This window comes from Synechococcus sp. H60.2, from assembly GCF_047462315.1.
GTDB lineage: Bacteria > Cyanobacteriota > Cyanobacteriia > Thermostichales > Thermostichaceae > Thermostichus.
The window spans coordinates 1-57,671 of sequence record NZ_JANSIZ010000006.1 but is presented as its reverse complement, the minus strand read 5'-3'; the positions used below and the strand labels follow the sequence as shown (position 1 = coordinate 57,671).

The following is a 57,671-nucleotide window of genomic DNA, read 5'->3' as shown; positions in this document are numbered from 1 at the left end:
AGGGGGGCTAGGGATCCGGTAGCGCCTCAAAGCGCATGCCCACCCTGAGTTGGCCGCCGTTGACCAAGTCCCAGGCCGACTGTTCTTTCCTGCCGGGCAGTTGGGCCCGCCGGATGAGAAGGGATCCCTCGCCGGTAGCCACATACACCCCTTCTCCTTTGGCCAACCCCACCACTTCTCCGGGGCTACCCTGGGGAAGAGGGTCAGGGGGTGGATGCAACTGGGGAGCAGCCGAGCGAACAATCTTGATCCGCTGCCCCTGCAAGCCGGTAAAGCAGTCGGGAGAAAAGGCGCGGATTTGGTTGTGCAAGGCCTGGGCTGGGCGCCGCCAATCGAGCTGGAAGTCCTGCTTTTTAAGGAGGGGGGCATAGGTGGCCCGCGAGTCATCCTGGGGAATGGGGGTGATCTCTCCTTTTTCTAGTTTCACCAGGGTTTCCACCAGTAGCTCGGCCCCCAGTTGGGCCAGTTGGGAGGCCAGTTCCAGCCCGGTCTGCTCTGGCCCAATGGGCAGCTTGGCCTGCAGCAAGATGGCTCCCGTATCCAGGCCCTCGTCCATGAGCATGGTGGTGACGCCGGTCTCGGTCTCGCCGTTGGCAATGGCCCACTGGATGGGGGCAGCGCCGCGGTAGGCCGGCAGAAGGGAGGCGTGGACATTGACGCAGCCCAACCTGGGCATTTGCAGCACCGCCGGCGGCAGGATTTGGCCATAGGCCACCACCACAAACACATCGGCAGCCAGCGCCTCTAGCGCCGCCAGCACCTCCGCATCCCGCCGCAGACGGACAGGCTGCCACACCGGGATCCCATGGGCTTGGGCAAGAACCTTAGTGGGCGGCGGGAGTACCTTCTGCCCTCGTCCCTGCGGCCGATCCGGCTGGCAGACCAAGCCCACTACTTCAAAGAGAGACTGCCGCTGCAACAGGAGCTGCAGCGAGGGCAGAGCAAACTCCGGCGTGCCAAAGAAAACAACCCGCATGGCCAACCCCTCTGAGCCCTGCCCTTTAGTCTAGAGGGGTAGGGGAAGGTGGGGAGGGCTCGCCAGTGTCAGGCGCTGGAGAAGGAAAGGGAGAAAGTCTGGCCGGGGGGGCCTGCCAAAAGGCAGGCTGTTTGAGATCGAACTCTTGGCTCCAGGCTGGAAAGAAAGCGCCCAGCTTTTGCCCGGAAAGCCGCAGCCGCTGCACAAAGGCCCATTCCAGGCGGGTCAAGACCCGCCGCACAAAATCCTTGGCCCAAGCCGGATCCGGAACTTCCGCAGCCTGTAAGTTCACCTGTAAGAGGCCCAGCTTGGGGTGCAGATGAACACGGGTCTGGATCCCTTCTGGGCGCAGCAGGTAGTTGAGCACATACTGGATGGCTTCTCCATCCCCGCGTTGGGCACGATACAGAGGGCTATTGGGGTTAGGCGGCGGCTGGTAGCGCCACTCGCGGTGCCACTCCGGGATCCCTTCGTTGGGGGGAAAGCCGAACAGCTCCACCTGGCGGTGTCGGTGGGTCAGCGCCAGTTGTTCCAGGGTTGGCAAGAGGCCCTGCAGCAGCCGCTCCGGATCCGGGAGGGGATCCCCCTCCAGGCGCAGCAACAGACGGTGGCCGGAAAGACGCGCCTGCACCTGCAGATGTCCCAGCCCCAGGGATCCCAGGGCTGCTTGCAAGCGAGCCACGATCTCCGGCAGAGCCGCCTGGACATCCACAGAATGGGCAGACACCGACAGGGATCCGCAACAAGACCAGATCCAACCTAGCCCAATTTCGGCAAGGGCTTGGAGGGGTTGGCGGCTAGGGCTAGATTCCCAGGATTAAACGGGCAACGTAGAAGTAGATCAACACCCCCAGCACGTCCACAATCGTGGTGATGAAGGGGGCGGCCATCAAGGCCGGATCCAGACCAAAGGAGCGAAACAGAAAGGGCAGCCCCGCCCCTGACACCGAAGAGAGAACAGAAATCCCAAATAGGCTTAGCCCAACGATGACCGCCACCAGGAGATCCCGGTGCAGGGCATAGGCCCAGCCGATGGTGATCAAGCTGAGCATGATCCCCAGCATGGCTCCCACCACTGCTTCCCGGGCCAGTACCCCCAACCCGTCCTTGAGGCGCACCGCTGCCGTGCTCAGGCCGCGAATCACCACCGTCGAAGACTGGGAGCCGACGTTGCCGCCGCTATCCACCAACAGTGGGATAAAAGCCGCCAGGGCGATCACCTGGCTTAAGACTTCTTCCTGGCCGGCAATAATCGTGCTGGTAAAGGTGTTGGTAAGCAGCAAAATCAGCAGCCACACCACCCGCTTGCGGGCTGCCTGCCAAAAACTGAGGTCGAAATAGTCATCTTCTCCAGACTGCAACCCCCCCAAGGAGTAGATGTCTTCGGTGGCCTCTTGCTCCACGATGTCCAGTACATCATCTACCGTAACGATCCCCACCAGTCGCCGCTCGGCATCCACCACCGGCACCGCCAACAGGTCGTACCGCTGGATGACCTGCGCCACCTCTTCCTGGTCGGTGTGGGTGCTGACGAACACCACCTCCCGGCTCATCACCTCCTCCAGCCGCTGGGCCGGATCGGCCATCACCAACTCCCGCAAGGATAGGGTTCCCGTCAGGTGTCGCTCCTGGTCGGTGACGTAGAGGTAGTAGATGGTCTCGGTTTCGCGGGCCAAGAGGCGCACCCGCTCCAGTGCCTCGGCTGCCGTCAGGTTCTCTCGCAGGGAAATGTACTCCGGGGTCATGATCCGCCCCGCGGTGTTGGGGGCATAGCCCAGCAGCAGGGCCGTGGCTTCCCGTTCCTGGGGGCTGAGCTGGGGCAGCAGTTCGGCAACCACCTTGGCCGGCAGCTCGTCGAAGAGGCGGGCCCGGTCGTCCGGCGACATCTTGTCCAAGATGTCCTGGATCTCGTGGCTCCTGAACTCGCGCAGCAGCGCCTGTTGCAGATCTATGTCCAGGTGTTCGTAAACGCGGATGGCCAGATCCTTGGGCAGCAAGCGAAAGGCCAGAGCCTGCTGCGCCTCCGGCAACTCCCCGATTACCTCGGCAATGTCCACCGCTTGTACGGGCAGCAGGAGAGATTTGGCTTGTTCCAAGTTGTTTTCCCTTAGGGCCAAGCTGAGCTGGCCACGCAAGAGCTCACAAAATTGCTCGCGGCTCAACTCAGGGCTGGGGGCGGGTGGGATCAGCGGGGCGGAATTCAACGGCTGCACTCCCTGCAACTCTAGCTTTAACTATGCCAGCAAAGCTGAGTCTGTGCTCCCTGCCCCCGTTTTCCTAGAGCCCATAAAAGTCGGGGCCGGATCCCTCGTAGCTGGGGTTAACCCGCAGGTTGAGGTGGGGACAGACGATCTCGCAGGTGCGGCACTGGATGCAGTTTTCCAGAGACATGGCGTGGGAGCGGATCCCATTGTGTTCGCGGATGTGGTGGACTTCTGCGGTGCAGTCGGCCACGCAGGGGGTAGGGCGGTTTAGCTTGTCGTAGGTGGCAATGCACTGGCGGCAGGTGTCAGCGCTGAACTCAAGGATGTGGCGGTTGCCTTCCGGGTAGCGGGGATCGGCAAAAAAGACGGCATCTGACCGCGAGAAATAGCCCCATCGCGTGGTCAATGCTTCAGGATCCAGACCTAGGGGGGCCACAAAGTCCGCTTGGATGGCGGCATGGGGAGCAACATACCCCCGTGGGGGCGGCTCGCCGGCGCTGACCCGTCCCGTCAGCAGCGTGTAGGCGCGCAGGAGTTCCCCGCCGCGACGCACGGGATCCTGCAGGCCCCAGCGCAGGGATCCCAGCCAGGGGTGGCCGGCATCGACGCTGCGGCAGATCTGGGGCAGGTATTCTTCCAGCAGGCGGGAGTTTTCCAAAAAGGCTTCCCGAAAATAGCGGCTGCGGTAGAGATCTTGCCCCACCGAGCTCTCCATCACGGCTTTTTGGTAGGCCTCTTGAATGCGCAGATCCCCTTTTAAAAAGCCGTCGTGAATGAGGCCCGCTGCCAGGTAGCCGGTCTCCATGGCGTTGTTGATCCCGGCCAGGCTGCCCACATCCAGCACCCCCAGGGCATCCCCCAAAAGCAAGGCCCCTTCAACGCCAAAGCGGCTGGGCAGGCTGTAGTAGCCCCCCTCAGGAATGACGGCGGCCCCGTACTTGAGCAACTTGCCACCGGCAATCAGGGATTGGATCCAGGGGTGGGCTTTGAACTCCTGCAGGCGCTGCTGCGGGTTGAGGTTGGGATTTTTGCTGTCGAGGCCGATGATGAGGCCCAGGGCCAGGCGGTTATCTTTGAGGCCGTAGACAAAGCCGCCGCTGAAGCTGCCATCCAAAACCGGGTAGCCCAGGGTGTGCCACACCTGCCCTTGCAGCGAGCGAGGGATCTGCCACAGCTCTTTGACCCCCACCGACCACAGTTGCGGCCGAGGGCGCAGGTGAAACTTCTCGACCAGGTCTTTGGAGATAAATCCCTTGTCGCCAAAGCAGGTGAGCTCGGCAAAGACGCAATCTTCGTAAACTTGGCCGGAGTCGCTCACCCGCACCCCAATGACTCGCTCCCCCTCATAGAGGATCTCGTGGGCGGCAAAGCCGGGGAATACATCCAAGGTAACGTTGGGGATCCCTTTGGCCTTTTCCTGCAGGGTTTCGGCCAGCCAGCGGATGACATGGCTAAGGGTGAGGATGAACTGCCCCTGTTTGCGCAACCCCTTTGGGATCGCCGCTTCCGGCAGATCCCAGCGCTCTTGGGATCCCAGTACGCTCAGGTGGCTCACTTCCACCCGCCCCTCGTGGGGAAATCCTTGGCTCTCAAAATCCGGGAAAAGCCTGGCGATTACCTGGGGATTGCAGATGGCACCACTGATGATGTGCCCGCCAAATTGCCGGGCTTTTTCCAAGATGGCGATGGAGATTTTGAGCCCCGAGAGCTTGGCCAGATCCAAAAGGCGATGGGCCAGGATCAGGTTGGAGGAGCTTCCTCCCACCAAAAGCAGGTCATAGCGGATGGCGTCACTCATGCAGAATTCCCCACGCAGTGGCTCTGGAGAGTCTGCCCGTATCCTAGAAAGGAAAAGTGGAAAGATCCCAAAACTTTAGACCTTCTCAAGCCTTTGGGCGTTCTCCCTGCGCTGGCCAACCCCAGCCTCTTGCCTGGCTTGGGCAGGGATCCCCACTTCCTGCAATTTTTCCAGCTAGCTGGATTCGAGCCTCTCTTGCCAGAGAAAAAGGGGCTGTCTTTGAGCTGGCTTGCGGTATTGCCGCTAGCTGGCAGAGCCTGGATTCTACGCTAAGCAAGTTGTAGGCGGCAATGAAGGAGCATCCTCTGTCCAAGTCTTTCTTGGCAACGCTGGCTGGGGCCTTCTTTGTTCTTTTAGGCTGCAGCGTTGTACGGCACCACTTGTTTCAGTCGGGAGGGTATGATCTCGGCATTTTCGACCAAGCTGTTTATTTAATCAGCCGTGGCGAGGTTCCTTTTTCTACTATTCGCGGGATCCACATTCTTGGAGATCACGCAGCTTTTATCTTGTATCCTCTCAGTCTCTTGTATCGCATTGTTCCCTCTGTATATTGGCTGTTTGGCATCCAAGCTCTGGCACTAACGCTGGGAGCGCTGGCCGTTTACCATCTGGCGCTCCAAGCCGAGATTGATTCTGGCAGGGCGAGAACAATTGCCGCCGCCTATCTTCTCTACCCAGCCATCTTCAACGCCAACCTTTTTGATTTTCATCCAGAAGTGTTGGCCGTTCCCCTTTTTTTGGCCGCTATACTCTGTGTTCGCTCTGGCAAGTTGTGGGGGTTTTTGCTGTGCCTAGGTGGTATCCTCGGCTGCAAGGCGGTGTTGTCTCTCAATGTCGTTGCCCTGGGAGCTTGGCTGTTACTCTTTGAAAGCAGACGAGTTGAAAAGCGCTGGGAACGGCGCTGCCAAGTGGCCGGCTGGCTTGCCATAGCGGCAGGGTCGGCCTGGTTTGGCATGGCTACTTTTTGGATTATTCCTCACTTCAGTGGCAGCGAGCCGGCAGCCGTTTCTCACTATAGCTATTTGGGCAGTTCCGTTCCTGAAATTATCCAAAACTTAGTTCTCAAGCCAACATTAGTCCTGGGCAAGGTCTTCTCTCTCGACACCCTATTCTATGGACTTTTGTTAATCATTCCTGTGGCTTGGGGCCTCTCTTGGCACCACTGGGATCCCTGGATCCCTGCCCTGCCAACCCTGGGGCTGAATATACTTTCTAGCAATCCTGCTTATCGGGATCTGGTGCATCAGTATGCATTACCTGTTGTTCCTTTTCTCTTTCTAGCTGTTATCGAAAACGCGAAAGCAGTCCCCTTTTGGTTTTGCCCCGTCAAAAGCAGAAAAGCAGCGCTAGGCTGGTCTTTGCTGGCTTTTTTAGCCCTGGCAAAATACCCCTTTTTTGGCTCCATCTATCTTCAGTCTCTTGACACTTGGCAGGCCACTCGCGAGGCCCTTGCCCACATCACCACCCAAGGGGGTGTCCTTACCACCCACGAGATTAGCCCCCACCTCACCCACCGGCAAGTTATCTACTTTACTGATGAGAGCCACTTCAAGGGATCTCCCCCCCAACAATGGGATCCCTTTGACTACGTTTTGCTTAACAGTCGCCATCCGGGGTGGCGCAGCAGCCCAGAGTTCTCCCAAACCCTGCTTGCCGCTTTACAAAAAGAAACCTCGTTTCAGCTTCTCTACCATCGCGATGGGGTGTATTTGTTCTCTAGGATACGACAAGAACCTTAAGCCTAGCTGGAACAAGTCAAAGACAAAGATCAGAAAGCAAAATTCCCTGTAGTTCAACAATTTGTTAAGAAATCATTAGCTCAACCTAAAGAAATTCTTCATATCGATGAAGCTTAACCTAGTCTTGGCCTCTTCTTAACTTCTAGGTACTAGTTTTGGAGCGCCTATCCCAATGCGTGAAGTCAGTAACGCAGGGAATCGACAAGACAAGAGAAGGGGAGAACTCAACGTGAATAATCCGCAGGGTTCTAGGCTTCGTCATGGGGACGAGCCTCTGTGCAATCATTCGCCCAACCCCACCTTTAGCAGCATCCTAGAAGCCCGCCTGCAGCGGCGCCAAGTGTTGCAGGGGGGAGTTGCCGCGGCAGTGGCCACCTTTTTTGGCCTGCCGGCGCTCAACAACGCCAGTAAGTCGGCCAAAGCGGCCAGCGGCAGTGCCTTGCTGGGTTTCAAGGCAATCCCCGTGAGCGCAGAAGACAAAGTGGTGGTGCCGGAAGGCTACACTGCCCGACCGCTGCTGGCCTGGGGTATCCCCATCACCGGCACCTACCCTGAGTTTAAGCTGGAGAACACCGGCGCCGAGCAGGGGATGCAGGTGGGCAGCCACCACGACGGTATGCACTTCTTCCCCATTGAGGGGAAGGATCCCTGGCAGGGCAGCTCCACCGAGGGCCTGTTGGTGATCAACCACGAGTACGTGGAGCCGCGCTTTATGCATGCCGCCGCCAAAGGACAACAGCTCAACGATGAGGGGTATCCGGTCAACCCCGACGGTAGCCGCGATCCCGACCAGGTGCTCAAGGAGCTGAACGCCCACGGGGTGAGCATTGTCCACATCAAGCGGGAGGCGGACGGTAACTGGACTGTGGTGCGGGATCGCCTCAACCGCCGCATCACCGGCCTCACCCTCATGGAGATCCAGGGCCCGGTACGGGGGTCTGACTTTGTCAAGACCAAGTTCAGCCCCGATGGCACGATGACACGGGGTACTCTAAACAACTGCGCCCACGGGGTTACCCCCTGGAACACCTACCTCACCTGTGAGGAAAACTGGGCCGGCTACTTCGTTAACACCAGCAAAGGGCCGGATCAAAAGCCCAACCTGCCCCGCGAACACAAGCGCTATGGCGTGAGCACCGAGACCTCCCGCTACGGCTGGGAGCTGGCTAGCAACAAGGCCGACGAGTTCATCCGCTTCAACGCCACCCCCACCGCTGCCGATGCTACCCAGGACTACCGCAACGAGCCCAACACCTTTGGCTGGGTGGTGGAGATCGATCCCTTTGATCCCAGCAGCAAGCCCCAGAAGCGCACAGCTCTGGGCCGCTTTGCCCATGAGGGCGTGGTGTTCCAGCCGCCGGTGGAAGGGCAGCCGATTGTGCTCTACATGGGGGACGATGCCCGCTTTGAGTACATCTACAAGTACGTCTCTGCCGAGCCCTACCGCAAGGAGACGGCAGGCGGCCACCTGCTGGACAACGGCACGCTGTATGTGGCCAAGTTCAACGAAGACGGCACAGGGGAGTGGATCCCGCTGGTGTTTGGGCAAAACGGCCTCACCCCCGAGAATGGCTTCACCAGCCAGGCGGATGTACTGGTGAACACCCGCACCGCGGCAGACTTCGTCGGCGCCACCAAGATGGATCGGCCCGAATGGGGAGCAGTGGATCCCAAGACTCGTATGGTCTACTTCACCCTAACCAACAACAGCAAGCGGGAACAAGACCAGGTGAATGCCGCCAACCCTCGTCCCAAAAACCAGTGGGGCCACATCATCCGCTGGAAAGAGATAGGCAGTCCCCAGTCCACCCGCTTTGAGTGGGACATCTTCATCCTGGCCGGCCCACCCGGAGATAGCCGTACGCTGTCAGGACAGCCTCTCAGCGCCGACAACATCTTCAACTCTCCCGATGGGCTGTGGTTCGATGCCAGTCGTCGCCTCTGGATCCAGACAGATTGTAGCGAGAGCAACCTCAACAAGGGGGACTTTGCCCAGTTCGGCAACAACCAGATGCTGGCTGCCGACCCGGATACGGGAGAAATTCGTCGCTTCTTGACCGGGCCGATTGGACAGGAGATCACCGGCGTGGTTACCACTCCCGACCAGCGCACCATGTTCATCAATGTCCAGCACCCCGGCTCCACCACCAGTGCCGAAGACTTCGCTGCCGGCAAGATTGCTTCGCGCTGGCCTGACTACGACGACAACATCTATCCCCGCTCGGCGGTGGTGGTGATTACCAAAAATGACGGCGGCATCATTGGTACCTAGTTGGCGCCGAAGCCGTCAACTTAACCCAGCGGCAGGGATCCCTGCCGCTTTTTCCTGCAAGAGTTACTCCCCTCTCCCTGAGGGAGAAGGGCCTACTCCCACAAGTTCAAATCGGTCACCGCCCCCAGGCTGCTGCTGGAAACGAGCTTGGCGTACTTGGCCAAGGTGCCCCGTTTGTAGCGAGGCTCGGGGGGAACCCAGCGGGCGCGGCGGCGGGCCAGTTCTTCCTCACTAACATGCAGGTGCAACAGACGAGCGGGGGCATCGATGGTAATGAGATCCCCTTCTTCCACCAGGGCAATGGGGCCGCCTACGTAGGCCTCAGGCGCCACATGGCCCACCACCATGCCGTAGGTGCCGCCAGAGAAGCGGCCATCGGTAATTAGCCCCACGCTATCTCCCAAGCCAGCGCCGATGATGGCCGAAGTGGGGGAGAGCATCTCCCGCATGCCAGGGCCGCCCTTGGGGCCTTCGTAGCGGATCACCACGACGTCCCCTGGTCGAATTTGGCCAGCAAGGATAGCCTGCAGACAGGACTCCTCCGAGTCAAAGACCCGCGCCGGCCCCGTGATCTTGGGTGTCTTGACGCCGCTAATCTTGGCCACTGCCCCTTCGGGAGCAAGGTTACCTTTGAGGATGGCTATGTGCCCTTGGGGGTAGAGGGGGCTGTGCCAGGGGCGAATCACCTCTTGGTCAGGGCTGGGCTCGTCCGGCACGTCCCGTAGGACTTCGGCAATTGTCTGGCCGGAGATGGTGAGGCAGTCCCCGTGCAGCAAGCCGTGGTTGAGCAGGATCTTCATTACTTGGGGGATCCCGCCAGCCCGGTGCAGATCGGTGGCAACAAAGCGGCCCGAAGGCTTGAGGTCGCAAAGGACGGGCACGCGGGCGCGGATGGTCTCAAAGTCATCCAGCGTCAGGGGCACCTCTGCGGCGTGGGCAATGGCCAAAAAGTGGAGCACGGCGTTGGTGGATCCCCCTACGGCCATGATGACGGAGATGGCGTTCTCAATGCTCTGGCGAGTGATGATGTCACGGGGCCGAATGTTGGCCTTGATGGCCTCGGCCAAGACCTTGGCCGATTGAGCAGCGCTTTCGGCTTTTTCTTCATCCTCTGCCGCCATGGTAGAGGAATAGGGCAGGCTCATGCCCATGGCCTCAAAGGCGCTGGACATGGTGTTGGCGGTGTACATGCCGCCACAGGATCCGGCACCGGGGCAGGCGTGGCGCTCCACCGCCAGCAGCTCTTCCTCGGAGATGTGCCCGGCGCTGTACTCCCCTACCGCTTCAAAGGCGCTGACGATGGTGAGGTCGCGGCCGTTGTAGTGCCCCGGCTTGATGGTGCCGCCATAGACAAAGATGGAGGGCACGTTGAGGCGGGCCATGGCAATCATCGCCCCCGGCATGTTTTTGTCGCAGCCACCAATGGCCAAGAGACCATCCATACTCTGGCCGTTGACCACCGTCTCGATGGAATCGGCAATCACCTCCCGCGACACGAGGGAGTACTTCATGCCCTCGGTGCCCATGGAAATGCCGTCGCTGATGGTAATGGTGCCGAAGATCTGAGGCATGCAGCCGGCCTCCCGCAGGGCAGCTTCGGCTCGCTCGGCCAGGGCTTGGATGCCGATGTTGCAGGGGGTAATGGTGCTGTGGGCGTTGGCGATGCCGACGATGGGCTTGCCGAAGTCCTCATCGCGAAAGCCCACTGCTCTAAGCATGGCGCGGTTGGGGGAGCGCTGCACCCCCTGGGTGACCACTTGGCTGCGCAGCGGAAAAGGAGAGTTGGTCATCATTGGTAAGAAGAAACCGAGAAAAGTGAGCCGGGAAAAGAATGGGTAGAACTCATCCTACCGCTTTTCCCAAAGGCAACCGTAACCCTCCTGGCAAGAGGGATCCGACCGAATCTGAAGCAACTCTGTAAGTTCTCGGCACCTGCGCTGAGAATCGGCCAGCCTACCTAGTAAAGGGGATCCCAGATTCCAATTGCGTCAGCGGGACGCAGTCCTTGCCCGCCGGTTCGAGATACAGAAGCCAGGAACCTCTTGTTCCGGCGTTTCCTCTTAGGTGTCAGTGAAGCCGCATATGATTCTCAGCTCTCCTCCCTCCCCCGCCGCCGTGCCCAGCAGCGCCGAACGGGAGATGGCGCGGGATGTGCTCACCCTCTCCCGCCATGTCTTGCAGCAGTTTGGCAGCTTTACTGCCGAGGCCCAGGACTTCAGCGCCCTGATGAACCGCATCGCCCTGGCCGGCAAGATGATTGCCCGTCGCCTCAGCCAGGCAGGGCTGATCGAAGGAACGTTGGGGGTGACCGGCAGCGTCAATGTCCAAGGGGAAGAACAGCAACAGATGGACGACTATGCCAACCGGGCCTTCATCCGCGCCTTGGAGCAGACGGGCCTGGTGTGTCGGCTGGTGTCAGAAGAGATGAAAACCCCAGCTCGCCTGCCGGAAAACTGCTCCCTCAGCCGCTTGGCCCTGGTGATCGATCCCTTGGATGGATCTTCCAACATTGACGCCAACCTCAGCGTCGGCTCTATCTTCTCCGTTCTGCACCCCCTTGAGGATCGTCCGGAAGCAGACAACCAAGATCTCCTGCAGCCGGGCCGTCGCCAACTGGCCGCCGGCTACATCCTCTACGGCCCCAGCACCCAACTGGTCTATTCCGTCGGCAAGGGGGTACACAGTTTTACGTTGGATCCCAGCTTGGGCGAGTTCATCCTCTCCAAGAGCGATATTCGCATTCCCGAACGCGGCTCCGTCTACAGCCTTAACGAGGGCTACTTCTGCCAGTGGAGCGAAGGGATCCAGAACTACGTCCGCTACGTCCACCGCCACGATGGCTACACCTCCCGCTACAGCGGCGCTCTGGTGGCGGATTTTCACCGCATCCTTCTCCAGGGCGGGGTGTACCTCTATCCGGGCACCCAGAAAAAACCAGAGGGCAAGCTGCGGCTGATGTACGAGGCCAACCCGCTGGCGTTTTTAGTTGAGCAGGCGGGGGGCGTAGCCACCACCGGCAGCGAGGCCATCCTAGACATCGTGCCCCAATCCCTGCACCAACGGGTGCCTTTGATTATCGGCAGCCGCGAGAATGTGGAAGAAGTGTTGCGCTGCCTTCGCTGACCTCCTAGCCCCTCTTCCCTGACCCCGCCCACGCAAGCCGAGCTGACTCTATGGTGACCCTGGCTGAAAACCCCCTGCGCGTTGGCCTCAACCAAGAGCGCGTTCCGGATCCCTGTATCCTGGTACAGTTTGGCGCTTCCGGGGATCTGGCGGCCCGCAAGCTGATCCCGGCCTACTACCGGCTGTTTGTGCAGCGACGGCTGCCGCCGGAGTTTACCTTGGTGGGGGTGGCCCGGCGCGACTGGAGCCACGAGATCTATCGCGACAAAATGCGGGCGGCCCTGGAAGAATTTGCCCCCCAAGATCTGGGGCCAGAAGCCCTCTGGCAAGACTTTGCCCGCCGCCTGTTCTACTGTCGCCTTGATCTTGGCGATGCCGAGGGCTACCTGCGTCTCAAGCAATTCCTCGGCCAACTGGATGAGGAGCGGGCCACCCGCGGCAACCGGGTATTTTACCTGGCGGTGGCGCCGGACTTCTACGCCCAGGCCATCCAACAGTTGGGGGCAGCCGGGATGTTGGCTGACCCGGCCAAAACGCGGGTGGTGATTGAAAAGCCCTTTGGCCACGACCTCACCTCGGCCCAGGAGCTGAACCGCATCGTGCAGCGGATTTGCCAGGAAGAGCAGGTCTACCGCATCGACCACTACCTGGGCAAGGAGACGGTGCAAAACCTGCTAGTCTTCCGCTTTGCCAACACCATCTTTGAGCCCCTCTGGAACCGCAACTACATCGACCATGTGCAGATTACTGTGGCGGAAACGGTGGGGGTGGAGGATCGGGCTGGCTACTACGACGCTGCCGGTGCTCTGCGGGACATGGTGCAGAACCACCTGATGCAGATCTACTGCCTCACTGCTATGGAGCCACCTGTCTCATTACGCGGCGACGGGGTACGCAACGAAAAGACCAAGGTGCTGCAGGCCACCCGCCTGGCGGATCTGCGCAATGTAGCCGCGGCAGCGGTGCGAGCCCAGTACGGCCCCGGCTGGATTGCCGGCAAGCCGGTGCCAGGCTATCGCCAAGAGCCCAATGTCAACCCCAACTCGCAAACCCCCACTTACGTGGCCCTGAAATTGGAATGCGACACTTGGCGGTGGCAGGGAGTGCCCTTTTACCTGCGCACCGGCAAACGCTTGGCCAAGAAGGTCTCCGAGGTGGCCATCTACTTTAAGCAGGTGCCGCTCTCTCTTTTTCCTTCGGCAGCCCGGGAGGTGAGCCCCAACATCCTGGTGCTGCGCATCCAGCCCAACGAGGGCATCTCCCTGCGCTTTGAGGCCAAGATGCCGGGGCCGGAGATCCGCACCCGCTCGGTGGAAATGGATTTTCGCTATGGAACTGCCTTTGGGTCGAGCACCCCGGATGCCTACGAGCGCCTGCTGTTGGACTGCCTGCTGGGGGATCCCACCCTATTTACCCGCGCCGACGAGGTGGAAGCCGCCTGGCGGGTGGTGACACCAGTGTTATCGGCCTGGGAGGCGCCGCCTGGCCATGACAAGGGCGGCACTGCCGCACCGCCGCTGTACACCTATGAGGCGGGTACCTGGGGGCCCAAGGCTGCCGAAGACCTGCTAGCCCAGTCCGGGCGGCGGTGGCGACGCCTCTAGTTTGAATCGCTGCCCTCACCCCCGCCCCCTCTCCCAAAGGGACGGTCCTCACCCCCGGCCCCTCTCCCAAAGGGAGAGGGGAGTTAGAGATGGTGCTCCGCGCCGCCGGCGCAAACATGCATCTGGTTGGAACCAGCCCTGGCAGGAAGGATCCCCGGTTGCTGCAGCTAACATGGGCATGACCTGTTTTTGCGTGGGTGTCATGCCGCCACTGGTATTCCGGCTACCTGTCCGGTTTTTGCTAACCTTGCCGCTGGGCTTTGCCATGGTGTTGGGGGTAGGGAGAGGGGATCCCGCTCAAGCCCAAGTATTGCTGCACCTTCCCCTGCCCAATGGGGAGTTGATGCGGGCCCAGGCCCTGCAACTGGCCACTGACTCGCTGCGGCTGGCCCAGTTTGGCCAGACAGAAGAGGCGCTGCGCCGCTTGCAACTGGCGGTGGCCATGGTGCCCAACTCCTCCGAGCTGCTCTATGTTTTGGGCAACGTCCACCTGGAGCGGGGAGACTACGCCCAGGCGGTGCAAGCGCTGCAGAAGGCCCGCGCCCTGGCTCCTGACGACGCCGATATTCTCTACTCGCTGGGAGCGGCTTACTTGCGGCAGGGCAGCTACTTTGCCGCCGCCGAGGCCCTGGAGCGGGCGGTCACCCTGCAACCGGATAACCCCAACGCCCGCTTCCAACTGGGCAATGCTTATCTAATGCTGGATCAGTGGGATCCCGCCCGGCGGGAATATGAGAAGACCCTGGAGTTGGATCCCGCCTATTGGCCGGCCATGAACAACATCGGCTTGGTGGACTACGAGCAGGGAGATCTCGACGCTGCTATCGAGCGCTGGGAACGCACGATAGAGATGAACGACTCTGTGGCAGAGCCCTACTTGGCCTTGGCGACCGCTCTCTACATTCGGGGAGAAACCGGACGAGCCGAGGAGCTGGGGGCAAAGGCCATGCGCCTGGATCCCAGCTATGCCCGGCTAGAAGTGCTGCGGGAGAACCTGTGGCGGGAGAAGCTGCTGCGGGATGTGCAAGTTCTCCTGCGCAGCCGCCCCGTTGCCGAGGCTCTGCAGCAAGCTGCCGTCGAGCAGTTCAACCGGCAGATGGGCCTTGGGAAAGAGTAGGCTTAGGAGCTGCCCAGAATAGCTTGAGCCTGTGAGGCCCTTTGAAGGGCCTCAACCTTGGCCCGGATCCGCTCGGCAATCCCAGCGCTGTTCAAGCCCAGATCCGCCAAGGACTCCTCAGGAGTGGCGTGCTCCACCCACACATCCGGCACCCCCAGGCGCAACAAAGGCACCCGGATATCGGCATCCAGAAGGGCTTCCCCCACTGCCGAGCCAAACCCGCCTATGAGGCAGCCCTCTTCTACTGTCACCACCAGGCGGCTCTGTTGGGCCAGGGGCAGGATCAGCTCGGTATCCAGAGGCTTGGCGAAGCGGGCGTTGACCACAGTGGTGGAGATACCGTGTTCCTTCAAAATCTCCGCCGCCTGCAAACTGGGATGCACCATCGACCCATAGGCCAGGATCAGCACCTCGCCGCCGCTGCGCAGCACCTCGGCTTTGCCGATAGGAATGGGCTCCCACCCTTCCTCTGCCAGGGGCACCCCCACGCCGGAGCCACGCGGGTAGCGCATGGCAATGGGGCCTTGGGTGTACTGGATCCCGGTCACCACCATGCGCTGCAGCTCCGCTTCGTCTTTGGGGGCCATCAGCACCATTTCGGGGATGCAGCGCAGATAGGCAATGTCGTACATGCCCTGGTGGGTTGGGCCGTCAGCTCCCACCACCCCCGCTCGATCCAAGCAGAAAAAGACCGGCAACTTTTGGATGCAGACATCGTGGATGATCTGGTCGTAGGCCCGCTGCAGGAAGGTGGAGTAAATGGCCACCACCGGCCGCATCCCCTCGCAGGCCATACCGGCAGCCAATGTAACAGCGTGCTGCTCGGCAATCCCCACATCTATAAACTGATCCGGCAGCTTTTCCTTGAGTTTGTCTAGGCCGGTGCCAGTGTCCATGGCCGCCGTAATGCCGATGATACGGGGATCCCGCTCCGCCAGCTTGCAAAGGGCATGGCCAAAGACCTTGCTGTAGCTGGGGGGCTTGGGCTTGCTGGGCGGGTAGGGCTTGCCGGTGGCCAGGTCAAAGCGGGATTGGGCATGATACCCCACCTGCTCCGCTTCCGCTGGCGGGTAGCCTTTGCCTTTCACCGTGGCCACATGCACCAGCACCGGCCCAGAGATGCCGTGGGCCAACTCAAAGGCATCCAACAATTCTGCCAGGTTGTGACCGTCCACCGGCCCCACATAGGTGAAGCCCAGCTCCTCGAAGATAATGCCGGCCTTATTGTTCTGCACGGCGGTAACCAGCTTCACCGTTTCCTTCATGCGGTCAATTTCCGGGCTGAGGCTGGAGCCAACCAGAGGCAGATTCTTGAGTTGCTCCTCCAGGCTGTCGGTCAAAAACTGCACCGGCGGGCTGAGGCGTAGGCGGTTTAGATAGCGCGGGAGCGCCCCCACGTTGGGGGAGATGGACATGCCGTTGTCGTTGAGGATCACCATCAGGTTAGTCTTGGGCAGGTGCCCGGCGTGGTTGATGGCTTCATAGGCCATGCCCCCTGTCAGGGCGCCATCGCCGATAATGGCCACCACCTTGAAGTTTTCTCCCCGCCGGTCGCGGGCAATGGCCATGCCCAGGGCTGCCGAGATGCTTGTAGAGGCGTGGCCGGCCCCGAAGTGGTCGAAGCGGCTCTCGCTGCGCTTGAGGTAGCCAGAGATCCCCCCCTTCTGGCGGATGGTGTGGAAGTTGTGGTAGCGGCCAGTAAGCATCTTGTGGGCATAGGCCTGGTGCCCCACATCCCAGATCACCTTGTCGCGATCCAGGTCCAGGGTTTTGTAAAGGGCCAAGGTCAGCTCCACCACTCCCAGCCCCGGCCCCAGGTGACAGCCGACTGGGGAGTTGGCAGCCGTTTGCAAGTGCTTTTCGCGGATCTGGCGGGCTAGGCTGCGCAACTGGCCGAGGTTTAGGTTGCGGAGCTGGTTGGGGTGAGTGATTTCACTCAGGTGCATAGAAGACGAGTCCTTTCGGTGCACTCCCACTCTAAATCATCCTTTTCCCAAAGTGGCCGGTTGCCCCAGCCACCTCCTCAGGTGGCCGACAGCGGCCAGGGATCCCTTGGTAGGGTTAGCATCGGACAAAGGCCCAGCTTCTCGAGGTGGCCTTGAATTGGCTTGTTGTTGCCTATGAGGATTGCCGATAACATCACCCAACTCATCGGCCGCACACCCCTGGTGCGGCTGAACCGGATCCCCCAGGCAGAAGGCTGCCTGGGGGAGATTGTGGTGAAACTGGAGAGCTTTAACCCGGCGGCATCGGTAAAAGACCGCATTGCCGTCAGCATGATCGAGGCAGCGGAGCAAGCCGGCTTGATCACTCCTGGCAAGACCATCTTGGTGGAGCCCACCTCCGGCAACACCGGCATCGGCCTGGCTATGGCGGCAGCAGCCAAGGGCTATCGGCTAATCATCACCATGCCCGAGAGCATGAGCCTGGAGCGGCGGCTGCTGTTGAAAGCCTACGGAGCAGAGGTACATCTGGCCAGCAGCGCCGGCGGCATGGGGGAGGCTATCTGGAAGGCGGAAGAGATTGTGCGCCGCACCCCCAACGCCTACATGCTGGGCCAATTTACCAATCCTGCCAACCCGCAAATCCACGCCCGCACCACCGGGCCCGAGATTTGGGAGGACACCGATGGTCAAGTGGATATCCTGGTGGCGGGGGTGGGCACCGGCGGCACCATCACAGGGGCGGGCGGGTTTCTCAAAAGCAAAAAACCCTCGATTCGGCTGGTGGCCGTCGAGCCCAAGGCAAGTGCAGTCTTAAGTGGGGGGCGGCCCGGCTTCCATCGCATCGAGGGCATTGGGGCAGGGTTTGTGCCCGATGTGTTGCGGCGCGACTTGCTGGATGAGGTGATTGCAGTAGACGACGAAGAGAGCATGGTCTACAGCCGCCGCTTGGCCAAAGAAGAAGGGATCCTCTCCGGCATTTCTACAGGCGCGGCCCTGGCCGCAGCTATCCAAGTGGGGCGGCGACCGGAAAACGCCGGCAAGCTGATTGTGATGATCCAGCCCAGCTTTGGCGAGCGCTACCTCAGCACCCCCCTCTTCCGCGACCTGGAGCGGGAGGAAGCCGATGCCGGGATCCTGAAGGCCAACCCAACCTAAGCCAGCAATTCCCCCAGGGAGAGCTCCTCCAGTCATTTCCCCAACATCCGAAATCCATCCGACGCTCAAAATTCGCCAGCCAGGGCTGCCACACAGCGCTCGCACAGCTCTGGGTGTTCGGCAAACTCCCCCACGCGGGTGGAATAGTTCCAGCAGCGCACGCATTTTTTCCCATCCGCCGGCTGAACGACAACCTGCAGGTCTTCCTCTGCAGGGTCAGCCTTGACCAGCTCGACTTGGGAAGTGATGAACAAGTAGCGCAGCTCTGCCGCCCGCTCTTCCAAGAGGGAGTACAGATGGGGATCCGTCACCTTCAAGATCAGTTTGGCCTCGGTGGAAGCGCCGATGAGCTTGTCGGTGCGGGCTTGCTCTAGGGCTTTGTTCACCTCCTGCCGCACCGCCCGCAGCTTTTCCCAAGTGGCCGCCAACTGGGGATCCCGCCACTGCTCTGGCAGCTGCATCCAGCCCCCTTCAAACACCGAGCGGGTAGGCTTGGGGTAGGGAAGGTAGCTCCAGATCTCTTCTGCGAGGTGGGAGAGTACGGGGGCGATGGCTTTGGCCAAGTTCTCCAGCAACAGCGACAGCACCGTCTGACATTGCCGCCGCCGCCGGCTGCGGGCGTGGCTGATGTAGAGGCGATCCTTGCCAATATCCAAGTAGAAGTTGGAGAGATCCACCACGCAGAAGTTCTGAACCGCCTGGAAAAAGCGGTAGAACTGGTAGCTTTCAAAAGATTCAGTGATTTCCTCTCCCACCTCCTTTAGGCGGTGCAAGATGTAGCGATCCAACTCCGTCAATGCTGCAAAGGGAACGGCATCCTGAGCTGGGTTGAAATCATAAAGGTTGCTCAGCAGAAAGCGGGCCGTGTTGCGGATCTTGCGGTATATGTCCGCCATCTGCCCGAGGATGGTCTTGCCTATCGGCACATCCCCAGAGTAGTCCACACTGGAGACCCACAGCCGCAGCACATCGGCGCCATAGGCGGGATCCGTCTGGGGGTTGCTGCCGCCGTTGATGAGCACCATTGGGTCGATGACGTTGCCCAAAGACTTGCTCATCTTCTGGCCCTTTTCGTCCAGCACAAAGCCGTGGGTGAGCACCGCTTTGTAGGGGGCACAGCCGTTGACGGCCACGGAAGTCAGTAAGCTGGACTGGAACCAACCCCGGTGCTGGTCGGAACCTTCCAGGTAGAGATCCACCGGGTAGCCCAGCCCCTGGGCCTTGGCCACCGCCGCCCAGGAGGAGCCAGAGTCAAACCAGACATCCATGGTGTCTGTGCCCTTGCGGTAGGTGCGGCCATTGCGGCGGTACTGCTCCGGCAACAGCTCTTCCACCGGCCGCTTCCACCAGGCGTCGGATCCCTCCTGGGCAAAGATGGCTTTGATGTGCTCGAGGGTCTCAGCCGTGAGCAGAACCTCGCCCGTCTCTTCGTCGTAGAAAACAGGGATGGGCACACCCCAGGCCCGCTGGCGGGAGATACACCAGTCGGAGCGCTCCTTCACCATGGCGGTGATGCGGTTTTCCCCTTCCGGCGGGATCCACTTTACGGTTTTGATGGCCTGCAGGGCCAGCTCTCGGAAGCCGGCTACAGACGCAAACCACTGCTCCGTGGCCCGGAAGATGGTCGGCTCCTTGGTGCGCCAGTCGTAGGGATATTTGTGGTTGTAGGGTTCTTCCTTGAGCAGGGCGCCGGCAGCCTGCAAGGCTTTGATCACGGCAAGGTTGCCGCTGGTCTCCGGCTTTTTGGAGAGCACATCCAGCCCGACAAACTGGGATCCAGCCTCGGCGGTGAATCTCCCCTGCTCGTCCACAGGGCTGAGGATGGGCAGGCCGTACTTTTGGCCGGTTTTGAAGTCGTCTTCCCCGTGGCCTGGCGCCGTGTGGACAATGCCGGTGCCGGACTCAGTGGTGACGTAGTCCCCCAAAACACAGAGACTGGCACGGTCAAAGAGGGGGTGGCGTCCCTGGCAGTATTCTAAGGCGGATCCCGGCAGCGTGGCCTTGACCTCTAAGGGGGTCTCCAGAACTTTCTCCAGCCGCTGCCGCAGATCGGCAGCAATCAACAGCAGGCCGAAGCGGGGAGACTCCACCACCGCATAGGTGAGCTTGGGGTTGAAACAGAGGGCCAGGTTGGCCGGGATCGTCCACGGGGTAGTGGTCCAGATGGCCACCCGCAAGCCCGGCAGAAAAGGCTCCAAAACCGGCTGCGCCGCCGGGCTGAGGCTCTGCAGAGGAAAAGCCACGTAGATGCTGGGGGAGACGTGGTTGTCGGGATATTCCAGCTCTGCTTCCGCCAGGGCCGTCTGCGAGCTGGGGCTCCAGTGGACGGGCTTGAGGCCGCGGTAGATGTAGCCTTTGAGGGCCATCTGGCCAAACACCTCGATCTGGGCTGCCTCGTACTCCGGCGAGAGGGTCAGGTAGGGCCGATCCCAATCCCCCCATACCCCCAGCCGCTGAAAGCTGGCCCGCTGCACGTTGACGTAGTGCAGGGCGTACTCTCTGGCCTTTTGCCGCAGTTGCAGGGGGGTAAGGCTTTCCCGCTCCTGGGGGGAGAGGCTTTGCAGTACCTTTAGCTCAATGGGCAGGCCGTGGCAATCCCAGCCGGGCACATAGCGCACCTTGCGCCCCCGCAGAATGTGGTACTTGTTCACAATGTCTTTGAGAATCTTGTTGAGGGTGGTGCCCATGTGGATGTCGCCATTGGCATAGGGCGGCCCATCGTGCAACACAAAGGGATCCCCGGGATTGGTTTCCGACAGACGCTGATAGATCTGTTCTTCCTGCCAAAAGGCTTGGATGGCGGGCTCCCTCTTGGCGGCCTCCGCCCGCATGGGAAACTGAGTTTGCGGCAGGTTGAGGGTACTTTTGTAGTCCACGGCAATTTGAGCAGGCTAAAGGGCGTCCTTCTATCCTACGCTGTTGCTCTCTCCTCAGCGGTGTCTCCTGAGATCCCCCTTGTTGGAGCCCTCTTGGGGAGAAGGGATCCGGCCCGCCACCTTGGTAAAGATTTGTGCTAGCCTCAGGATGTCGTTGAGTAAGGGAGGTTCCTGCGGATGCCAGATAGTAGTAGTTGTAAGGGTCGTCAAGTTGGGTTCAGCCGGCTGTGCGCCGGGGCTGTTCTCTAACGGCCTGAACTCAGATCCTTAGCTTGCTGAGGAGTCTTCGCGTTCTGGCTCGCTTGGAGTTCCTCCCGGCAGTCAGGTTCCAGTTGAAGGCCCGCTAGGCCGCTCTCTCCTGGATCGCCTGTTATCTCCTAGGCGGTGGGAGAGAGCGGATAGTTTTTTGTAGGTTTTCGACGACCGCAGGGGCTTGGAGTCGATATGTCCTACAAGGCTCCCTTGAGAGACGTCGGCTCCCTCAGGGTTGAATGGTAAGGCGCCGGCTCTCGACAACAAGGCCACTTTGGTTAACCAGCATCACCGAGATCCACTGAGCGCCCGGTTCTGGGGGGGCATCTGCCTGCAGAAAGAGCCCGCCTGCCTGCAGAGGTTCAAGGGCAAACGAAGTGAGATCCAAGTAGCCGCCTGCAGCGACGGGTTGCTCATCGACCGCGCCCAACAGCAAGGACTGGGTGAGGGGTTCTGCCACAATGGCCTGCAGGGAGTAGGTGGATCCCGGCTTGACCGCCTCGGGCAACTCGAAGGTGACGGTGGGGGGTGCCGAGCCGGAGATGAGGGTGCTAGACTCCCGCAGGACTTCTTGGTCTACGAGCAGCAGTTGTCCTGGATTGGCCACATCCGGGCGGTAGCGGTTGCGCACCAGGGCGGAAGCCTTGACCTGAAACTCCCCCCGCGCTGAAGCTTGGGATCCCTGCACTTGGCTGGCGATCTCGGCCACGATCTCGGGGCCCACCTGCCGCCAAGAGACAATTTGAGCTGAGTAGGTCAATTGGGGATGAGCCTCCCACAGCTGGCGGATAGCTTCCTCCACCTCTTGTCGATCCAGGCCGTCCCGGTGGCGGAAGTTGGGGCTGTAGCCAGCCACCACCCCTGGCAAGTCGCGGCGGTTGGCAGCGTCTATCTGCTTTTGCAGCCACTCTACGAGCGAGGCTGGCGGCGGGCTAGAGACTTGCCGTTGGATCCCGCTTTCTAGGCGGACGGGGGCAGCTTGGGCCGGCAGCTTGGCAGGGAAAGGGATCCCCCCGCTCAGGGCCAAAACTAGGGGCCAAAGCCAAGAGGTGGATCGAGAGCTCAAACTGGGGGCCTCCGGCGGCAAATCTGCCTTTAGTTTAGCTTGCTGAAGGTTTAGTGTTGCCCAACGCGATTGGGCCTGGGTTTATCCTGGGAGCTGGGTTCTCTGCGAGGTGTGCATGGCATCCCACCACTCTCCTGCTTTCCTGGCTTTGGTTAACGAGGCCAAAAGCCGCATCCAAGAGCTCACCGTTGAACAGGTGAGGCAAAAACAACTGCAAGGGGATCCCTTCTACCTAGTCGACGTGCGGGAAGAGTCGGAGTGGCAGGCCGGCCACATTGTTGGCGCCATTCACTTAAGCAAAGGCATCATCGAGCGGGATATCGAGAAGGTGATTCCAGATAAAGAAGCCGAGATTGTCCTCTACTGTGGTGGCGGCTTTCGCTCGGCGCTAGCAGCCGACAACCTGCAGAAAATGGGCTACCGCCGCGTGATCTCCATGGATGGCGGCATCCGCGCTTGGCGAGAGGCTGGCTTTCCGGAATCCCAGCCCTCACCCCCGACCCCTCTCCCGGAGGGAGAGGGGAGTTAGAGCGGTGCGTTCGCGACGGCGTTCAATAACGAGGTAGCCAGCCGTTTCGGTGCCAGTTGGGAAAAGCAGTGCAGCAAGGGTGGCACCCGATCGCTGAAAAACGCGGCGCGGAAGCCCTTGGCTCCTACTTTGGAGTTGAGCAGCGGCCCCAGTAGCCGCTTCCTCTATGTTCCGTCTGCTTTCCCAGGGTAAGGAGAACTATATTGGTCTCTAAGGCCATCGGCCCAGATCTCCCTCTTGTCCCTGCCATGCTCCAAACCCTGCCCCGCTTGGATATTGCCGCCCGTTTGCAGCAGTTGCGCCAGCTTTTGCAGGAACACAATCTGGATGGGTTTTGGGTGCCCTCCGCCGATGAGCACCTCAATGAGTATTTGCTGGAATACCGCAAGCGGCGGCAGTGGATTACAGGCTTTACCGGCTCGGTGGGGGATGCTCTGATTAGCCGGGACAGGGCCTGGCTGTGGGTGGATCCCCGCTACCACGAGCAGGCGGAGCGGGAAGTGGATCCCAACCTGTTTACCGTAATTAAAGGCGGCCTGCCGGAGCAGCCCAGCCTGATGGAGATCGTAGAAGAGCTGGGATCCGGCTTTCGCCTAGGAGTGGATCCCTTCACGGTATCAGTGGCCACCTACCGCCAGTTGCAGACCCACGCCCAAGCCGGAGGAGTGCTGCTGCTGCCGGTTAGCGAAAACCCGCTGGACAAGCTGGCCAAGGAAGCTAGCCAAGCCCTTTTGGAGCAACCCATCTATCCTGTCCCTGCCCAGCTCTGCGGTGCTACTGCCAGCGACAAGCTGGCCCAGGTGCGCCAGGAGATGCGTCGCAAGCGGGTGGGATTGTTGCCCCTAACCAAGTTGGACCAGGTAGCTTGGCTGTTTAACCTGCGCGGCTCTGACATCCCCTACAACCCAGTGTTCCGCGCCTACGCGCTGGTCGCCCTGGAGAGGGTTGCCCTGTTTACTGACCTGGAGCGCCTCACGCCCTCGGCTCGGCAAATGCTGGTGGAAGCCGAGGTCGAGCTCTGGCCTTACGAGGCCTACCCGGAACAGCTGCCCCAGTGGGCCAAGGGCTACGGGCCGGTGGGATTGGATCCCAAGCAAACCACTCAGGGCACGCAAGAGCTGCTGCAAGGGATCCCCTGTCGCGAGCTGGATCACCCTGTGGAGGCCCTCAAGGCGGTGAAAAACCCCACTGAGCTGGAGCAGATGCACCTAGCTAACCGCAAGGCCAGCCGGGCCAAGATCCGCACCCTGGCTTGGATTGACCGGCAAATTCAAGCGGGGATCCCCATCAGCGAAGCCGATGTGGCGGCCACCATGGCAGCCCACTACCGCGAGGAAGGGGATTGGGTGGGCCTGAGCTTTAACACCATTGCCGGGGCCGGCGCTAACAGCTCCATTGTCCACTACGGCACCCCGGATCCTCAGAAGTTCCTGCAGCCAGGCGAGTTGTTTTTGTTGGATTCGGGATCCCACTACCTGGGGGGCACTACCGACGCTACCCGCACCCTCTGGATTGGCTCGGAACCGGCGGATCCCTTGTGCCAGCGGCGCTACACCGAGGTGCTGAAAGCCCACATCCAGTGCGCCCGCCAGATCTTCCCCCCGGATACCTACGGGGTCTCCTTGGATGGCATTGCCCGCTCCAGCCTCTGGCAGGCAGGGCTGGACTATGGCCACGGCACCGGCCACGGCGTTGGCGCCTTCTTGAACGTCCACGAGGGGCCCAACGGGATCCACCGCCGCGCCACCACCCCCTTCAAGGTGGGTATGATCACCAGCATCGAGCCGGGCTACTACCAGCCGGGCTGGGGCGGAATTCGCTTGGAAAACCTCTATGAAGTGGTTGCCCTTCCAGAGCCGGAGGGCTGGATGGGCTTTCGCTCCCTAACTTGGATCCCCTTTGATAGGCGCTTGATTGACTGGAATCTGCTAGACAAGGCGCAACGGGCCTGGCTTGATGAGTATCACCGCCAGGTTTACGCCCTGCACCAGGCCAGCCTGCCAGAAGAGGATGCCGCCTGGCTAGCGTGGGCCTGCGGCCTCGCTGAGTAAGACTGCCTCTGGTCAGCCCCTTCCAAGTCTGCTTAGAGCCCCAGAACCCCGACCGCCAGCAGCACCTCCAGCGACAAGAGATCCCGCCATGAACCCGACAACCCAACATCGGCTCATCCTCAAAATTGTGGCCGGCTCCGCTTGGGCCGATGGGCACCTAGAACCGCAGGAATTGGCCTATCTGGGATCCCTGCTGCGCCGCTATGATTTGGAGCACGATACCGAGCTGCGAGAGCTGATCCAAGAGCCCATCCCGATGGCGCAAACGGAGCGCTGGATGGCCGATTATCTGGCCCAGGCCACCGAAACCGAGCGCCTGCAACTTTTGGGGGCAATCGGCAACCTGATGATGGCCGACAATACCGTTTCCTCCGAAGAGCACAACCTTTTGGATGACTACTACACCCTCATGGCAGAGATCCCACCTCGCCCAGAATCGGCACCCAATCTGGTGAAGGGCGTGGGGCAATTTTTCCGGCGCGTGGTCAAAGCGGTGAGGGAAGGGATTTCTTAATCAATTCTTAGCCGAAAAATAGGGTTCCCTTAACCTGTATGAATTGTAATTTGCTTCTGGAATAGGCATAAGCATGGAAAAAGCTAAAGATTTGCCTTGGATTCTCTAGAACGACTAGGTTTCATGGACAAATAGAAGAGGCTGTGCTAGACCGAAGTTGTCGGTCGGGGCGGGGCTATGGCTGAGCGTTATAGACAAGTAGAGCGGGTCGGATTCGGCTCGCGGCTGCCCAGTTCTTTTGTATCGGTGTTTGTTGGATTGATTTTATTTTTGGGATCGTTCTGGCTTTTGTTTTGGAATGAGGGGCGGGTCAACCTTGCCCAAGTGGCAACTGGGGCCATTGAAATCAGTCCATTGGGCTCGCCCTCTGCACCTCTTGGAAGATTAGTATCGCTCACAGGCCCAATGACCAGTAACGAGCTTTTGGGTGATCATCTCTTCCTGCGGCCGGGGCCCTATATTGCCGTCAGCCGCAAGGCAGAAATGTATGCTTGGGAAGAGGAGAAAGAAACTCGCACTCAAGAGGAGTTTGGTGGATCGGAAGTCAGAGAGACAATCTATACTTACACCAAAGTCTGGACAGAAAACCCTGAAGATTCAAGCCGGTTTTATCGCAGCAGTGAGCACGTCAACCCACCGATGCCTTTTTCCAGCCAACTCTTTCGAGTCAGCCAGGCTCAAATTGGGAATTACCGAATTGGGATGCAAGATTTGCAGATCGAAACTCCCTCCGCTGTTCCTCTGGATCCCCAAACATTGATCCCGGGGATCCAAGCTAGAGTGGAAGGCTCTTATGTTTTCAAGGGGCGGGGAACCCTGGCCAATCCACAAATCGGCGATATGAGAACTTCGTACACTGCCTTGTACAGCGGAACTCAGGCAACCGTCTTTGGGCGTTTGGCCAGCCCCAATAGCCTAGAGAGCTATCTGGGGCCGCGCAACGTTCGATTTTATCGGCTATTTGCAAGCGATCGATTTGCAGCCATTGAGCGGCTTGCTGCAGAACACACTGCCCTGACTTGGATCCTGCGCTTTGTGGGATTCTTGATGATGTGGATCGGGGCCGACTCTTTCTTTACCCCCCTTCATACAATGCTTAGCATCTTTCCTTTTCTAAGTGGCCTTGGGCGATTCATGACGAGAGTGGTCACCTTTTTCATAGCCTTGGTTTTAACAGGGACGACTATTCTGGTCTCGTCTATAGTGTATAATCCGTTGGTGCTGCTCCTCTGTTTGGCTGTGGCGGGAGTTTTCATCCTTAACGTGCTGGGGCGACGTCCCAGACGGCAAGTGGCAGGTTTTTAAGAGTTCCTCTGCCGGCACAGCAAAGAGCTTGCAGCGCTGCTGCATCCATTCAAATATGGCTACTCGGAAGAGCGGCGAAATGACTTGTCTGGATTCCTCTTACTTTCCCCTCACCCCAACTTCTCTCCCGAAGGAAAAAAGGAGCTGGGGATCAGAGCAAACAGTTTCAGCGCAATTTGGAGCGACCAACCTACTAATACCCAGAGGTTAAGAGCTGCTTTGCGGCTGCCCTAGCAGCTTCTTTTTCCTGTGTTCATCGTTGGCCCATGAGTTTGTACAGTTGCTCTCCGACGATCTGGATGCCGCTGAGGATGCGCTCTTCCGGTTGGTAGCTGAAGGCGAGGCGCAAGGCGTGATCCCCTTGGCCATCGGCAAAGCAGTGGGTACCCGGCAAGAAAGTTACCCCTAGCGCCCGGGTGGCCTGCAGCAAGGCGTCGGCACTCAGGGGAGGGGGCAGCTCGCACCAGATAAAGAATCCACCCCCAGGGGCCTCCACCTTAACTTCAGGGGGAAAACATTGAGCGATGGCCTCCAACATCAGGTGGCACTTTTCTCGGTAACGGCGGATCAAAAGCTGAATGTGGCTCTCTAGGCGGCCTTCCCCGCAGTAGCGGGCCACCACCCGGCCCAAAAAAGGTCCCAGGGATCCCTCGCTACGAAACATCTCCAAGCGGCGGATGATCTCGGGATGGCCACAGGCCCAGCCCACCCGCACCCCCGGCACCACAATCTTGGAAAAGGTGCCCACGTGCAGAACCCAGCCCTCTTCATCCAGCGCGGCCAAACTGGGCAAGGGATCCCCGACAAAGCGTAGGTCGTAGTAGGCCTCGTCCTCCACCACCACCACGCCGTATTCAGCCGCCAATTGCACCAGCTTCTGCCGCCGCGGCCAAGAGAGGGTGCAGCCCCTGGGATTGTGAAAGGTGGGAATGGTGTAGATAAAGCGGGGCCGGATCCCTTGGCGGGCTAGCTCGCGCAACACCTCTTCCAGGCAATCCACCACCATGCCCTCCCCATCCACGGGGATCGAGATCAGACGCGCCCCTGCCGCCGCAAAACGGCTGACCGCGCCCATGAAGGTGGGCCCCTCCACGATCACCATATCCCCCGGCTCCACAAAGACCTGGGGCAAGAGGCCAAGGATTTGCCCAGAGCCATAGCCGATCAAGAGGTTTTCCGGCTGCGCCTCCACCCCTCTGGCCCGCATCAACTGCTGCACCACCTCGATCAGCCCGGCAAAAGTGCCGCCGTAATTGAGGGCAGCATCTCCCTCTTCCGCCAACACCTCCGCTGTCGCCCGCGCCAGGTCGGCCTTGGGAAACAACCGCGGATCCGCCAGGCCAAAGGTAAAACTGGTTACTACCGGCACGGCCCCAGGGATCTCCGCGCCAAAAGGAGGCGGGATCACGGCCTGAGCCCGCCGGGCAAACAGGGTCTCTGAGAGGGGCCGCATCGGGAGCTTCAAGGCAGGAGAAGAACTTAGGCCAACGCTTGCCACGATAACAAGAACGAGCTGGCCAAGAGCAGGGATCCCAGAACTCGCCGCCAACTCCGGCAGGGGATCTCCGCCAAGACGCCGCCGGCACTCAGGCACAAAAAGGGCAGGGCCACCAGGCCCCAACGGGCGCTTTGCTGCAACAGGTTCATCTGTGGCTCCCAAAGCCACACCGCCAGCACCCCCATCCACAGGACATGGCCCAAACCAGCCAAGCTGAGCAGGGTTTGTTGGCGTTCCGCCCAGGGCCAACCCAGCCGCACCAAGGCCAGCCCCAGGGGCAACATTAAGGTGGCCAGAACAGCCAGGCCGCTTTGGCTAGTGAGCGAATAGGACACCGTCGCCGTAGGAAAGCGCTCCGTCCCGGTGAAGGGATTGGCGGGCAGCTCAACCCGCACCAACCAGGAGAGGCCAATCACCAGCAGCAGCCAGAGTAGCCCTTGCAACCGCTGCCGCGGCCAATGTTGGCTAGTCCATAGCGTCCCCCAGAGCAGGGCCAAGGGCCAAACTTTGTAGCTCAGGGCACAGGCCAGCGCCAAACCGCCCCAGCGCAGGCGGGATCCCGGCCCAGCACCGCTGCTGACCAACAAGACCAGGCTGGCCAAGATCTCGTCGCCCGGCTCCAACCCCTGGGTCAGCACCCAGGGGCTGAGTCCCCATAGGCCAGCACTCCAGAAATTGCCCCAGCTCCAGCACAGCAGCAGCACGGCCAGGCAGGCCAGGGCCGAGACAGCTCGCAGGATCCCTTCGGGGGGGATCCCGGTTCCCTCAACCAGCCAGGGCAGTAGCCCGTTCACAATTGAGTGGTAGAGAGGGAGTTCCGCCTGGACAGGGGGCAGGGATCCCTGAGGGCTGCTGATGGGCCAAGCGCGCCACCACGGCAGATGGGCCAGCTCTCCTAAGGAGCGGAGACGTTGCCCCAGCAGCAACCCCATCCCTCCCCACAGCAGCCAGTGGCCCATCCAACTAAGTCCGTCTGGGCGTTGGTGCCGACGTTTGCCTGCCCTGGACAGGCTTAGTTGAGGAAAAGAGGAACGAGACAGCCTTTTGCCCCGCGGAGGCATGGCAGGGGGAAACTTCATAGGGTAGGCCTAGTCAACTCTAGATCGCCCGTCAAGGGACACCCAGCCTGCTGCCAGCGACGAATGGCTTGGGCGGTCAGTCCTTCGGTGACGTCGCGGATGGGAACACCGGCGCCGGTAACTTGCAGGCGCACCACCTGCCAGGGATCCCCAGGTGCAGCCCGCAGCACATAAGCTTCATAGGCCAGCTGCAGGGTTTCGCTGCGCCGACCGGCCAGGGGGTTGTCCTCCTGCTCGGGCTGCTGGGGCAGAACCAAGCGGCGCTCCAGCGTGGTGAAATACAAGCGAAAGCTTTGGGAAGCCGAGGCGGCTGGGCTATCCGGCAGAAGCTGGGCCAGCTCCTCGGCAGAGAGAAGTTCCACCTCTGGCTGGCCCACCAGCACTACCTGGAAGTCTGAGCGGGAGCGGCTCAAGGCCAAATTGAGAAACAAAGGCAACTGCTCCGCCAGGGCCTCGGCCCAGGTTTGCGGGTCGGAGGCACAGATCTCCTCTTTTGCCCAAGCAGGGGCAAGGCTGCCCAAGCTCAAAACCAGCCATAAACCCAGTCCCCACCCTCGTCTGGCAGATCTGTGGCCCAAGGCTTATTTCTCCCCAGATGGTCGCGTCCACAGAGTAAACTTCCCCCGACTGAAGTCGGGAGCTTAGGGACTCCGTCCCGCTCACGGGAACAGTAGCCCTCTTGCTGCGCGGCTGTTGGTTGACACATTCCCGCTCGCGCCAGCGGGCCGTAGGCCTCTGTCGCCTCCAGCTTTGCAGCTTGCGACGCAGACACCTTGAGCTTGCAGGAGATAGTTAGAACTTGGGTCATGCTCCATCATGGGAGTAGGAGCTATCCCCCCTACAGTATACGGTGGGGTATCTTGCGAGGGAGGCGCCACTTTGGCCACTAAAGTTCCAGAGTCGCTTTCCTCCCCACACTAAAGTGCAGGGCCCGCAGCTTTACCCTCCGTGAATTATCCAACAGCATCCTCCAGGGCTTGGAGGCGGTACAAGGCAGCCACGGGATCCGCAGCCGCCGTGATGGGGCGGCCCACCACCAAATAATCGGCCCCTGCTCGCAGAGCTTCTGCAGGGGTACAGACCCGCTGCTGGTCGTCCCCCGCTTCTGGATCCCCAAAGCGGATCCCTGGGGTTACCAGCAGCACCTCCGGCCCCAAAGCCTGCCGCAGCCGCCTCACTTCCTGGGGGGAGCAGACCAGCCCACTCACGCCTTGATCCAGAGCTAGCCGCGCCAACTGCAACACATAGTCGCCGGGATCCCGCTCAACGCCCAACTCCTGCCGCACCTGGTCGGGACCAAGGCTGGTGAGAAGAGTGACTGCCAACAGCCGGCAAGAACTGCCCTGGGTGGCGGCCACTGCTGCCCGCAACATGGCACTGCCGCCAGCGGCATGAACGGTGAGCAGATCCACCCCATAACCAACGGCCACCTGAGCGGCCCGCCCCACTGTGTGGGGAATGTCGTGCAGCTTTAAATCGAGAAAAATGCGCTTGCCCCGTCCCTTAAGGGCCTGAAAAATCTGAGGGCCAACAGCCGTGAACAACTCCAGGCCCACCTTCCACCACAGCACCTGCGGCAGGCGATCTACCCACTCCAGGGCTTGATCCCAAGAAGCGGTATCCAGAGCAACAATGAGGCGGCTACCCTGCATGGCGGAAGCTCTCGAGCCGACTAACGCGAAGGGATCCGCTCCCGCGGCTCATAGTGAGGGCAGCCTTCACAGGGGCCATAGGGGTTAACCGCACAGCGCAACTCCGGAGAAAGGGCATTGTAGCGACAGGTGGGATCCCCAACCCAGCCGGGGGGTGAAGCGACATAAGTATAAACAATTATGCCCCCGAACCCCAGTGGGCTGACGAAGAAACGGCTGGCGCTGAAGGACTCCCCCTCAGCAGAATTGAACGTTTCCTCGTCGAGCTCTGGATCGGGCTGCAGCTCCTCCTCCAGACTCCAGAACGCTTCCCACTGCCGCAGGGTTTCTTGGAGAGGCGCGGCCAGATGTTCCGCCAACTCCGTCAGGGCGGTTTCCAAAGCGGCGAGGCTTTCTTCCGCCGCCTGGGTGAAGGCTGACACCCATTCCTCCAAGAGCTTCTCAAAATCCATGCAGTAGCGACCTGACTGAGAGTTTTCTTTTTACCTTACTGCTTGCCTGGGCAAGCTGGCTAACTTCCCCCTTGACAAACAGCATCTACTAACTCTTGATTGACCAAGGGAAATAGCTCTGCCAATTCTTCGGTAGATAGGTTGCCGGTACAGACATTGGCGCGGATGTGCCACTCCGCCCACATCAGCGCTGAGGCAATCGCAGGATCCTGGTCTTTCTGGGAGTTAGAGTCCCTCGCTGGCTTTGGAGCCAGGCGGCGTCCCGATCCAAGGTTCAGTTGCAGTACGCTGTCGCGGTTGATGCCGGTCAGAGAGGTCTGGGCATGGGCTTCTCCGACAAAGGCAAAAGGGAGAGAAAAAGCCATCCAAGACAATCCCCAAAAGGCAGCACGGCGAAACATGGGATCCCCGCCTGTAAGGTAGAGCTTTGAGGGCAATTATAGCTACTACTTGTGGCGGCTAGGGTTTATCCAACGCTGCGCTGGGCAGGCCAATCCCCGACCACTGCACACCATAGCAGCCTACCTCTTCCTTTCGGGATCCCTCGCGGCGATAGGAAAAGAAATCTTGCGGCTGAGCAAAGGTGCAATGAGGACTGATGGCAATTTGCTTGGAAGGGATCCCTTGGGCTTGGGCCTGGGCGCGGTGGATCCAGCGCAGATCCAGGCGCACCTTACCCGGCAGCGGATCCGGCCAGAGGGCAGGCCGGCGATCCACCCCCGACGGCAGCGCCTGCAGCACCTGCTCGGCCACTTCCTGGGAAACTTGGTAGGCTGGCCCGGAGATGGCTGGCCCCAGGGCAATGCAGATCTGGTCAGCAGGGATCCCGGCCTTTAGGAAAACTTGCAGCACCTTGGGCAAGATGCCAGCAGCCGTGCCCCTCCAGCCGGCATGAACAGCCGCCACCCAGGTAGGGCTAGCTATCAAGATTGGCACGCAGTCGGCGGTGCAAACCCAGGCAGAATCTAACTGGCGGCGGGCGATCACAGCATCTGCTTCGGGACGGGCGAAACTCCCTTCCCCGAGGTGAGAACCCGAAGCCCCCGCCTGGGGGAAGAGAACTTCATCCGCCCAGATCCAGCGACAGCCATGCACCTGACGGCCCCATGCAGCTCGTTCTGGGGGGAGTTGCAACCGGTCGGCCAGCTCGGCTGGCTGATAGGGGGAAGCTTGACGGCAGCCAAAAGCATGGGGCCACCCCGCCAGAAGTTGACACTGCAGCCAACGCCATTCCCCTGCCTCTTGCCAAACCCAGCCCCCGGAACCGCTCATCGGCCTGATGGGTGGAAAGGGGATCCCTGGGATTTCTGCCGGGCATGCAGGTGGCCCACCCGCTCTTCCAGGCACATCCTTAGCTCGACGGGATTGAACAGCATGGGCAGAAAATGGATGCTCCGGCTTTCCCGGAAGAAAAATAAAATCGGCACTGAGGGCCAGAAGATCTGCCAGTCCTGCCATTCGCTGTAGGGGAACTCGCGGATGCGCTGGGAGCCGCTGTAAACCTGTAGCGCCGTGCGAGTAAAGGCCAGCCCAATCAGACAGGTTTGCACCAGCAAGAACAGGCCAAATAGCCCCACCCCCAGGCCTGCCCAAAACGACAGCCAAAACAGCGGCACTGCCAACACCAGTACTGCCAGGCTGAGGCGAAAGTCTGGGTTCAACAGATGGGCTGAGTAGGGTCTGATCACTCCTTGTTTCTCCTCCGAATCCCAGCCCCATTCTAGGCTGCCGCAGCACCCCCCTGCAGAAGGGATCCCGCTTTTGCCTGGGTTGGAGGTAAACTGAACAAGTTTTTTTGATGTATCCTGAGGAGAGCCCCTTAGGAAGGTGGCTACTCGGCAGCCTGCGTTTTCTCAACCCCAGTTTTCGGCTTTTCCCATGGCTCTCACCGAATCTGACCCCAAAGCTTTCCCCGGCGGCGGATCCCTGAGTTTTTTTGAGCGCTATCTCACCCTTTGGGTGGCTCTGTGTATTGTTGCCGGGATCCTGTTGGGTCGATGGTTTCCGGGCCTGGCAGAGGCGCTGGATGCCCTGAGCCTCTATCAGGTCTCCATTCCCATTGCCGTCTGCCTGTTTTTCATGATGTATCCCATCATGGTGAAAATTGATTTTGGCCAGGCAGCCCATGCCTTGCAATCGCCCAAACCGGTGCTGTTGACCCTGGGGGTGAACTGGCTGGTGAAGCCTTTTACCATGGTGGTGATTGCCCAGTTTTTCTTGGGGTGGCTGTTTGCCCCTTGGATAACCGGCACGGAAATGATCCGCGGTACAGAAGTGAGCCTCAGCAACTCCTACATTGCCGGGGCCATTTTGCTGGGCATTGCCCCTTGCACTGCGATGGTGCTGATGTGGGGCTATCTCAGCTATGGCAACCAAGGCCACACCCTGGTGATGGTGGCGGTGAACTCTTTAACCATGCTTTTCCTCTACGCGCCGCTGGGCCGCTGGCTGCTGGCCATGAGCGATTTAACGGTGCCCTGGCAAACCATTTTGCTATCCGTGGCCATCTACGTGGGCCTACCGTTAATTGCAGGAGCAGCCTCTCGCTATTGGATTCTTAAAACCAAGGGCCGGGAATGGTTTGAGAAAGCTTTTTTGCGCTACCTCAGCCCCATTGCCATCGCCGCCTTGCTGGTGACGCTGGTGCTGCTTTTTGCTTTCAAAGGGGATCTCATTGTGGAAAATCCCTTCCACATTTTGTTGATTGCAGTGCCGCTTTTTGTGCAGACCAACCTTATTTTTGGCCTCACCTATGTGGCAGCCCAGAAACTGGGCTTGTGCTATGAGGATGCTGCTCCGGCGGCTTTAATCGGCGCCAGCAATCACTTCGAGGTGGCCATTGCAACGGCGGTGGTGTTGTTTGGCTTGAACTCCGGGGCCGCCCTGGCCACCGTCGTAGGGGTGTTGATCGAGGTGCCGGTGATGCTGATGCTGGTGGAAGTATGTAAACGCACCGCCTTTTATTTTCCCCGCCAGCCGGAGAAGGCCAGCTTGCCGGATCCCCGCTGTCTTAAAATCAGCCCTTGAGGGATCCCTGTAGCCCATGAACTTGCCCCCAGATCGCCAACGGGAACACCAGGCCAATGAGCGCACCTTTCTGGCCTGGCTGCGCACCTCTGTGGCTCTCATTGCCTTTGGCTTTGCCCTCGCCCGCTTCAGCTTATTTCTGCGGCAGATTGAAGCCGCCCACTCCCCTGAGCAGCCCGCCGCGGCGCACGGCCTCCTGAATGCCCAGAACTTGGGCCTCCTGTTGGTGATCTTTGGAATCCTGATGATCGGCCTTTCTGCTTGGCGCTACAACCAGGTGATGCGGCAAATCGAGGCGGGCGACTTTCGCCCCAGCCGTTTCCTCATCTGGATCATGGCTGCCGTTGTGGCCCTGTTTGGGCTGCTGAGCCTTCCCCTGCTGCTGCGCCGCCCCCGCCCTCAGGAACCTCCGCGGCTCAGCCTGCCGGAGTGAAGGGCCGCCAGGGGTTCCAGTTGCCGAGCCTGCTGCTTGAGGCGCTTGATTAACTGCTTGCACACCACCTCGCACAGCTCAAAACAGATGGGATCCGCAATTTGGTAGTAGACGCTCACGCCCCTGGGCTCGCGGCTGACGATCCCTGCCTGCGCCAGGATCTTGAGATGTTTGGAAACGTTGGCCTGGCCCATGCCGGTGGCCTCTAGGATTTGGGTAACGTTCTTGGGCCCCGAGCGCAACTGACACAGGATCTGCAGCCGGCTGGGCTCCGCCAAAACCTTGAAGTACTCCGCCACGCTGGTCAGCACTTCCGGCGTCAGGGTCAACTGGCACTCGTCTTTGCCACCTTTCACGAGCTCGTCCCAATCCATAGTCTGTCTTGAGGGAGGTGGTAGCTTGATTTTAACACTAAATAGTTATATAGTAGCTCTAGAGACCCGAATTCGGATCGCTTTCGGGTTTTGTCAACAGACAGGAGGGCAGCATGCTATTTCGCCAACTGTTCGACGCCGAGACGAGCACCTACACCTATTTAATCGCAGACCCAGACACCCGCGAGGCCGTACTCGTGGATCCGGTGTTGGAGCAGGTGGAGCGGGACTGGAAGTTAATTCAAGAGCTGGGTCTGACCTTGAAGTACTGCCTGGAGACCCACGTTCACGCCGACCACATCACCGGCACCGGCAAGCTGCGGGAGTTGAGCGGCTGCCAAGGGGTGGTGCCGGTTCAGGCCAAGGCACAATGTGCCGACCGCTTCATCGGCCACGGGGAAACACTGCAGGTGGGATCCATTGTCATCGAGGCCATCGCCACCCTGGGCCACACCGACAGCCACATGACCTACCGCGTCAATGGGGATCGCGTTCTGACCGGCGATGCCCTGCTCATTCGCGGCTGCGGGCGCACCGATTTCCAAAGTGGGGATCCCGGCTTAATGTACGACCACGTAACGCAGCACCTGTTTACCCTGCCGGACGAGACGCTGGTCTATCCCGGCCATGACTACCGGGGACACACCGTCTCCACCATTGGCGAGGAGAAGCGCTGGAACCCCCGCTTCGTGGATCCGGAAACCGGTAAGCTGCGCTCGCGGGAGAGCTTTATTGCCCTGATGAACAGCCTCAACCTGCCGCAGCCCAAGAAGATCCAGGAAGCGGTGCCGGCCAACGAGCAGTGCGGCCAAGTGGCAGCCGCAGTTTAGTCGCTAGGGCTGGCTAGACTTCTCTCAGGCAGCCCGTCAGAAAGGGGAGGGTTGAGAGTGGATCCCAAACATCTCTATGAGAGGGATTTCTATGCTTGGACTCAGCAACAAGCCCAATTTCTGCGGGAGCGGGCCTGGGAGAAGCTGGATCTGCCCCATTTAATTGAGGAGATGGAATCGTTGGGCAGGCAACAGCGGCAAGAGCTGCGCAACCGGCTGGGGGTTTTGGTGGGGCACCTCCTCAAGTGGGAGTATCAGCCGCAGGCCAGATCGGTAAGCTGGCTTCTTACCCTACAGGTGCAGCGGCAGGAAGTTCTGGATCTGCTGGAGGAAAACCCAAGCCTGAGGCCCTATTTGCCGGAGGCCATCTCCAAGTCTTACCTGAGGGCGCTCCAACTGGCTCTAGAAGAGACCAAGCTGCCCAGAAAGACTTTTCCCCAGACCTGCCCTTACTCTCCCGAGCAAATCCTGGATAGCCAGTTTTATCCTGGCGAGCCCAGCAGGTTGCTGGAGGAGGAAGATTAGAAATCCCTAAGTCTTACAACAACCCTAGAAGCAAGGAAGAAACCATGACCGTAGCTCAACAAAATCCTACAGCTCAGCAGGAACGGGATCCCCGTCTCAAGGAGATCGACGCTTGGACTTTAAAGCAGTGGCTGGATCAAGGGCGGGTACAGCTCATTGATGTGCGGGAGCCGGCAGAATACCACGACGAGCGGATCCCGGGGGCGATTAACATGCCTCTATCTACCTTTGACCCCGCCAAGGTGCCGGCCTCGACACCAGAAAAGCCGGTGGTGCTGCAGTGCCGCATGGGCAGCCGCTCCATCCGTGCCGGCTGTCAGTTGCTCGAATACGGCTGGCCGGAAGCCATTAGCCTCAAAGGTGGGATCGAAGCGTGGAAGGCCGCCAAGCTGCCCACCACCCGCACCCGCAACGCGCCCATCTCGCTAATGCGACAGGTGCAGATTACAGCGGGATCCCTGGTGCTTGTAGGAACCCTGCTGGGAGCCTTTGTCCATCCCGGCTGGCTGGTATTGAGCGGCTTTGTGGGGGCGGGGCTGGTGTTTGCCGGGATCACCAACACCTGTGGCCTGGCGCTGCTTTTGGCCCGCCTGCCCTGGAACCGGGGTCAGACGTTATGAGCGGGATCCCGTCCGCCTCTTCCCCAAAGCAGGGGATCTGGGCGCGCTACCTGCCCTTGGCCAAGGATTCCCTGTGGTGGCTTCGCTACCGGCGAGAGGATCTGCCGGGGGATCTCATTGCTGGGGTGGTCTCGGCCATCCTGTTGGTGCCCCAGAGCATGGCCTACGCGCTGCTGGCCGGCCTGCCCCCCGAGACAGGCCTCTACGCCAGCATCCTGCCGGTGATCGCCTACGGCTTCCTGGGATCCAGCCGGGCTTTGTCGGTGGGGCCGGTGGCCATCATCGCCCTGCTGGTAGCCTCGGGTTTGGAGCCGCTGGCCGAGCCGGGCAGCCCGGAGTATGGCCAGTTGGCGCTGGGCTTAGCTCTGGAAGCGGGCCTGATCCAGCTAGGGGTAGGGCTGTTGCGCCTGGGGTTTTTGGCCAATTTCCTGAGCCACTCGGTTATAACGGCCTTTAGCAGTGCCGCAGCCCTAATCATTGCCCTTAGCCAGCTCCGCCATCTGCTGGGGGTGAAGATTGCCAACACCGAGTCCTTCTGGCTGCTGCTGCAACGGCTGTGGCAGAGCCTGGATGGGGTCAACTGGGCCACCCTGGGGCTGGGGCTGTTGTCCATCGCCCTGTTGGTGTACGCCCAGCAGAAGCTGCCGGCGCAACTGCGCCGCTGGGGGATCCCGCCCCTCTGGGAGTTGCTGCTCACCAAGAGTGCTCCCCTGGCGGCCGTTTTCTTAACCACCCTGCTGGTTTGGGGGTTGAATCTCTCGGAGAGAGCGGGGGTGGCAGTGGTGGGATCCATTCCGGCTGGCCTGCCACCGCTGACGTTTCCCCAACTGAGCTGGCCAGAATGGGGATCCCTGCTGCCTACCGCCCTAACCCTCAGCTTGGTGGGCTTTACGGAAAGTTATGCCATGGCCCAGGCCCTGGCCAGCAAGCGGCGGCAGAAAGTGGATCCCAACCAGGATCTGGTGGCCCTGGGAGTGGCCAACGTGGCAGCAGCCGTCAGCGGTGGCTTTCCGGTCACGGGTGGGATCAGCCGCTCGGTGGTGAACGCTCAGGCGGGGGCCAACAGCGGTCTGGCCTCGGTCATTACGGGATCCCTGATAGCCCTGGCCATGATCTGGCTGATGCCCTTGTTTACTTTCCTGCCCCAGGCCACCCTAGCTGCCGTTGTGCTGGTGGCGGTGCTGGGACTAGTGGATTTTCACCCCCTGCTGCAGAGCTGGCGCTACGACCGCGGCGATGCCCTCGTTTGGCTGCTCACCTTTGCCAGCGTGTTGGCAATTGGGGTGGAGCGGGGGATTGGTCTGGGGGTGCTGGCCTCCCTTCTCCTCTTCCTCTGGCGGGCCAGCCGCCCCCACATTGCCATCGTTGGCCAGGTGCCGGGTACCGAGCACTACCGCAACGTGCTGCGCCATGAGGTGATTACCGATCCGCGCATCTTGGCGGTGCGAGTGGATGAGAGCCTGTTTTTTGCCAACGCCGCCTACCTGCAGGAGTACATTCTGCAAGAGGTAGCAGCGCGGCCAGCAGTGGAACAGGTGCTGCTGGTGGCCAGCGCCATTAACTTCATCGACGGCAGCGCTCTGGAGGCCCTGACCGAATTGGTGGAACGTCTGCACCAGATGGGGGTGGGCTTTGCCCTGGCCGAGGTAAAGGGGCCGGTGATGGATTGCCTCAAAAGGGTGGGGTTTGTGGAAAAAGTGGGCGCTGAGCGCTTTTTCTTGTCGACCCACCAGGCGATGCAGGCACTCAAATCCCAGGCGATGCCGGCAGCCGCTTCCGGATGAGCACCAGGGGGGTCTGCTCCGCTGCATTGCCCGCCGGGTTCTTGCGCAGCGCCTGCTCCACCAGCTCCCGCTCCACCCCTGGGCTGGCCGCCAGAAGAGTTACCTCTCCCAAGTCGTTGGCATCCACAATGGCCACCTCGTAGCCGGTCTGGGCGTGGAGCTCAGCCACCAGCTTAGCCGGCTGCCGCGGCCCTAAGACGATGAACTGGTCGTAGGGGGGCAAGGTGCCGGTGACATCGTCGATGAGGTCGGCCTGCTCCCCCGCCAGGGCATAGAACACCCCTGGGATCCCCAACAACTTGGCCAGGGATCCGACAACAAAAGCCCCCAGCACCCGCCAGGCTCCCGAGCAGTCGATCAGCGTCTGCATCCCGTAGCAGCTTGAGAGACTGGTCTTGGAGGGGAAGAAGTAGCAGAGGGTGCGGGCTAGCCAGCCAGGCTGCACCTGCAGGGGATGGCGAAAGTGGCCCTGGACGATGGCCGCCGCGCTTTCCGAGATGGCCACGATATCACCGGGCTGGATGTGAGGGCCCACGTAGCGCCGCAGCACCTCGGCAAGGTCATCGCTGGGGGTAAGCAGAGGGGTGGGAATGGCAGCCCAACTCACCGGCCCCTGCTGCTGCCAGGCCAGCTCCGGCAAGGGCTCCACTTCCTGCAAGGGCAGGATCAGGTGGCTAGTCTTAAGGGTGCGCCGCTGCCGCCCGTACTGGACGTAGTCCAGCTCCAGCCAGGCCGAGCGCAAATCTGTCAGCCCTTCCCCCCTCAGCTCGATCTCCACTTCCAAGCCGGTCTGGCTTTGGGGGGTAATGATGTAGGCCTGCCAGTAGTTGTCCTGGCGAGGGGGCAGATCCACATGGCGGGAGCGCAGGCGGATCTGGGTTTGGATCCCTTCGATGGAGCTGGCACTGAGCAAATGCAGTCGCGGCTGCACCTGGGCCAAGGTGACCTCAAAGATGGGGTTGAGGTTGCGGGCCACGAACTCCGCCTGGATCAGCCAGTGATCGGGGCTGAGGCGGTTGAGGTGCCAGCTCTGCGGCTCCACCACCAGGCAGTCGGCGGGGCGAGTCTTCCGCCAGTACAGCACCGTCGCCAAACTCAAGAGCAGCCCGGCCACCACCTGAATCCAGCCTGAGGGATCCCCCAGCCAACGCCAGATCCCCCAGAGGCTCAAGACCACCCCAACCAATACGCCGGCCACCACACCTCGGCTCACCATCCGGATTGTTGCCATCGGGATCCCGCTCCTTGCAATCGTTAAGCCCTGCTAAAGCCTGCCCCTTCCGTCCAGCCCGCCCTTTAGACTACAGGTACCAACCAAGCCCTAGCCATCCTACCGGGAAACCGACAGCAAGCGGTCGCAGAATCTCTACCCACACTTTCATCTCAAACATTTAGCCTGCAAATAGGTTGTATTCTAAGTTTTCCCACAGCATCCTGCGGAGGTCGCCCATGGCCCACAAACAGCAGTTCAAAAGCTTTGACGACATGATCCAGGGATCCAAAACTCCCATTCTGGTGGATTTTTACGCCACCTGGTGTGGTCCCTGTCAGGTCATGGCCCAGGTGTTGGAGCAGGTGAAGCCCCAAGTGGGGGACACCATCTCCTTTGTTAAGGTTGACACCGAAAAGTACCCCAACATCGCTGCCCGCTGGGGGATCTACGCCGTGCCGACCCTGATCCTGTTTAAAGACGGGAAGCCGGTTGACCGCATTGAAGGGCTGCTACATCCCCGAGCTCTGCTCGAGCGGCTACGGGCCCAGGTCAACTTACCGGTGGCCTGAGCTTTGCAGGGGCTTGAGCCTGTGCCGCTTCTCCAAGTTCACCTGGCAGGAGAAGTGCCCTACCGCACCGCTTGGGCTTGGCAGCAGGCCCGGTTGGCCCGGATGATCCGCCATCCTGAGGTGCCGGATGGGCTTTTGTTGCTCACCCACCCGCCGGTCTACACCCTGGGGGCAGGGGCCGATCCCAAGTTTCTCAAAAGCCTGGCTGGACGGATAGGATCTCCGGATACTCAGCCAGAGTCCCCTGCTCCTGAGGGGCCGGAGGTTCTGCGGGTGGAGCGGGGCGGCGAGGTGACCTACCACGGGCCGGGCCAGTGGGTGGGCTATGCCCTACTGAACCTAAAGCGCCATAGGACTGTCTACGGCTCCCATGGCCAGCCGGATCTGCACCGCTACCTGCGCCACCTAGAAGAGGTGCTCATCCAGACCGTAGCCCACTTTGGCCTGCGGGGGGAGCGGCTCCCTGGCCTGACAGGGGTTTGGGTGCAAGGCCACAAGGTGGCGGCCATCGGCATCAAGGTCTCCCGCTGGGTTACCTACCACGGCTTTGCCCTCAACGTCTGTCCGGATCTGGCTGCCTTCGCGGCCATCGTGCCCTGCGGGATCCCCGATCGCCCGGTGGGATCCCTGGTGCAGTTTTGTCCGGGGGTAACAATGGCTGCCGTAGCCCCAGTGTTGGTGCAATCTTTTTGTCATGTCTTCGGGCTGCAGGCCCAGGCAGTTTCCCTGGCCGAGTGGTTGGGAGAGCCTCCTCAGTTTGTCTAAATCCGAGATGGCCCTAGATTCAATCCAAGGGCGACTACTCCACCCCCAACTGGCGCAACAGTTGCTGCAGGATGGCTTGGTCAGCAAAGTTGCCGCTTTGGGAAAAAAGAGCCAACGCCTGGCGAAAGTCAGCCATGGCAGCCTCTCGCTCCCCCAGTTGCAGGTGGGCCACGCCGCGGCTAAAGTAGGCCTCTGGGATCCCCGGATCCAACTGGATGGCCCGCTCCGCATCGGCTAGGGCTTTTTGGGGCTGGCGCAACTGGTTGTAAACGTAGCTGCGGTTAACGTAGGCCGGTGCATAGGTGGGATCCAACTCCACTGCCCGATCCAGATCCGCCAAAGCCGCCACCGGATCCCCGCGCAGCAACTTGAGGGATCCCTGCCAGTTGAACTCGGAAGCAGGGCTTCGGGCCGAGGTCTGCTCAGGAGGAGTGGGGGAGGTGGGCAAAGAGAGGGCAGGGGCAGGAGTCAGGAATGCCGCCAAGCAACCTATGAGAGCCACCCTTCCCCATCGCCGCTTCATCGTGCTCCGCTGAGGATCCCAACCCAGTCCAGTATAGACTGCCCGCAAGAGGGGCCATCCTTGCACTTGGCCAACTCGCCGAGAAGCCCCGCTTTGGACCCGGGATGAGAGGCGGATTAGCTAAAATAGCTTGGCTTATCCTATCGTACTGACGGAAAAGGCACCTTGATCGAGCGCTACACTCTGCCAGAAATGGGCCAGATTTGGTCCACCGCCCACAAGCTCCAGACCTGGCTACAAGTAGAGCTGGCCGTCTGTGAGGCGCAGGCGGAGCTGGGGCGGATCCCTCAAGAGGCCCTGCAGGAGATCAAAGCCAAAGCTGCCTTTGACCCGGCGCGGGTTTTGGCAATCGAGGCGGAAGTCAAGCACGATGTTATTGCCTTCTTGACCAACCTCAACGAGCATGTGGGCGAGGCGGGGCGCTACATCCACCTGGGCTTGACCAGCTCGGATGTGTTGGACACGGCCTTGGCCCTGCAGCTTGGAGCCTCGGTTGAGATCTTGCAAGCTCGGCTGGCCGACCTCATCGCTGCTTTGCGTGAGCAGGCCCGCCGACACCGCTACACCTTGATGATGGGCCGCACCCATGGCGTCCATGCCGAGCCCATTACCTTTGGCTTTAAGCTGGCCGGCTGGCTGGCCGAGTGCCTGCGCCATCAGGAGCGCCTGACACGCCTGCGGGAGGTGGTCGCCGTGGGCAAGATCTCCGGCGCCGTGGGTACCTACGCCAATGTGCCCCCCCAGGTGGAACAGTTGGCCTGCGCCCGCTTAGGCCTCAAGCCGGATACGGCCTCGACGCAGGTGATCTCCCGCGATCGCCACGCTGAGTATGTGCAGACCTTGGCTTTGATTGGCTCTTCTCTGGAGCGCTTTGCCACCGAGATCCGCCACCTACAGCGGACAGAGGTGCTGGAGGTTGAGGAGCACTTTGCCCCCGGCCAAAAGGGATCCTCCGCCATGCCCCACAAGCGCAACCCCATCAAGGCAGAACAACTGACGGGAATTGCCCGCCTCTTGCGGGGCTATGCTGTCTCGGCCCTGGAAAACATTCCCCTTTGGCATGAGCGGGATATTTCCCATAGCTCTGTAGAGCGGGTCATCCTGCCCGATGCCTCCATCCTCTGCCACTACCTACTGGTCAACATGGCAGATCTGGTGCGCCACCTGCAGGTTTACCCTGCCAACATGGAGCGCAACCTCACCCTCTACGGTGGTGTTGTCTTTAGCCAGCAGGTGCTTTTGGCTTTGGTGGAGAAGGGCTTGAGCCGTGAGGAAGCCTACCGCCTGGTGCAGGAAAACGCCCACCGCGCCTGGAACCAAGCCGGCGGAGATTTCCACGCCAATCTGCTGGCGGATCCTAGAGTAATGGCCCACCTGAGCGAGGCGGAGCTGCAGGCCTGCTTTGACCCACGGCGGCACCTCACCCACCTGGACGAGATCTTTGCCCGCTTGGGCATTTGAGGATCCCCTATGGCTTGGCAGCGGCAACATGTCTTGGGGCTGGCGGACTTTACCCGCGAAGAGTATCAAATTGTCTTGCAAACCGCCGCCAGCTTTCAGGAAGTGCTGACCCGGCGGCTGCCCAAGGTGCCCACCCTGCAGGGGAAGGTGGTGGTGACGCTGTTTTTCGAGCCTTCCACTCGCACCCGCAACAGCTTTGAGCTGGCGGCCAAGCGCCTGTCAGCGGATGTGCTCAACTTTTCCCCCGGCACCTCTTCGCTAAGCAAGGGGGAAACCATTTTGGATACGGCTCGCACCTTTTTGGCCATGGGATCCGACGTGCTCATCGTCCGCCACGCCCAGGCCGGGGTGCCGCAGCAGTTGGCCGCCGAGATCGACCGCCGCGGATCCCCAGCGGGGGTGCTAAATGCGGGGGACGGCCTGCACGAACATCCCACTCAAGGTTTGCTGGATCTATTTACCCTCTGTAGCCACCTGGATCCGCAGCGACCTCGCCTCGAGCTGCTGCAGGGGGTGAAGGTGGCCATCGTCGGTGACATCCTCCACTCGCGGGTAGCCCGCTCCAACATCTATGCTCTAGTGGCCGCTGGCGCAGACGTCCACTTGGCCGGCCCGCCCACCCTGTTGCCCAAAGACTTTGCCCAGTTTGTGCCCGGCCATACTCTGCCGGTGCACTGGCAGTTGGAGCCGGCCCTAGCAGGAGCCCGCTTCGTCATCGCCCTGCGCCTGCAACGGGAGCGGATGAGCGAATTCCTCATCCCCAGCCTGCAGGAATACCACCACCTTTTCGGCCTCACCCAGCAGCGGCTGCGCCTGTGCCACCCCGAGGTGAGGGTTCTCCACCCCGGCCCGGTCAACCGCGGCGTGGAACTGAGTTCTGAGGTGATGGAGGATCCCAGCCTCAACCTCATCGAGCAGCAAGTTGCCCACGGCGTGGCGGTGCGCATGGCTTTGCTGTACCTGATGGGCGGCGGGCGGATCCCGGCTTAGACCTCCCCCTTTCCCCTCTGGTCGGGGAACTTGAGGAGCTGCTTGACGTCTAGAGTGCTGAGGTTACTCTTCTAGCCAACTCAACGCTCTCCGCAAAAGCAAGAAAGAAGTTCTTGCGGGGGCTCTTCTGGACACATTGAACCCTACATAAGCCTATATAAGCTTGGCAAGATTTGGGGCAGCTTTCTGCTCTAGGTTCTGCGCAACTTATCTTCTGTTCAAACTTTTTTCCTGGCTGGCCAGCATCATCTTTTATTTGGATCGAGGTCATCTAGCCAAGTCTAAGACAAGCTAAAAGCCTTGCAAAATAAGCTTTTCACAGATCCTGAGCTCCAGGATCATTTTTTACTGCTATCTAAACCCAAGCAAATCACCAGGTAAAAAATCAAGATCTCATAGCAATCACCTCATTTAGAAAGACACCGACTTTTTCTTCTGGTTTAACCTAAACTTAACCTTAACATATTCTACTCTTAACCTTGAGGTTGTAGGGTTATAGGCGTCGATTAAAATCAGACATTTCTTTCTTATGCGATCTCTGCTCTCTGCTTCTGTTTCTTCTGTCGCGGCTTTGGCGGTGGGAGTCCTGGCGCTGGCCCCGGCCCAAGCCCAAACCGTGCAAATCTCTGGCGCAGGTGCTACCTTCGCTGCGCCGCTGCTGCAGCGCTGGTTTGATGCCTACAATCGCACCGTAGATCCCAATGTGCAAGTCAGCTACCAGTCTGTTGGGAGCGGTGCCGGTCTGGAGCAATACATCAACGGCACGGTGGACTTCGGTGCTTCCGAGGGCCCGATGACCGAAAAGTACAACGCCTCTCGCTACAAGAGCTTCAAAGAGAAATACGGCTACGAGCCCCTGCAACTGCCTCTGGCGGGGGGCGCCATTGAATTTGCCTACAACCTGCCCGGCATCGGCGACAAAGAGCTCGTGCTCAAGCGGGAAACCTACTGTGGCATTGTTACCGGCGAAATCACCCGCTGGGACGACATTCGCATCAAGGCGCAAAACCCCAACCTGGCAAGTCGGCTGCCCGCGCTGGACATCACCTGGGTGCACCGCTCCGACGGCTCTGGGACGACCTTCGTGTTCAGCAACCACCTCAACGCTGCTTGCCCCAACTGGAAGGGCGGCGTGGGAACCACGGTGGAGTGGCCGGTTGGCATCGGTGCCCAGGGCAACGAAGGGGTAGCCGCCACCATCAAGCAGGAGCCAGGGGCGATTGGCTATGTGAACCAGTCCTTTGCCAAGCTGGAGCAACTGACTACTGCTCGCATAGAAAACAAAGCGGGCAAGATTGTCGAGTTTTCTCCTGAGCGGGCTACTTCTGCCCTCAACGCTCCCCTGCCCGAAAATTTTGCCCTGCTGGTGCCGGATCCCGAAGGGCCTGACGACTACCCCATCGTTGGTTTGTTCTGGGTGATGCTCTACCGTGAATATCCTGACGAGCAAAAGCTGAAGAAGCTGGTGGAAGCCATCAAGTGGACGCAGGGGCCAGAGGGCCAAGCCATCACCAAAGAACTGGACTACATCCCCATGCCGGAGCCGGCCATCCAGCGGATCTTTGCCGAGCTGGATAAGATCAAGGTCAACCCCAACGCGAAGCGATGAGTTGCTGTCCTGTTGAAAGGTGTTAGTTGAGAGCCAGTGGTCAACAAGAGGCTGTGCTCTTCCTGTTGGCTACTGGCTTGCCGCTTTGCTCATTTTTGGCAAGCAAAAGATCTGTCGGCACTGACTTTTGACGTTGTCACCAGTCTGAGTCCAACAAGCTTTTGGTGTTCACTGTTGGCCAGGACACAGACAACTGTAACACCGATGAAATGTAGGGTGAGGGAGGTTTTGCCACAATCTGCCCACCAGTAGAATTGCCACAGCGGGGATCCTATGACTTCGGCAGCCAGAGACTACGACTTATCAACGGATGTTGCTATTGAAAAGAAAATGGATGTTTCCCGCGCCCTCGACGTGGGTTTTGTCCGCCTAACTTTGGTGCTGGCAGGGTTTGCCGGCATCATTCTCATTTGGGTGATCGTGCAGACCACTGAGGCAGCCCTGCCGGCCATGCGCCAGTTTGGCTTGGGCTTTCTGGTCACCAGCCGCTGGAACCCGGTGGAAAACATCTATGGGGTGTTGCCCCAGATCTACGGCAGTTTGATGACCTCTCTGGTGGCCCTGATTTTTGCCATTCCTTTGGGCATCGGCACCGCCATTTTCTTGACGGAAGATTTTGCCCCCAAGTGGATAACGGCGCCGATTGCCTTTGCCATTGAGCTGATCGTGGCCATTCCCAGTGTGGTGCTGGGGCTGTGGGGCATCTTTGTGCTCATCCCGGCGGTGCGGCCCATCTTCCGAGCCATCAATCAGACGCTGGGGTGGATTCCTCTCCTTGGGGGTCCTGCCCCCCGTGGCCCCAGTTTGCTGCTGGTGGCCATGGTGCTGGGGATCATGATTTCCCCCATCATCATTTCCATCACCCGCAGCACCCTTGAATCGCTGCCCCGGGGCCTCAAAGAGGGCGCCTTGGCGTTGGGAGCCAGCCGCTGGGAGACGATCTTGACGGTGATGATCCCGGCGGGCCTGTCGGGCATTGTCAGCTCGATCATGCTGGCATTGGGACGGGCCTTGGGGGAGACCATGGTGGCAGCGATGATTTCCGGCAACGCCAACCGCATCAACATCTCCCTGCTGCAGCCAGGATCCACCATTACCGGCTTGATTGCTTCCCAGTTTGGCGAGGCAGGACGCCTGCAGGTGTCGGCCCTTATGTATGCCGGTGTGGTGTTGATGGTGCTGACCCTGTTGGTTAACGTCATGGCCGAGATCATCATCCGCAAGTTTCAAAACTTGGAGCAGTAACCGAGGAGCCTCGTCATCATGTCCCAGTCAGCCCAGCTTGTTCCTGAGGAGATCGACATTAGCCGTGCCGCTGTTCCCCCCCTGCGGAGATATAGGGGCACTGCCTTGACACTGCTGAGCGGACTGTTTGTGGCCGCCATCATGGCTGCCCTATCTTGGGTGCTGTGGGACATCGGTAAGGAGGGCATCCAGAGGATAAGCTGGGACGTCCTCACCGAGACTCGCTACCCGGCTCCAGGGTTAGCAGAGGGGGGGTTTGGCCACGCCATCGTCGGCAGCGTATTGGTTCTGGCCACGGGGGCGGCTTTGAGCTTTCCCTTCGGGATCCTAGCGGCCGTTTACCTGTCGGAGTTTGGCCGCGGCAGCCGCTTGGCCTACTTGGTCAAGTTCTCCTGTAACGTGCTCACGGGCGTGCCGGCCATTCTCTGCGGCCTGTTTGCCTACGCTTTGGTGGTGCGGGGATCCGGCTTCTCGGCTTTTTCGGGGGGAGTTGCCCTGGGCGTGTTGATGCTGCCCATTGTCATCCGCTCTACGGAAGAGGCACTGCTTTTGGTGTCGCCGGATATGCGTTTGGCTTCGGTTGGCCTGGGGGCCACTCGCTTTCAGACCACAATGCGGATTGTCCTACCGGCAGCAGCTCCGGCCATTGTAACAGGCTTGATCTTGGCCTTGGCGCGGGCTGCCGGCGAGGCAGCACCTCTACTTTTTACTTCCTTCAACAACAATTTCTGGTCAACCAACCTGTTTGGACCGGTGGCTACCCTGCCGGTGATGGTTTACTTCTTCTCAATTATTCCCTTCAAGGTGCAGCAGGAGCTGGCATGGGCAGGAGCCCTGGTGCTGCTGGCCATTGTTTTGGCAGCCAGCTTGCTGGCCCGCTTCCTGGTCTACAAAGCCAGAAGATAGTTTAAGCCTTGTCGGACAGCGGCCAGGTGTGAATTAGCCTCTTGACGAACTTTCTGCGAGTGGGATCATGAAAACTCAATCTGCTAACTCAACCACCTACGTCTTCCGAACGGAAAACCTGAGCGTCTATTATGGCTCGAACCTGGCAGTGAAAAACGTCACCATGGATATTCCTGCCCGGCAAATTACGGCTTTTATCGGGCCTTCTGGCTGTGGCAAAAGTACCATCCTGCGCTGCTTTAACCGCACCAACGACCTGATCCCGGGGGCGCGTGTCGAGGGCAAGCTTACCTACCGCGGCAAAGACCTCTACGCCGAGAATGTGGATCCGGTGGCGGTGCGGCGGCGGATTGGCATGGTGTTCCAGAAGCCCAACCCTTTTCCCAAGAGCATCTACGACAACGTTGCCTATGGCCCGCGGGTGCTGGGGATGAAAGTGGACTTGGACGAGGTGGTGGAAACTTCGCTCAAGCGGGCCGCCCTTTGGGATGAGGTGAAAGACAAGTTGAAAGAAAATGGCCAGTCTTTGTCTGGGGGGCAGCAGCAGCGTTTGTGTATTGCCCGCGCCCTGGCGGTACAGCCGGATGTCATCCTCATGGACGAGCCCTGCTCGGCTTTGGATCCCATCTCCACCCGCCGTATCGAGGAGCTGATGAAGGAGCTGAAGCAGGACTATACCATCATTATCGTCACCCACAACATGCAGCAGGCCAGCCGCGTCTCGGACATGACGGCTTTCTTCAGCGTGGAGCTGGTGGGATCCAACCGCGTGGGCGAACTGGTGGAGTTCGACCGAACGGAGGTGATCTTCAACAGCCCTGCCAAAGAGGCGACCAAAGACTACGTAGAGGGCCGCTTCGGCTGATGCTCGGGACGGGCCGGGATCCCCTGGAGAGGCGTTTTCTGTCTCTGGTGAGCCTTTCTGCCGGCCCTTTGCACAGACAATGGAGTCTAAGTAGCCTGCTATCCAATTGGGGATCCCTATGACCGTTGCTGCTTCTGGAAAATTGCAGGCCTTGCTTTCTGAGCTGGCCGACCTTGAAATCATCACCGATCCGGCGCAAGTTGCCAAGTTGTCGCTGGACTTTTACCACTACAGCCCTGTGCTCAGCCGCCAGTTGAGCAACAAGCGCGGGGAGGTGGTGGTGCGCCCTGCCGATGAAGCAGAAGTGATGCGGGTGGCGGCGGCCTGTGCCAAGTGGAGAGTACCCCTGACCGTGCGCGGCGCCGGTACCGGTAACTATGGCCAGTGCATCCCCCTAGCTGGCGGTGTGATCCTGGACATGAGCAAGCTCAACCAGGTAATCTGGGCCAAGCCGGGCTTGGCGCGGGCACAGGCGGGGGCCAAGCTGATGGCCATCGACAAACACACCCGCGAGCTGGGCTGGGAGATCCGTATGGCCCCTTCCACCTACCGCACCGCCACTATTGGGGGGTTCATTGCCGGCGGTAGCGGCGGCATCGGCTCTGTGACCTACGGCCAACTGCTGGATCGGGGCAACATCTTAGGGCTGCGGGTGATTACAGTCGAAGAGGAGCCGCGGGCCCTGGAGCTGCGGGGAGACGACGTGTTTAAAGTCAGCCATGCCTGGGGCCTCAACGGGATCATCACCGAGGTGGAGATTCCCTTGGCGCCGGCCTATCCTTGGGCGGAGCTGGTGGTGGCCTTCCCGCCGGAGGGGGGGTTTATGCCCTGCGCCCACTTTGGCCAGGCTCTGGCCGAGGCAGATGGGATCCTGAAGAAACTCATCAGCCTGCACGCCTGGCCGATCCCTCGCTACTTCGTCCCCTTGCAGGACTACTTGCCCCAGGGATCCGCCGTGGCCCTGTTGATGGTGGCCGAGTACAGCCTAGAGCCGTTGCTGGAGCTCATTCGGGAGCATGGCGGCCAGGTGGTCTACAACAAAACGGCTCAGGAGGCCAGCAAGGGGATCTCGCTGGGGGAATTCTCTTGGAACCACACCACCCTGCACTGCCGCAGCGTGGATCCCAATTTGACCTATCTACAATCGATTTTTCCGCCCGATCGGGAGCTGAAGGTGGTGCAGCACCTGTACGAGCACTTTGGCGACGAAGTGCTGATGCACCTGGAGTGGATTCGCATCCGGGGGCAGGCTACCCCGGTCGGCCTGCAAATTGTGCGCTTTACAACGGAAGAACGCCTCAACGAGATCATGCGCTATCACGAGGCGCAGGGAGTCTTCATCGCCAATCCCCACACTTTCATCATCGAAGAGGGGGGTCGCAAAGTGATGGATCCGCGCCAGCTCCGTTTTAAGGAAGAAGTGGATCCCTATGGATTGCTTAACCCCGGCAAGATGCGCAGTTGGCAAGGGCGGGCTTCTGCTTGAAAGTGCCGAGAGGTCTCTATCCTTAGGCGATCTCTGAGTTTCCTCTTCCAAAAGAAGAGGGGCTTGGCAGCCAATCTTCTGCCAAGGCCAGCTCCAAAGCATAGGGACAAGTCTCCGGAAAGGCCGAGATATCCATACCGGTTTGCTGAGCTGCATGGCGGCGTGCCCGTTGATAGCTCTTTTCCAGTTGCTCGGCCAGATATCCTCTTAAGCTGGGGCTATCTTCGAGGGCCAATTCAATTTGGGTTCGCGCATCTGTGATGGAATCCAGCCAGCTATCTGAGCGGCGCTGAGGTTGATATTGCCACTTGAGCAAATGCAGGAGAAGGCGAGTTAATTGGCTGGTCATCCCTCGCCGTTCGCTCTTACCCAAATCCTCAACCTCTTCGATTAAATGGATTAGATCAATTTCTTGCCAACGTCCCTCCCGCAAGAGCTGGGTTGTTTGGGCAATCCACAAGTTAAAATCTGCAAAGTATAGGTTGCTCACGGTTCTATCCTGCCGCCCGTATGTAGTCGTTTCAGCTCCAGCCAGGACAATGCCCTCCTGCCCAACTTCTCAATCTCAGAGATCCTGGCACTCTGAATATCTCAGCCTAATCGCCGCTGACCCTGCAGTTAAGCTATCGTTCGCTGCGGGGAGTACCTATCCAAGATTTTAACCGCCGTAGTAATTGATGGCCAAAGCCCCTACCAAGGTGAACTGGAAAGTCAGGAGCACCAAGTAGAAAATGGCGCGGGGCCTGAACAAAGTCAGCATCAAGCCAATGGCCTTCAAGTCCACCATCGGCCCAAACACCATAAAGGCCAACAGGGATCCCGGCGTGAAGGTGGCGGCAAAGGAGAGGGCAAAAAAGGCATCCACCGTCGAGCAGATAGAAATGATCCCGGCCAGGGCCATCATGATCAGGATCGAGACCAGTTCATCTTGGCCATAATTTAGAACAAACGAACGCGGGATCACCGTCTGCACAAAGGCCGCTATTGCCGAGCCCAGGATGAGCACGGATCCCAGCTCGCGAATCTCTCTAGCCCAGGTTTGCAGCAGCAACAATCCCTTTTGCCGCCAAGAGAGAGCAGGGGCAGCGGCCAGCGCTGCCCGATACACCTCTTCGGCAGTCTGCAGAGTGGCCAGGGATCCGCCAGCAGCCCCTTGAGCATGGCCCTGGGATCCAATCCAAAAGGTGCCCCCCTGCAACAACGGCGAGCAGGAGGTGCTTTTCAGAGCTGCCTCTTGGCAGCGGTTGCGCTGCAGCTCTCGCCAGACCGCCGGTTGCAACAAAGGCTCCAGATCTTTTTGCACGCTGAAGAGCAAGCCGATGGCCACCGCAATGCCAAAAGAAAAAAGAACCCGGTAGGCCACCAGCTCCGGCATGCTGCGAAAGGCAATCCACGTGGAGAAGATCACGACCGGGTTAAACACCGGCGCTGCCAACAAAAAAGCCACCGCCACATAGGGTGGGATCCCTTTGATCACCAGTTGCCGGGCCACGGGCAGATTGCCGCATTCGCACACCGGAAAAAAGAACCCCAGGGCGCCACCGGCTACCGCGCTGCCGATTTTGCCTTTGGGTAGGAAACGAGCCAACTGGGATCCCTCTACGAACACGGCCATCAGCCCGGAGAGAAACACCCCCAAGAGCAAAAACGGCATGGCCTGCACCACAATGCTCAAGAAGAGGGTGAACCCGTCTCGCCAAAGGGGAGAATCCAAAGGGCTCAACGCACCACCTCACACACGCATTTGGGCTCTACTGAGTTTGGATCCCGGCCCAGTGCCCTGTCAAACCGCTCTCAACCCCGCTCCTCGATGGGGATGTAGCGTTGCTGGCGTTCACCTGTGTACACCTGGGTGGGTCGGAAGAGCCGATTATCCGACAACTGCTCCCGCCAATGGGCCAGCCAACCCGCCACCCGGGCAATGGCAAAGACCGGCGTAAACAAATCTTCCGGGATCCCTAGCTTGGCGTAGACCAACCCCGAGTAGAAGTCCACGTTGGGGTAAATTCCTTTGGGCCCCAGCAGCTCCGCACACACCCGCTCCACTTCCAGGGCGATTTCGTAGTACTTGTCGTGGCCGTAGCGCTCGAACAGCTCCTCGGCCAGCCGCTGCAGAATGGTGGCGCGCGGATCCTTCACCTTGTAAACGCGATGGCCCATGCCCATGATGCGCTCTTTTTTGGCCAGCTTCTCTTCGATAAACGAGCGCACATTTTCCACCGAGCCGATTTGCCGCAACAGCCTCATCACCTGTTGGTTGGCCCCCCCATGCAACAGCCCCGAAAGGGTGCCCACCGCCGTGGCCAGGCTGCTGTAGGGACTGGCCAGGGTAGAGGCGCTTACCAGCAGGGCAAAGGTAGAGGCGTTGACCGTGTGTTCGGCGTGCAAGATCAGACAGGTATCGAAGATGCGGGCCAGCCAGGGATCCGGCTTCTTGCCGGAGAGCATGTAGAGAAAATTGGCGGCATGATCCAGGCTGTCGTCGGGGGGGATGGGATCGTTACCCTGGCGCATCTGGTGAAACATGGCCACCATGGTCGGCAGCTTGGCGAGCAGACGGGTAACCGTGCCAAACACATAGTCGGGATCCGCCTCCCGCACCGGATAGAACATCCCCAAGCCTGCCACGCAGGTTTGCAGGGCATCCATCGGGTGGCCCGACTCAGGAAACGACTTGATCATGTCGCGGATGCGGTATTTGACCCGCCGATGGCTGCGGACGGCCTGATCAAAGTTGTCCAGCTCGGATTGCGTCGGCAGCTTGCCGAAGATCAGCAGATAGGCCGTCTCCAAAAAGGTGCTGTGGGCTGTCAGTTCCTCAATGGGGATGCCCCGATACTCCAGGATCCCTGCCTGGCCATCGACAAAACTAATGTTAGAACGCGTGGCTGGAACGCCTTCTAGCCCAGGCTTGTATTCGCCATCTGCCATAGTCGGGTTCCTAGAATGAGCTCCCAAAGGAGAGAACAGGGCTTCACTACATTCGCTACATTAAAGCAGATCTGGATCTCTGAAGCCAAATCCCGCTTTTGCCTACCCTAAGAAGGGCTTTGGCGACCTAGGCAACCCATACAACCAGTGTGGGAGAGACCCTGCTCCGGTATCAGGTTTGCCTCAGAGCACCTCGCCAGTTAATGTAGCCAGTTAATGTATGGGATCCCGACCGGAGAGTCGCCAGCGGTTTAGGCGAGAGAGGGTCTCTGCGTCCAAGTAGGAATCAATACCCCGCCTGCTCGGTAGGCGCTTGGGCTTGATGCACCGGATCTGCTCTTGGGCCTCCTGCACTTCCGCCCACAGTTGTTCTGCCGAGATCCATTCTGCGTTGTAGCCGCCGATCACCCACTGCTGGACACGATCTGAGGTGGCTACCCGTACCCGATAGGTATCTGCTTGCAACTGAGCACAGAGCCGCTCGATGCAAGCGTCGGCAGTTTCCCCATAAGCGGTATAGAGAATCTCGATGCCGGAGGGAGAGCGCTCCTGTCGGGCGGGAGTGAACTGGGTATAGGCGTCGTACACCACAGTTGCCCGGTAGCCGCGGAAAGCCACGTAGCTGGCCAAAGACTCCACCAGGCGCAGACGCGCCACGTCCATCAGGGAGCAATGTGCCAACTTCTTTAGGTTGGGCCAAGCTCCGATAATGTTGTAGCCATCAACCCATAAAACGGTGGGGAAGGAAGCTTGCATGCATAGTGGCAGATCCCTTGCCTAGGATCGCACCAATTGGTATCGGTTTGCAGCCGTATCTTAATCCCTATCAAAGAGCGCCGTAAAGCCCCTCTTGAGGCTGTCCCGCTCACAGTCTTGGGCTTGCAAGTCCTCACGGAAAGCAACCGTAAGGGATCCGCCTCAGACACAAAGCTTTCGTCTATGAGGCTTCCCTCGAGCGGTTGGGTGTTACTTTTCGCCTGAGTTCGGCCGCAGGTTTGGCGAGAAGACCATTTTCACCGCACCCGAGCCAGCAAGTTAAGATGTGTTACGAGATCCGTTGGGGCTTCTATGGGCGCAACACCGTCAACACCAGCAGTAACCAAACCCGTGGCGACACAGCATCGCCTGAGTTCGGCAGCGGCGGGGCCTGAGGCTGTTTTCCCTCCGTCGCAGCCAGCCCTGCGTTACAACCCGGAGCAAGTGGCTGAGCAATACCGGGGACGCTGGGATCTGGTGCTGGGGCGTCTATTCCAGTTGATCACCCCCTTTTTGGGCCTGTTGGCCTGGGTGTTTTGGGATCGCTGGCGAGGGGTGGAGCTGAAAAATCGGCCTAAGCACGCGGCACGGCTGCGGGAGATCCTCACGCAATTGGGGCCGACAGCTATCAAAATCGGCCAGGCCCTCTCCACCCGTCCCGATTTGGTCTCGCCTCTTTTTTTGGAAGAACTGGCCAAGCTTCAGGATGAGCTGCCCCCCTTCGACAATGCCACCGCCTTTGCCCTCATTGAGTCGCAAATTGGCCAACCGGTAGAGCAGATCTTTCGCGAGATTGGCCCGGAGCCGGTTGCCGCTGCCAGCCTGGGGCAGGTTTACCAGGCCTATCTGCACACAGGGGAGAAAGTCGCCGTCAAGGTGCAGCGGCCCGATTTGATCGGGCGCATTTCCCTGGACATGTACATCATCCGCAGTCTGGCCGCCTGGGCCAAGCGCACCTTCCGCCGCATCCGCAGCGACTTGGTGGGCATTGTGGATGAGTTCGCTGGGCGGCTTTACGAGGAGATGGACTACACCCAAGAGGGCCGCAATGCCGAGCGCTTCCTGGAGCTGTACCGCCACCCCTCCATCTACGCCCCGAAAATCTATTGGCAGTACACCCGCACCAAGGTGCTGACGATGGAGTGGATTGACGGCATCAAGCTAACCCAGCTTGACAAGATCACTGCGGCAGGTTTGGACGGGCGGCACCTGATCGAGATTGGGGTTAACTGCTCCCTTAAGCAGCTTTTGGAGCATGGCTTTTTCCACGCCGACCCCCATCCGGGCAACCTCTTGGCCATGTACGACGGGCGGCTGGCCTACATCGACTTTGGGATGATGAGCACCATCCAGCCCCACCAGCGCTACGGCCTGATCAAGGCCATCGTCCACTTGGTGAACCGGGATTTTGTTGCCTTGGCACAGGACTACGTGGATCTGGAGTTCCTGGATCCCAATACCGATCTCACCCCCATCATCCCTGCTTTGGAAGCTGTCTTTGCCGAGGCCCTGGGCAGCTCCGTGGCCGAGCTGAATTTTAAAAGCATCACGGATAGGCTCTCGGGAGTGATGTACGATTTTCCCTTCCGTGTGCCCGCCTACTACGCCCTGATCATCCGCTCTTTGCTCACTCTGGAGGGGATCGCCATTGGTTTGGATCCCAATTTCAAGGTGTTGAGCGTAGCCTATCCCTATGTGGCCCAGCGCCTGCTCACCGACCCGGCCCCAGAGCTGCGCACCTCGCTGCGGGAGCTGCTGTTTAACCAAGGGCAATTTCGCTGGAACCGCCTGGAGAACCTGCTGCGCAACGCCGCCAACAGCGAAGACTTCGACCTGCAGGGATCCCTGGAAAAGGCCATCGATTTTATCTTTTCCGAACGGGGGGCCTTCTTGCGGGAGCGGCTGGTGGATGTGCTTTTCTCCAGCTCGGGGAACGGAACCGCAGACGGCCTGGCTCATTTGCAACGCCTGTGGGAAATCCTCAGCAGCAACCCCGCCTTTCAGCCACTACAGCTTTTGCCCATTGTTGCCAAGATAGCTACCAAGCCGGAGGCCCAGCAACTGGGCCGGCAATTGGCCTCCCGCTGGTTGCAACGCTCGGCAGCTCGGCTTATCCGCGACCTATTGTTGTCGGAGGATGAGAAAAAGCCCGGCTCACCCGCTGCCCTGAACGGGCACAACGGGAGCCCTAAGCCGATGACAGCTTCAAAACCCGCTGCCGCCTGACCTTCCCCTTGCGCTGAACAGACCAAAACCTTTCTGCTCCACAGGGCAACAAGACCAGCCTCCGGGCAAAAGCCTTGGGTTTCCTCGTGAGTGTCGGCTACTAAGAAGAGCAAGCCGGGAAAATCCCAGCAGCATCCTTTGGTGAGAGAAGCAGGCAGAAGGAACTTCCCCGGCTGAACCCAATTGTGCAGTCTCTTCAGCTAGAAACCGCAGGAGGCCCGCGCTCTGGCGTAGCCAGTCGTGAAGCGGGACGGAGTCCTTGTGTCGGGAGGAATGCGAGAAGCCGGACAACAATAAAAAGATAGGGGCATACCCCAAGTCCTGACTATCTCCTGCAAGCTCAAGGTGTCTGCGTCGCAAGCCGCCAAGCTGGAGGCGACGCCAGACGCTTTTGCGCGAGCCTTGCTCGCGCCAGCGGGCCGGAGGCCTTACTGGGTGAACGAGAACACACCGGAGAAGATAGTCAACGCCGTTAAGCTCCAATCTCTTTGCTACCGCGAAATTCGTACCCGCTTTGGACTATCCAGCAACCTGGCACAACAGGTGTGCAGGCGGGTTGCAGGCTCGCGCAAGGTTGCCCGCCAAAAGAACCGTCTGGTCAAAGCGTTCAAGGGGGGTTTTGTGACCTTTCGCGCTAGCGGGACGGAGTCCTTTGACGCTCGCACCTTTTCTTTTCGGGAATTCTTTTCGGGAAAAAGACTGGACGGTGTCGCTGACCACCATTGAGGGGCGGGAACGCTTTGAGTTGGCAATGGGCAACTACCAGCGGGCCGTGTTGGCAGGTACCAATCCCAAATCGGCCACGCTCATCAAACGCAAAGACGGTTCGGTTCTTACTATGTCCAGATTTGCGTGGAGCAGGATCCACCAGAGCCACGAGACACCGCCAAGGCAATGGGTGTGGACTTGGGTAGGAGAGACATTGCCCACACCAAGGACTCCGTCCCGCTGACGCGAACAGAGGGAGATAACTGGAATGGACAGCAGTTGAACCAGGTCAGAGACCACTACTCCCGCTTGAGAGCGGCTCTGCAACGCAAGGCCAGGAAGGGCCCACGCAGCAGTTGGCGGAGATGCCGGGAGCTGTCGCAACGGCTGTCTGGTCGGGAGAGATACTTTCAAGCTTGGGTGAACCATCGCATCTCCAAGTCCATTGTTACTAGGGCACAGGCGACCCACCGTTTTATTGCCTTGGAAGACCTGACCGGGATTAGGGAGCGTGTCAACCAACAGTCACGCAGCAAGAGAGAGCGGCGGCGGTCGAACAGTGAGGCCTACGGCCCGCTAGCGCGAGGGGCGTTCTACCCGTTGCGGCAGTTTGTGCA

49 protein-coding genes and 1 pseudogene are annotated in these 57,671 nt (G+C 60.0%); 27 read left to right on the top strand and 23 right to left on the bottom strand.

Annotated features, from left to right (window positions below; translation table 11 throughout):
• Window positions 1–7 precede the first annotated feature (7 nt).
• The 4 genes from fmt to NW845_RS01845 all read right to left on the bottom strand — a co-directional run bounded on the left by fmt (window position 8) and on the right by NW845_RS01845 (window position 4,978).
• The gene (gene fmt, locus NW845_RS01860) at window positions 8–976 is read right to left on the bottom strand and encodes a methionyl-tRNA formyltransferase (protein WP_414376570.1); all 969 of its coding nucleotides are present in this window, start codon (window positions 974–976) and stop codon (window positions 8–10) included.
• A 25-nt stretch (window positions 977–1,001) separates the two neighbouring features.
• Window positions 1,002–1,703: a hypothetical protein gene (locus tag NW845_RS01855; protein WP_414376568.1), complete on the bottom strand. Its 702-nt coding sequence runs from the start codon at window positions 1,701–1,703 to the stop codon at window positions 1,002–1,004.
• Between the two features lie 76 nt (window positions 1,704–1,779).
• Window positions 1,780–3,180 (bottom strand): magnesium transporter, encoded by a 1,401-nt coding sequence (gene mgtE, locus NW845_RS01850; RefSeq protein ID WP_414376566.1) that lies wholly within the window; start codon window positions 3,178–3,180, stop codon window positions 1,780–1,782.
• Between the two features lie 73 nt (window positions 3,181–3,253).
• Window positions 3,254–4,978, bottom strand: coding sequence for an electron transfer flavoprotein (locus tag NW845_RS01845; protein WP_414376564.1), 1,725 nt, complete (start codon window positions 4,976–4,978; stop codon window positions 3,254–3,256).
• Between the two features lie 290 nt (window positions 4,979–5,268).
• Here NW845_RS01845 and NW845_RS01840 point away from each other — a divergent pair, with 290 nt between their 5' ends.
• The gene (locus tag NW845_RS01840; RefSeq protein WP_414376563.1) at window positions 5,269–6,717 is read left to right on the top strand and encodes a DUF2079 domain-containing protein; all 1,449 of its coding nucleotides are present in this window, start codon (window positions 5,269–5,271) and stop codon (window positions 6,715–6,717) included.
• A gap of 229 nt (window positions 6,718–6,946) precedes the next feature.
• Window positions 6,947–8,989, top strand: a complete 2,043-nt coding sequence (locus tag NW845_RS01835; protein WP_414376561.1) for a PhoX family protein — start codon at window positions 6,947–6,949, stop codon at window positions 8,987–8,989.
• A 92-nt stretch (window positions 8,990–9,081) separates the two neighbouring features.
• Here the strand turns inward: NW845_RS01835 and ilvD are convergent, their stop codons facing one another.
• Window positions 9,082–10,779 (bottom strand): dihydroxy-acid dehydratase, encoded by a 1,698-nt coding sequence (ilvD, locus tag NW845_RS01830; RefSeq protein WP_414376559.1) that lies wholly within the window; start codon window positions 10,777–10,779, stop codon window positions 9,082–9,084.
• A gap of 349 nt (window positions 10,780–11,128) precedes the next feature.
• On the opposite strand from ilvD, the gene fbp reads away from it, so the two are divergent.
• The 3 genes from fbp (at window position 11,129) to NW845_RS01815 (ending at window position 14,833) form a co-directional block, all read left to right on the top strand.
• On the top strand, window positions 11,129–12,112 hold the full coding sequence (gene fbp / locus NW845_RS01825; RefSeq protein ID WP_414335561.1) for a class 1 fructose-bisphosphatase: 984 nt from the start codon (window positions 11,129–11,131) through the stop codon (window positions 12,110–12,112).
• A gap of 50 nt (window positions 12,113–12,162) precedes the next feature.
• Window positions 12,163–13,716, top strand: a complete 1,554-nt coding sequence (zwf, locus tag NW845_RS01820; protein WP_414376557.1) for a glucose-6-phosphate dehydrogenase — start codon at window positions 12,163–12,165, stop codon at window positions 13,714–13,716.
• A 202-nt stretch (window positions 13,717–13,918) separates the two neighbouring features.
• Window positions 13,919–14,833 (top strand): tetratricopeptide repeat protein, encoded by a 915-nt coding sequence (locus tag NW845_RS01815; protein WP_414376555.1) that lies wholly within the window; start codon window positions 13,919–13,921, stop codon window positions 14,831–14,833.
• A 2-nt stretch (window positions 14,834–14,835) separates the two neighbouring features.
• Here the strand turns inward: NW845_RS01815 and dxs are convergent, their stop codons facing one another.
• On the bottom strand, window positions 14,836–16,779 hold the full coding sequence (gene dxs, locus NW845_RS01810) for a 1-deoxy-D-xylulose-5-phosphate synthase (protein WP_414376553.1): 1,944 nt from the start codon (window positions 16,777–16,779) through the stop codon (window positions 14,836–14,838).
• Between the two features lie 174 nt (window positions 16,780–16,953).
• On the opposite strand from dxs, the gene cysK reads away from it, so the two are divergent.
• The gene (gene cysK / locus NW845_RS01805; RefSeq protein ID WP_414376551.1) at window positions 16,954–17,934 is read left to right on the top strand and encodes a cysteine synthase A; all 981 of its coding nucleotides are present in this window, start codon (window positions 16,954–16,956) and stop codon (window positions 17,932–17,934) included.
• Window positions 17,935–17,999: 65 nt separating this feature from the next.
• Here cysK and ileS read toward each other — a convergent pair whose 3' ends face one another.
• Window positions 18,000–20,765, bottom strand: a complete 2,766-nt coding sequence (ileS, locus tag NW845_RS01800) for an isoleucine--tRNA ligase (RefSeq protein WP_414376572.1) — start codon at window positions 20,763–20,765, stop codon at window positions 18,000–18,002.
• Window positions 20,766–21,291: 526 nt separating this feature from the next.
• Entirely contained in the window at window positions 21,292–22,128 is an 837-nt protein-coding gene (locus NW845_RS01795) for a hypothetical protein (RefSeq protein WP_414376549.1), read from the bottom strand.
• A gap of 115 nt (window positions 22,129–22,243) precedes the next feature.
• On the opposite strand from NW845_RS01795, the gene NW845_RS01790 reads away from it, so the two are divergent.
• The 4 genes from NW845_RS01790 (at window position 22,244) to NW845_RS01775 (ending at window position 26,527) form a co-directional block, all read left to right on the top strand.
• Window positions 22,244–22,657: a rhodanese-like domain-containing protein gene (locus NW845_RS01790; protein ID WP_414366866.1), complete on the top strand. Its 414-nt coding sequence runs from the start codon at window positions 22,244–22,246 to the stop codon at window positions 22,655–22,657.
• Window positions 22,658–22,860: 203 nt separating this feature from the next.
• Window positions 22,861–24,708 carry an aminopeptidase P family protein gene (locus NW845_RS01785; RefSeq protein WP_414376547.1) on the top strand — a complete coding sequence of 616 codons (1,848 nt, stop codon included), beginning with the start codon at window positions 22,861–22,863 and terminating at the stop codon, window positions 24,706–24,708.
• An 88-nt stretch (window positions 24,709–24,796) separates the two neighbouring features.
• Window positions 24,797–25,222 carry a TerB family tellurite resistance protein gene (locus NW845_RS01780; protein ID WP_414364748.1) on the top strand — a complete coding sequence of 142 codons (426 nt, stop codon included), beginning with the start codon at window positions 24,797–24,799 and terminating at the stop codon, window positions 25,220–25,222.
• Window positions 25,223–25,399: 177 nt separating this feature from the next.
• Window positions 25,400–26,527 (top strand): TMEM43 family protein, encoded by a 1,128-nt coding sequence (locus NW845_RS01775; RefSeq protein ID WP_414376545.1) that lies wholly within the window; start codon window positions 25,400–25,402, stop codon window positions 26,525–26,527.
• A 253-nt stretch (window positions 26,528–26,780) separates the two neighbouring features.
• Here NW845_RS01775 and NW845_RS01770 read toward each other — a convergent pair whose 3' ends face one another.
• From NW845_RS01770 to NW845_RS01735, 8 genes are all read right to left on the bottom strand, one after another.
• Window positions 26,781–27,980 (bottom strand): PLP-dependent aminotransferase family protein, encoded by a 1,200-nt coding sequence (locus NW845_RS01770; RefSeq protein ID WP_414376544.1) that lies wholly within the window; start codon window positions 27,978–27,980, stop codon window positions 26,781–26,783.
• 26 nt (window positions 27,981–28,006) lie between these two features.
• Window positions 28,007–28,984 carry a hypothetical protein gene (locus tag NW845_RS01765; protein ID WP_414376542.1) on the bottom strand — a complete coding sequence of 326 codons (978 nt, stop codon included), beginning with the start codon at window positions 28,982–28,984 and terminating at the stop codon, window positions 28,007–28,009.
• Window positions 28,985–29,100: 116 nt separating this feature from the next.
• Window positions 29,101–29,625: a hypothetical protein gene (locus tag NW845_RS01760; RefSeq protein WP_414376540.1), complete on the bottom strand. Its 525-nt coding sequence runs from the start codon at window positions 29,623–29,625 to the stop codon at window positions 29,101–29,103.
• 432 nt (window positions 29,626–30,057) lie between these two features.
• On the bottom strand, window positions 30,058–30,756 hold the full coding sequence (gene pyrF, locus NW845_RS01755) for an orotidine-5'-phosphate decarboxylase (RefSeq protein WP_414376539.1): 699 nt from the start codon (window positions 30,754–30,756) through the stop codon (window positions 30,058–30,060).
• 20 nt (window positions 30,757–30,776) lie between these two features.
• The gene (locus NW845_RS01750) at window positions 30,777–31,178 is read right to left on the bottom strand and encodes a DUF6464 family protein (protein WP_414376537.1); all 402 of its coding nucleotides are present in this window, start codon (window positions 31,176–31,178) and stop codon (window positions 30,777–30,779) included.
• 89 nt (window positions 31,179–31,267) lie between these two features.
• Complete coding sequence (locus NW845_RS01745; RefSeq protein WP_414376535.1) at window positions 31,268–31,573, bottom strand: hypothetical protein; 306 nt, start codon at window positions 31,571–31,573, stop codon at window positions 31,268–31,270.
• 94 nt (window positions 31,574–31,667) lie between these two features.
• Window positions 31,668–32,480: a peptidoglycan editing factor PgeF gene (pgeF, locus tag NW845_RS01740; RefSeq protein WP_414364758.1), complete on the bottom strand. Its 813-nt coding sequence runs from the start codon at window positions 32,478–32,480 to the stop codon at window positions 31,668–31,670.
• Window positions 32,477–32,896 (bottom strand): DUF3119 family protein, encoded by a 420-nt coding sequence (locus NW845_RS01735; protein WP_414364759.1) that lies wholly within the window; start codon window positions 32,894–32,896, stop codon window positions 32,477–32,479. The genes pgeF and NW845_RS01735 overlap by 4 nt, the downstream gene beginning before the upstream one ends.
• 139 nt (window positions 32,897–33,035) lie before the next feature.
• Here NW845_RS01735 and arsB point away from each other — a divergent pair, with 139 nt between their 5' ends.
• Together arsB and NW845_RS01725 are read left to right on the top strand one after the other, a co-directional pair.
• Entirely contained in the window at window positions 33,036–34,235 is a 1,200-nt protein-coding gene (gene arsB, locus NW845_RS01730) for an ACR3 family arsenite efflux transporter (RefSeq protein WP_414376533.1), read from the top strand.
• Window positions 34,236–34,251: 16 nt separating this feature from the next.
• On the top strand, window positions 34,252–34,668 hold the full coding sequence (locus tag NW845_RS01725) for a YidH family protein (RefSeq protein WP_414370311.1): 417 nt from the start codon (window positions 34,252–34,254) through the stop codon (window positions 34,666–34,668).
• Here NW845_RS01725 and NW845_RS01720 read toward each other — a convergent pair.
• Window positions 34,635–35,042, bottom strand: coding sequence for an ArsR/SmtB family transcription factor (locus tag NW845_RS01720; RefSeq protein WP_414364764.1), 408 nt, complete (start codon window positions 35,040–35,042; stop codon window positions 34,635–34,637). The genes NW845_RS01725 and NW845_RS01720 overlap by 34 nt on opposite strands.
• A gap of 113 nt (window positions 35,043–35,155) precedes the next feature.
• Between NW845_RS01720 and NW845_RS01715 the strand changes: the two genes are divergently transcribed.
• The 4 genes from NW845_RS01715 to NW845_RS01700 are packed head-to-tail and all read left to right on the top strand — an operon-like array spanning window position 35,156 to window position 38,801.
• Entirely contained in the window at window positions 35,156–35,872 is a 717-nt protein-coding gene (locus tag NW845_RS01715; RefSeq protein WP_414364766.1) for an MBL fold metallo-hydrolase, read from the top strand.
• A gap of 57 nt (window positions 35,873–35,929) precedes the next feature.
• Window positions 35,930–36,397 (top strand): DUF29 domain-containing protein, encoded by a 468-nt coding sequence (locus NW845_RS01710; RefSeq protein WP_414334972.1) that lies wholly within the window; start codon window positions 35,930–35,932, stop codon window positions 36,395–36,397.
• 44 nt (window positions 36,398–36,441) lie between these two features.
• On the top strand, window positions 36,442–37,017 hold the full coding sequence (locus NW845_RS01705; protein WP_414348959.1) for a rhodanese-like domain-containing protein: 576 nt from the start codon (window positions 36,442–36,444) through the stop codon (window positions 37,015–37,017).
• Entirely contained in the window at window positions 37,014–38,801 is a 1,788-nt protein-coding gene (locus NW845_RS01700; RefSeq protein WP_414376530.1) for a SulP family inorganic anion transporter, read from the top strand. Before NW845_RS01705 ends, NW845_RS01700 begins: the two co-directional genes overlap by 4 nt.
• On the opposite strand, the gene NW845_RS01695 is transcribed toward NW845_RS01700, so the two are convergent.
• Window positions 38,764–40,032, bottom strand: coding sequence for a hypothetical protein (locus NW845_RS01695; RefSeq protein ID WP_414376529.1), 1,269 nt, complete (start codon window positions 40,030–40,032; stop codon window positions 38,764–38,766). The two genes, NW845_RS01700 and NW845_RS01695, sit on opposite strands and share 38 nt — an antisense overlap.
• A 218-nt stretch (window positions 40,033–40,250) precedes the next feature.
• Here NW845_RS01695 and trxA point away from each other — a divergent pair, with 218 nt between their 5' ends.
• Window positions 40,251–40,583 (top strand): thioredoxin, encoded by a 333-nt coding sequence (gene trxA / locus NW845_RS01690; protein ID WP_414376528.1) that lies wholly within the window; start codon window positions 40,251–40,253, stop codon window positions 40,581–40,583.
• Window positions 40,584–40,604: 21 nt separating this feature from the next.
• A complete protein-coding gene (lipB, locus tag NW845_RS01685) occupies window positions 40,605–41,348 on the top strand; it encodes a lipoyl(octanoyl) transferase LipB (RefSeq protein ID WP_414364772.1) in 744 nt (247 codons plus the stop codon).
• A gap of 34 nt (window positions 41,349–41,382) precedes the next feature.
• Here lipB and NW845_RS01680 read toward each other — a convergent pair whose 3' ends face one another.
• Window positions 41,383–41,832, bottom strand: a complete 450-nt coding sequence (locus NW845_RS01680) for a tetratricopeptide repeat protein (RefSeq protein WP_414376526.1) — start codon at window positions 41,830–41,832, stop codon at window positions 41,383–41,385.
• Window positions 41,833–42,036: 204 nt separating this feature from the next.
• Between NW845_RS01680 and purB the strand changes: the two genes are divergently transcribed.
• The 7 genes from purB to NW845_RS01645 all read left to right on the top strand — a co-directional run bounded on the left by purB (window position 42,037) and on the right by NW845_RS01645 (window position 50,433).
• On the top strand, window positions 42,037–43,332 hold the full coding sequence (gene purB, locus NW845_RS01675; RefSeq protein WP_414376525.1) for an adenylosuccinate lyase: 1,296 nt from the start codon (window positions 42,037–42,039) through the stop codon (window positions 43,330–43,332).
• Window positions 43,333–43,341: 9 nt separating this feature from the next.
• On the top strand, window positions 43,342–44,322 hold the full coding sequence (locus NW845_RS01670; RefSeq protein WP_414376523.1) for an aspartate carbamoyltransferase catalytic subunit: 981 nt from the start codon (window positions 43,342–43,344) through the stop codon (window positions 44,320–44,322).
• A 529-nt stretch (window positions 44,323–44,851) separates the two neighbouring features.
• Window positions 44,852–45,931 (top strand): phosphate ABC transporter substrate-binding protein PstS, encoded by a 1,080-nt coding sequence (gene pstS / locus NW845_RS01665; protein WP_414364778.1) that lies wholly within the window; start codon window positions 44,852–44,854, stop codon window positions 45,929–45,931.
• 273 nt (window positions 45,932–46,204) lie between these two features.
• Window positions 46,205–47,176 (top strand): phosphate ABC transporter permease subunit PstC, encoded by a 972-nt coding sequence (gene pstC, locus NW845_RS01660; protein WP_414376522.1) that lies wholly within the window; start codon window positions 46,205–46,207, stop codon window positions 47,174–47,176.
• An 18-nt stretch (window positions 47,177–47,194) separates the two neighbouring features.
• Window positions 47,195–48,082 carry a phosphate ABC transporter permease PstA gene (gene pstA / locus NW845_RS01655; protein WP_414376520.1) on the top strand — a complete coding sequence of 296 codons (888 nt, stop codon included), beginning with the start codon at window positions 47,195–47,197 and terminating at the stop codon, window positions 48,080–48,082.
• Window positions 48,083–48,149: 67 nt separating this feature from the next.
• On the top strand, window positions 48,150–48,947 hold the full coding sequence (pstB, locus tag NW845_RS01650) for a phosphate ABC transporter ATP-binding protein PstB (RefSeq protein WP_414364784.1): 798 nt from the start codon (window positions 48,150–48,152) through the stop codon (window positions 48,945–48,947).
• Window positions 48,948–49,065: 118 nt separating this feature from the next.
• The gene (locus tag NW845_RS01645) at window positions 49,066–50,433 is read left to right on the top strand and encodes an FAD-binding oxidoreductase (RefSeq protein WP_414376518.1); all 1,368 of its coding nucleotides are present in this window, start codon (window positions 49,066–49,068) and stop codon (window positions 50,431–50,433) included.
• Window positions 50,434–50,455: 22 nt separating this feature from the next.
• On the opposite strand, the gene NW845_RS01640 is transcribed toward NW845_RS01645, so the two are convergent.
• From NW845_RS01640 to NW845_RS01625, 4 genes are all read right to left on the bottom strand, one after another.
• Window positions 50,456–50,923 (bottom strand): DUF29 domain-containing protein, encoded by a 468-nt coding sequence (locus NW845_RS01640; RefSeq protein ID WP_414376516.1) that lies wholly within the window; start codon window positions 50,921–50,923, stop codon window positions 50,456–50,458.
• A 168-nt stretch (window positions 50,924–51,091) separates the two neighbouring features.
• Complete coding sequence (locus NW845_RS01635; protein WP_414376515.1) at window positions 51,092–52,147, bottom strand: permease; 1,056 nt, start codon at window positions 52,145–52,147, stop codon at window positions 51,092–51,094.
• Window positions 52,148–52,227: 80 nt separating this feature from the next.
• A complete protein-coding gene (locus NW845_RS01630; RefSeq protein ID WP_414376513.1) occupies window positions 52,228–53,364 on the bottom strand; it encodes a citrate synthase in 1,137 nt (378 codons plus the stop codon).
• A 213-nt stretch (window positions 53,365–53,577) separates the two neighbouring features.
• Window positions 53,578–54,120, bottom strand: coding sequence for an NYN domain-containing protein (locus NW845_RS01625; protein ID WP_414376511.1), 543 nt, complete (start codon window positions 54,118–54,120; stop codon window positions 53,578–53,580).
• 312 nt (window positions 54,121–54,432) lie between these two features.
• Here NW845_RS01625 and NW845_RS01620 point away from each other — a divergent pair, with 312 nt between their 5' ends.
• The gene (locus tag NW845_RS01620) at window positions 54,433–56,346 is read left to right on the top strand and encodes an ABC1 kinase family protein (protein WP_414376509.1); all 1,914 of its coding nucleotides are present in this window, start codon (window positions 54,433–54,435) and stop codon (window positions 56,344–56,346) included.
• Window positions 56,347–56,655: 309 nt separating this feature from the next.
• Window positions 56,656–57,671 (top strand): annotated as a pseudogene (locus NW845_RS01615) (hypothetical protein); the annotation flags it as partial.

Coding starts and splice junctions, on each gene's coding strand:
- fmt (WP_414376570.1), bottom strand. CDS start 976: ATGCGGGTTGTTTTCTTTGGCACGCCGGAGTTTGCTCTGCCCTCGCTG.
- NW845_RS01845 (WP_414376564.1), bottom strand. CDS start 4,978: ATGAGTGACGCCATCCGCTATGACCTGCTTTTGGTGGGAGGAAGCTCC.
- NW845_RS01840 (WP_414376563.1), top strand. CDS start 5,269: ATGAAGGAGCATCCTCTGTCCAAGTCTTTCTTGGCAACGCTGGCTGGG.
- ilvD (WP_414376559.1), bottom strand. CDS start 10,779: ATGACCAACTCTCCTTTTCCGCTGCGCAGCCAAGTGGTCACCCAGGGG.
- fbp (WP_414335561.1), top strand. CDS start 11,129: ATGGCGCGGGATGTGCTCACCCTCTCCCGCCATGTCTTGCAGCAGTTT.
- zwf (WP_414376557.1), top strand. CDS start 12,163: ATGGTGACCCTGGCTGAAAACCCCCTGCGCGTTGGCCTCAACCAAGAG.
- NW845_RS01815 (WP_414376555.1), top strand. CDS start 13,919: ATGCCGCCACTGGTATTCCGGCTACCTGTCCGGTTTTTGCTAACCTTG.
- dxs (WP_414376553.1), bottom strand. CDS start 16,779: ATGCACCTGAGTGAAATCACTCACCCCAACCAGCTCCGCAACCTAAAC.
- cysK (WP_414376551.1), top strand. CDS start 16,954: ATGAGGATTGCCGATAACATCACCCAACTCATCGGCCGCACACCCCTG.
- ileS (WP_414376572.1), bottom strand. CDS start 20,765: ATGCGGGCGGAGGCCGCCAAGAGGGAGCCCGCCATCCAAGCCTTTTGG.
- NW845_RS01790 (WP_414366866.1), top strand. CDS start 22,244: ATGGCATCCCACCACTCTCCTGCTTTCCTGGCTTTGGTTAACGAGGCC.
- NW845_RS01780 (WP_414364748.1), top strand. CDS start 24,797: ATGAACCCGACAACCCAACATCGGCTCATCCTCAAAATTGTGGCCGGC.
- NW845_RS01775 (WP_414376545.1), top strand. CDS start 25,400: ATGGCTGAGCGTTATAGACAAGTAGAGCGGGTCGGATTCGGCTCGCGG.
- NW845_RS01770 (WP_414376544.1), bottom strand. CDS start 27,980: ATGCGGCCCCTCTCAGAGACCCTGTTTGCCCGGCGGGCTCAGGCCGTG.
- NW845_RS01765 (WP_414376542.1), bottom strand. CDS start 28,984: ATGGGCCACTGGCTGCTGTGGGGAGGGATGGGGTTGCTGCTGGGGCAA.
- pyrF (WP_414376539.1), bottom strand. CDS start 30,756: ATGCAGGGTAGCCGCCTCATTGTTGCTCTGGATACCGCTTCTTGGGAT.
- NW845_RS01745 (WP_414376535.1), bottom strand. CDS start 31,573: ATGGCTTTTTCTCTCCCTTTTGCCTTTGTCGGAGAAGCCCATGCCCAG.
- pgeF (WP_414364758.1), bottom strand. CDS start 32,480: ATGAGCGGTTCCGGGGGCTGGGTTTGGCAAGAGGCAGGGGAATGGCGT.
- NW845_RS01725 (WP_414370311.1), top strand. CDS start 34,252: ATGAACTTGCCCCCAGATCGCCAACGGGAACACCAGGCCAATGAGCGC.
- NW845_RS01720 (WP_414364764.1), bottom strand. CDS start 35,042: ATGGATTGGGACGAGCTCGTGAAAGGTGGCAAAGACGAGTGCCAGTTG.
- NW845_RS01715 (WP_414364766.1), top strand. CDS start 35,156: ATGCTATTTCGCCAACTGTTCGACGCCGAGACGAGCACCTACACCTAT.
- NW845_RS01705 (WP_414348959.1), top strand. CDS start 36,442: ATGACCGTAGCTCAACAAAATCCTACAGCTCAGCAGGAACGGGATCCC.
- NW845_RS01700 (WP_414376530.1), top strand. CDS start 37,014: ATGAGCGGGATCCCGTCCGCCTCTTCCCCAAAGCAGGGGATCTGGGCG.
- NW845_RS01695 (WP_414376529.1), bottom strand. CDS start 40,032: ATGGCAACAATCCGGATGGTGAGCCGAGGTGTGGTGGCCGGCGTATTG.
- trxA (WP_414376528.1), top strand. CDS start 40,251: ATGGCCCACAAACAGCAGTTCAAAAGCTTTGACGACATGATCCAGGGA.
- NW845_RS01670 (WP_414376523.1), top strand. CDS start 43,342: ATGGCTTGGCAGCGGCAACATGTCTTGGGGCTGGCGGACTTTACCCGC.
- pstS (WP_414364778.1), top strand. CDS start 44,852: ATGCGATCTCTGCTCTCTGCTTCTGTTTCTTCTGTCGCGGCTTTGGCG.
- pstC (WP_414376522.1), top strand. CDS start 46,205: ATGACTTCGGCAGCCAGAGACTACGACTTATCAACGGATGTTGCTATT.
- pstA (WP_414376520.1), top strand. CDS start 47,195: ATGTCCCAGTCAGCCCAGCTTGTTCCTGAGGAGATCGACATTAGCCGT.
- pstB (WP_414364784.1), top strand. CDS start 48,150: ATGAAAACTCAATCTGCTAACTCAACCACCTACGTCTTCCGAACGGAA.
- NW845_RS01645 (WP_414376518.1), top strand. CDS start 49,066: ATGACCGTTGCTGCTTCTGGAAAATTGCAGGCCTTGCTTTCTGAGCTG.
- NW845_RS01630 (WP_414376513.1), bottom strand. CDS start 53,364: ATGGCAGATGGCGAATACAAGCCTGGGCTAGAAGGCGTTCCAGCCACG.
- NW845_RS01625 (WP_414376511.1), bottom strand. CDS start 54,120: ATGCAAGCTTCCTTCCCCACCGTTTTATGGGTTGATGGCTACAACATT.
- NW845_RS01620 (WP_414376509.1), top strand. CDS start 54,433: ATGGGCGCAACACCGTCAACACCAGCAGTAACCAAACCCGTGGCGACA.